This window comes from Thermococcus sp. LS2 (assembly GCF_012027375.1).
Lineage (GTDB): Archaea > Methanobacteriota_B > Thermococci > Thermococcales > Thermococcaceae > Thermococcus_B.
Genome location: NZ_SNUI01000007.1, coordinates 52,639 through 100,530, shown reverse-complemented (window position 1 = coordinate 100,530; position 47,892 = coordinate 52,639). Strand labels below are relative to the sequence as shown.

The window sequence follows — 47,892 nt, the reverse complement described above, 5'->3', positions numbered from 1 at the left end:
ATCCATCCACTTATAACCCAAAAGCTTCATCACAACCACCATGATAAACTTTGAAGTTAGTACGATAAAGCTTGTGGTGAGTACCGTTTCCTCCTGCACCTATTTTTGTTGTAACTTCTGAGCAACACTGACCTCCTCCCCGCCCTGAAGGGCGAGGCTTTCAAGAGAAAAATGTAACTACCATGAGCGGCACCCCATCGTCTATGGCTGAGATGATTTTGTTGAACTCGTACCCCCTATCGAACATATCACCTTTTGACTTCTTTATGCGACTGAACAACATTGCGAGGTCACCCCATGTTACATGGGGTGTCCTGCCATATTTAGACATCATTGTCTACGGGTGTGCACTCCCTTGAAATAATCTTGGGAGGACAGCATTTTATCACTTCTAGTTCCATTCAAAGATAGTAGCTTTCCCTGTATTGGAATTCAGGAATTGCTTTCTTTATTTCCAGGCAAATCTCTCTCGTTTCTTATGGGTATTGTGCTGAACAAAGTGAACACCCCATCACTAGTGACAGGCCATCACTTTCAAATGTTTAAAGCTCTGTGAGATAATTTTCACAGCATCAGTAAAAAGAGCTCCCTTGGTACAAACCATACATCGCCTTTCTTTTTCAAAGGACCATTGTAGACCACCACACCGCAGGTTAACCCCGTCTTCTTCATAGTCTTGATAACCTGGCGGAGACCCTTCTTTCCCCAACCAACCTCAATTACAATCCCTATGGAGTGCCCTTTCAGGATAAAGTCTGCACCTCCCTTTTGGGCATCATAGTGAAGCCCCAACTTCTTCTCCTTAGCGAGCAAGTGGAGATAAAGTGCTACAGCATCCTCAAGAAGCATGCCAAGCGTTTTTGAATCCCTTTCAAACAGTCCAAACTCGTAGAGCACTGCACTCCTAAGCATTGGTGCTAAAAACTTGTACTTTGGAGTCTTCCGAGCAACTTTGCCTAAAGAACCATAAGCCCTTACTGGGAAGATAACCTCAAGATCCTCGAGCTTCTCAATCAGCTTTTCTACCGTTCCCTTAGCAAGTCCCAGGGTTGAGCTCAAGTCATCATATGCTAAGCTCTCACCGGAAGCAAGAAGGAGTAATAAGCCAAGAGCCTTTTCCCGTGTAGTCTCAGAAAGTCCCTCGCGCACTAAATCAACTTCGACAATCTTTCTCAGTATTTCATAAGCATCTTCAAGTGGACTCGTAGAAGTGAGATAAATGGGTAGCGAGCCTTGGATGAGGTAATCCTCAACATCCTTTTCAGTAAACTTCAGTAATATCCCCTCAAGCTTCTCTTCGACTCCGGAGAAATCACAATTGAGGAATGCATGCTTTAGAGCTGCACTAAGTTCCTCGGGGATTTGAAGGCCACGCTTGAGGAGCAGGTACTCGGTGAAGGTAAGAGGCGGTACTCTAAGCTTCTTGGCTCTTCTCATCAAGTCAGGATCGAGCTTAAGAGGGAGTGAAGAGGATCCAGTGACTACAATCATGAGATTGCTTGCGGAGTCGTGAAGGTCTTTTACAGTGATGCCAAAGTTCTCATCATAGTGGGCTTCGTCAATGAATAGGAAGGTAGGCTGGCTGAACTCTTCAATTCTTTCACCGAGGAGACGTTCGTATGCTTGAACAAAGTCATTTAGGCTTATTCCCAGTGGACGAAGCTTGTCGAGGGAAACGTAAACAAGTCTTTCTCTTGGGATTTGAGGAAGAAGTTTGAAGTATATCTGAGCGAGCATGGTGGTTTTTCCGACACCACGGAGACCATAAAGGACGAGGAGTTTGTTCTCCCGTGCTCTGAGGAATGATTCAACTTCCTCTTTAAGCTTTGCGAGAGGTTTCCTTTCAGGTCGTTTTTCCCCAGTTGGGGTAAAAACGTACTTTCTAAGCCTCGCCTCGGCTGTATCAATTGTCCTCCTTACGATGCTTTCCACAAGTTTTTCCTCCACGACTCTCACCTTAGTGTAGTTCATTGCAATAGGATAAAAACCTATCGTTTTATACCATCTAATTGATATTGAGTGCAAACTAATTGTGAAGAATCTCCAGTTTTTCTGTTTTCCTCAAAAGCCTCGCTAGCGGAGATGTCATCGATGTCCTTTGCTCTGCTAAGAAAAGTCACGCCTCGAACAAAAATCTATTTTCCGAATCATTGCATGAGTTTTCATACCTCTAGCAGGTTGATTATACTGACCTCCTCCCCATCCTAAAGGGTGAGGCTTTCAAAAGAAAAATGTAAGAAGCTAACGTAAGTGTTATATGCCTTGGGGTTTTATTTTTATATGGTGAGAGTATGGAAGTTATTAAGGTTGAGATCCCTCGAGAGCTGGAGGAGGATGTCAAGAGATACATCAAGCTCCTCAAGAAGAGGAGGGAAGTTCTCAAGAAGACTTTTGGAATTCTGAAAACAGAAAAAACAGCGAAAGAACTTAGGGTGGAAATTTATGACGAGCTTTATGATTGATTCTACGCTCATTATAGAGCACCTCAAGGGTAATCCGACTGCAAGGAAAATCTTGGAGCTTTTAATCGATTCTGATGTTGATGTTTACATAAATGATGTTGTAGCTTCAGAAGTCATTTTCATTTATTTAAAGCTAACAACCGGGAAAAGCTACTTAACACTCAAGAAGAACCCAGTGATAGTTCGGTCTGTAGATAAAACTCCAGTTTACGAGTTGTTAAGTATGTTTAGATTTCTTGAAACAAATGAGTTTGTATTTTCTATTGCAAAGAGACTCATAGACAAATATGGACTGCTTCCAAATGATGCTTTGATTTTAGCTACAGCTATTTTTTATAGGTGTGATTATTTAATCGCACTTGACCCCGACTATAAAGAGCCATGTAAAGCTGAGAAAATACGCTTAATCTCAACCAAAGAAGAACTTGAAAAGACATTACCACCCGAAAGCCTCGCCCTTTAGGGCGGGGATGCAGTAATTCTCCCAACAGCTTTTAAAAGCCAAAAGCCTTTTATATCCCCCACACTAATAAAGCCCCAGAGGAGCCTCATAAGACAGCCCTCCAAAGAGGGCTTTCACGTATACCCTGGCTTTTGCCAGGGTTGACCCCCGAAGGGGGTCTCTCACAATTCCGCCGTTTGGCGGTCGAAACTCTCCAAAGGACCCTCAAGCGATAACCCCAAGCCAGCTCGGGCTGGTGAGGGGTAACGGGCCTAAGGCTGGGCCCTCGGGCCGACTCCGAAACTGGCGACAGGAGTAGGAGGTGTGAGGCCCGTAAACCTGTGAACTGCCTTGAAGGGCTGGGGTTATGACTCCCGAGAGGAACCCTCGCCCCTCAGGGCGGGGAGGAGGTCAGTGGGGCAACCTCAGTTATGGAAAGAGCCTGAGCCAAATTAGCCCACTTGTCCAGAAGTCTCTCAATTTCCCTCTTCACAACATAAAAAGTCTTGTCAAAGTGGACATAAACTCCATCTAGGCCAAAGACTAAAATCGGCCGCTTATAGTAGGGATTCCTGAGGTAAACATTGATTAAATCATTGACAATAATTGGAGGTATCCACCGCCTGAAGTCAAGCAGACTATTACGATTTATCCTTGGAGGTATGTCGGCTGTAACTACATTAGAAGATGTTATTTGATAGAAATTTACCTGCTTCATACTCCTCAAGCTAAGAATATTTGCTCTGGGCTTTAAGTGCTTTTTGGAAGAAAGAGGGAAAAGCAGAGCCCTGCTAACTACAAAATCAAAAACTATTTGTATTTTCCCCACCCATACCTAAGGTACTGACCTTAAAGTTAATTATGGGACTGAAATTACATTTTTCAAACTCATTGCGGTATTAAACAGTGCAACATTGCACTTGCTGAGGCAATGCAAGAGAACCCAGGGCTTGTTCTTTGCAAGTGGAGTCTTGAAGAAGCGGGACTAATAACGATAAGAGAAGAAAAGGTCCCTGCAAACAGGCCAAGGAGATATGTAAAATTAGCAGAAGATTGGCAGGAAGCATTGGTAAGAGCAGAAGAAAGCGAATACGAAAAACTCAAGGAGAAATGGAAAACGTGTTCTATAGTGGTTATAAATTTGGCCTTGAGTAGATATAATACGACAAAATTTAAATCAATACTAGAAAACGGAGTAAGGGGACTAAAATGAGTGATGCCTGCAAAATTATAAGGGAAATAATAAACGAGCCCTTTGTATTCATTGGACTATTGTTAATAGCCATGGGGGCCCTAGACTGGGACAAAGACGCCATTGGAACAGGAATCTTCTTCATAATACTCGGCCTACTATTCTTCTTTGATGAAGACAACCAAGTTAATCGGAGAAAAAATTGAAATTAAACCGAGGTGGTTGCATGATATTCTTTAGGAGGACAAAATTCAGGAAGATATATGGGAACTTTTTTCTTTTGAAAGTCTTGCCCTTCAGGGCGGGGAGGAGGTCAGCACTGGACTGCACAAATGTTATAAAGGATACCCCCCGAACTAGTTCGGGGGGTACCCACAATGAGGAGGAGAAAGCCCAAGAGAGGTGTTTCATTTTTTGATCAGAGGCCGAGAAAAGATAAAGAAAGCTTATTTGGACGTTCTGAGGAGTTAAGCAAGTTAATAACTGCTCTTCATGCCAAAAGCTGGGTGGCAATTCTTGGACCGAGGATGGCTGGAAAGACCAGTCTAGCATGGGCTGGTGCTAACGCCTTTGCAAAGGAAATGAAGTATAAGGTAATTTTTGTTGACTTAAGGAATACTGAGACTTCTCGGCAAGCCACGGAGAAGATACTCGGCAGATTGCCAAAATCCATTCTTGAGACCTTGTCAAAATACATTGCGGAGGTTTCTTTTTCTGCCGGAGACGTTGGAGCTAGTGTAAAACTTAGAGAAAATGTAGCTGCTAAAAACGCTTTGGAAGATGCTCTTTTTGCCCTAAAGGACACAATACTAATTCTTGATGAGGTTCAAAACGTGAAACAGGGTGTGGACAACTTCTTAAAAGCCCTAGCCACGGCATTTAATGAAAACGATTCCCTACTGGTAATCTTTACAGGTTCCTATGCTGGTGTTGTTAAAAAGCTGTTCGAAGCCACTCACAAGGACAGCCTCTATGGGAGGCCACCAATTGAGATACTTCTCCCGCCCTGGCCCGAGTGGGTAGCGGCAGAATTCCTAAGGAAAGGCTTTGAGCAGTGTGGTATTGATGTCACTCAGAGGGAAATTCAAGAGGCAATTTGGAGGCTCGGAACGTTGCCCGGCTGGTTGAACCTCTACGGACTCAGGCGTTGTCTTGGAGCAAGTCACGCAGAGGCTTTACAAAGGGTATTTGAGAAGGCTGTGAATGAGGCGTTAAGAGAGCTGGAGCACTTCTTAGAAGGGAGAAGTCCCAAAGCCCGAGAGGTCGTTAAGAGATTAGCTTATGGTGCTACATGGGGAGATTTAGAAAAGACAGGAATTTCAAAAGACACTCTCAGCAGGCTCTTGGATGCCCTGACTAAAGAGTTATTCGTTGTAATTAAGGATGAGATCGGAGTTTATCGATTCTCAGATCCAATTTATAGGTATGCCGCAGAGAAACTACCAATGTTGGGACAAAAACTATAACTATCGTAGTTGAAAGTCCAGACAAGACCTAATGCCCGCAATCGAAGACTAGCACAAGCTTCAAAATTTTAAAGAGAAAATCAGAGGATCATGGAGGACTCTTTCGCTGCTCTGATCCTATTGGTAGTCTTCTCACCAAGAAGCTTCGCTCTTGTTTCCTCACTGAGTACATACAACAGCTCCGGCATCAGTCGGTCAATGAGGCCGTCTATGAGCATTTTGTTCAGTTTTTTGAGCTTTGAGGAGTATCTTTTGTCTTCAGTTATTGAGATGTAGTGTAGGAAGTCAACACCTTCCGCTCGCCCAAGCAAATAGTTCTTGTACCTTCGCATCTTGTCAATGGCGCTTAGTCCCTCACCAAACAGAGTCTTAACGGTCCCTTCGTCCGCAAGTTCGAAAGCCCGGATTTGGATGTAACTGTCAAAGTATTTCCTGAACATCTTTACTGTGATAATCGGCCTTTGAGGGTCGTATTTTCTAAGCCATTCGTGCCTCCTATAAAGATTATCTAGTTGTGCCCGGTTTTTGAACGCCTTTGCAGGTGTGTAGAAGTGCTGGAACTGCTTATCCAATGAGTAGTAGCCGAAAATCGGCTGAGTTGGATCAAACACGTACTTCTTTTTAAAAGCCTTAAGCTCTTCAATGAGGGTTGGGTGTATGAACACAGGAGTAAAGTTCCTGCCGTCGTCAGCCTTCAGCTTCTTTCTGTGGAAGTAGATGATACCTCTCTGCAGGTCGATCTGCTTCAGTCGCTCTCCACCAGCTTGCAACTCGAACTGCAAATCGTTTATCTCCGTGCTCCTCGCTCCGGTAAGCAGTGCTATCAAAGTTGCCAGCCGGAGCTTCTCAACTGCTATTGTGCCTCTTTCTTTTCTGAGTATTGCGAGCCACTTTAAGGCATCCTTCACCCGCTCGTCACTGACTACTTTGCTTTCTTCTTTCTCCTTAAAGGTCTTCAGCTGGGTGGCCTTCGGCCGGAGAACCGACCGGGATAGCTGTCTAACATAGAAGTCTACATCAAAGACCTCCAGCCCAATAGTTTTTGACAGGAGGAGGTTGTATTTCTTGAGTAGGATGTGTTCAAGAGCTTTGCGTGTGTAGTAAAGGTGCACACTGAGAGTGTGATATGCTGGCCGGCGTTCCCTGATGTATGTATTAAAGGCGTTGTACACATCACGGGCAGTAATTTTTATTTCGTCAATCCCCGGCTCTATGCCTTTTGTTTTAAGTAGATACTCCACGAAAATGTTAACTGCGGAGGATTTGTTCTGAAACTTCCCAACTGTCAGCTGGCCGTTGTTCCTCTGTTTGACGAGCTCTTCTTTGTATTCATCGAAGTCGCTGAGTCTGATTATTACAAAGTCCCTGTCTGTGAACTTGTTCTCATATTCGTCCCGACGGGAGAATACTTTTCTCCTCATGGGAACCACCTATGGCATACACCTCCTGGTTAAAAGTATGCAAAAGCTATTAATAAACCTATCGTTTCTCATACATAATAACCGATGATGCAGAATTAACTCCATACATTTGGGCTTTAAGTAGCCAAAATCTAAAATAAAAGCATACTTTAATGTGGTAGCTACTGCAAAATGTATGCAAAAAAGTGAACCTCTTCGACACTCATCATCGGACACCCAGGAGAGAGCTCCATTTCGGAAATAAAGCCCTCTCAAGGCTTTTTCACTCATCGGTAATTTTCAGTCATCACCACCAACTTACATCATTCAAATTCAAACCTCTCTTACTATTTCCCAATTCCCAAATAAAGCATTTAAACATTACTTTTTATCCACAAAAATCCTAGTCATCGGATGATCCTTCATCTTTTTCAGATTTAGACTGCCCACTCTTAACAATAGCTGTAACACCTGGCACATTAATTACTCTCTTGAGCAATTCTTCAAATTCATCACTTTCTTTTTTAGCTCCCCCTTCCTCAGATAACATTTGTAACTGCCTTAATTTCTCCAGTCTAGTTTTTATCAACCTTTCTTCTTTGAAAAGTGACAAATATCCAAGTACCTCCATATTATTACGTTCAAATAACTCCTTATTCATAAGAACAAGAGCCGCATTGATAATATCTGCGTATGCATAAGATTCATTAAATTTCTTCTTAAGAAGTTCCTTTGTAAATAAAAGCCTCTCATAAGAATCCTTAGTAATAGTCAAAGTGTACTTTTTTGGTTCCCTATCTACTAATCTTCTTCCCATAGCCATCACCAAAATACCTTAAGATTAATCCCTTAAAAGTTTTACCTTAACTTTTTACCTAAATATTAAATAACACAAAATAAAGCACATTAATAGCGATATTCCCTACTACAAATCAGGTATTTTTAGTACAAAACTATTTCTAGGCCCAATACAAATCTCTCTTTAAACTACCATCCAGCAAATTATTTTAACCCAAACGTATCCTTAATAGTCTCCCAGAGGAGAGGTGCCATGAGGAATAAGGATTATGCAACATCAATCAATGTCAATAAATTTAAGATTCTTTCACTATGGTTAAAACACGAGCTTTATCCCTACCTACTCAAAATATTCAACTTCAAAAAAAGAGAAGTTGATAGCATACTAGATGATTCAGTTCGAGAAAGATTGATCAAGAAAGAGGGAGAGTACTTTGAATTTTATCTCTTCAATCAAATTAAGCCCAGCATAGAATTCCCAGAATTTGCCAATAAACTTCTCAAAGATCCCCCACAAATAATACGGCAGGTGAGCAGAATCATCAACTTAACAATAATCCTCAACTATCTACTAACAAAAACAGACAAACTAGAAACCCGTGAATTCGAAAAGATCAAAAATTCATTAACAACTGCTAAAGGATTATCCAACAGCATAATAAAAGACAAAAATGGTGAAATTATTGGTCTAGTAATAACACCAAGCAGAGATATTAGGAATCTAATTAAAGCTTCTATCAAAAAAGAAGATTTTTCCAAGATTAATGACAAAAATATGAAGAAAGAGAGATTTAAATCTATTCTAAAAGACATAGGAAAGAGGATATTTGAAGAACCCAAGTTCAAAGATAGTACCGATGCCATAATACTCTGCAAATTTGGGAACTATGCACTTTATCTGAGAAGATTAGAGCCCTTTGATGAAATCATCTTAACAAAATTCAGAAATGACATAGTTCAAAATAAACTGTTAACAGGGTTTAAAATGAAAGTTCCAAAGTGTAAAAACTTAATTATCCAATTTCTCAATAGACTTAATCCAGAACATCTACACATAAACAGAATAGAAGGTCGTGAGGGTGTTAGGATAGTCTTTAAAAGTAACACATCAGAAAACCCTCTTGCAGTAATTAAACCATTAATCTGTTACAGCAATGAAAATGTAATCCTCTATGTAAAACAGCAACTTTTTGATGACATGCCAGAAGAGTTCCTTTCGGAAGTGTTCATGTCAACAAATAGTGGACTTCCAATCATACCAGAAAAGAGAAACTCTCAACTCATAATAAGGTTTTATGACATTCCATGGGGAGTAATACAAGGATCAGAAACTAACAATACACAATCAAAGGTAAGTTTAAGGTTAGAGATAAACGGAACAGAGAAACTTTTAGTAATGGCCTCACGTATTGCGTCTAGCCTTTACCCTCTAGTGAGCTATTAAACAACAAAAGCTTAAACAGAAAACAAGTGTTATTAAGTATCATGAGACTTGTAAACTCCCACAAGCTAACAGTTCCAAGTGTAGTATCATTCACTCCTTCACCAGAAATCAACAGCAAGAACATAGAAGAGCTAAAGCGACAATTAACCTCGATATTGATTAGAGATTTGATTGATATCTATCTTCGAAATCCATATTACAAACGGCCAGTTCTTTCATTTACCGTTGACAAGCGAGACTGTCAAGATAACAGTGAAGTATTGGTTGGTAGTTAATTCTGATCATGAGTGTGGTGTGGGAGTTATTGGTTGAGGAAGTTAAAGCCCGGAGGATTTTCAAGCGGAACAAGAGGGAGATTAAGCTAAAAGTCCCAGCACCATCTCGGCATCTCCCTCAGAAAAACAAGCGGCCTCATGACAATATTCCAGAAGATGAGTCATGAGGCAGTGCGGACTTACTATCGCAGGTTAAAGACTGTAATCCAGCCCCCACAGAAAAAGAAGCGCAGGCTCATCGCAATTGACGAAACGAAACTGAAGATTGAGGAACTGCAAGTTTTCGTCTGGGTTGCGGTTGATGTGGATACTCGGGAAGTCCTAGCTGTTCAACTCTCTCGGGGGAGGAGTAGTCTGGACGCTTACTTGTTCCTGCGCGGGATTCTCAAGTACTGTGAGAGTAAGCCTGAGTTCGTGGTTGATAAGGGTCCTTGGTATCCGTGGGCTTTTCAGCGGTTGGGATTGAAGTTTAAGCAGGAGGGGTTTGGCGAGCGGAGTGTTGTTGAGTCTGTTTTTTCTGTGCTGAAGAGGAGGACTGGAAGATTTTGGAACAGATTCCCATACAAGTCTTCTTTTACTTCAGTTCAAAGCTGGTTGGAAAGCTTCTTTGCGGTTTATAATTTTCTGGAGGTGATGCCCAACTTATCTTGACAGTCTCTGACAAGCTAGTAATAAACTTTGAAAAGACATTTTATGCCATAGAAAATGAAATTAGTGAAGCTATCAGAGATTGGGCAAATACTGCAGTGGTGATTTCAAAAGCTCAGTTAACCCCAGTAAAAGCCAGAGAAGTGAGGCTAATTGAGTATTATGGGGAAATAAGAGAACACAAGATACTGAAGAGCATGTTAGATACTTAGTAAACTAATATTTAGGAGAAATGAAGTGAGAAAATTTTCTAAAAGTGAACTACATGAAATCATTAATAAAGCTTTATCAAGTAAGGGAGCACTATTTGAACTGAATTTCACACTTACTATTGAAAAACACCCAAAAGAAACACTAATCCTGGAGCACCACATCTTTATGCCACTAGGTAGAGAGGTGGAGTTTACCTAATAGGAACGGATAACGAAACTCAAAGTTAAAAACGAATGAACTTTCAAGTAGCTCTTTTGATACCCAAAATCCTTTTAATGTTTCTCTTGTTTAGTTGAAATCATGAACAGGCAACACTGGACAATACTGCTCTTGACCATTGGCACAATTCCTATAGCCGTTGATGATGTTGCATTTTTAATGTCTTCAGTAGTCCTGTTCTTGACGTCTTTGGTTTTGCTGTTCATAAGGAGAAGGAAGGAAGAGGTGAAACTTGACTACATCCGATATTCAATCGTCAAAATACTCACCGGTGATGTTGGTGCATCCATTTATGGGATAATCCTCTTTGTAATCCTCGCAATGGCGTTGACAACATGGCTCCCAGACGGCATGGAGATGAAAAACTACCCCCTAATTGCGGGAACAACCTTCTACCTGATAGCATTCTTTGCTCTCTTCCTCTGGGCGTCACCCAGTAGAAAGAAAAAAGATAAAGGATTCAGGCAGGCAAAAGTCCTGATAATGGCTTTAAGCCGTCCTAACTGGAGCGTTGAAGACATCAAAAAGGCAACATGCGAGGATTTAATCCTCAACAAGGCTTGCTGTGTTATGGGCTCAAGAAGAGTGCTTCTTAACATAAACCCACTCTTCATAGCGGTAAGCAAGCACATGCCAAGGCTTGAAAAGCTGATCTTAATAGTTTCAAAGGAGATTGTTATGAATGAGGACTATGCCGAGAGGATAAAGACAATAGCAGGTAAGCTTAAGGAGTGCTTTGGTAAAGAGGTTGAGATTGAGGAGTGGCTGATTGATGATGCCAATGATTTGAACAGGATTAGGAGCGATTTACTGCCAAAGCTTGAGAGGCTCATGAAGGAAGTTGGTGCCGAAGAGATAACTATTGACATAACTGGTGGAACGGCAGCAATTTCCGGCGCTTTAACCCTTCTGGCCGTTAAGGAGGACATCCAAGCCCAATATTTGAGGCAGGATAGACTTGAAATTCAGAAAATTGACATTGATGTCTTTGACCTCGATGACCTCTGGAGAGAATTCAGCGAAAGGCTTATGGAAAAATCCTGAGGCGAAAATTACGTTTCCTTAAATCTCTTGGTTTATTTTCAAGTTTTAAGACTTATCCGAGTGCTTTTATTTCCGGTGGAACTTATGTCCCAAATTGTGCATTAGAGTTTTGAATTGGTGACAAAAGGGTACTATTTTTGAAAACAAGCTTTAAAAATGCTTGTTTTCAATAGTCGAGGAATTTAAAGACTCAACAATCCAAAAAGTTCTAAAATTCCTTAGATAGCCGCAAAGCTTGAGAGTTTCAGTCCTTTGTTAGATCTCCCGACTTGTCTATCCCGTTTTGGATTTCTAAATGGTTAGATTGGGTTTATTTTTGGTTCATGTTCAGGTGGTTCAAAAACGAATTACAGCAGTGCTTTCCACTGCCACTGTCCTGACACTCCTGAATTGTCTCAATTTAAACCATCAAGCACCGCTTTTTTGAAGTTCGTTTAATTTTGACGAAATTTTGACTTTTTTAGTTCAAAAAACTCCGAAAAATTAACACTCTTCACCATCCAAAAATTTTAAATATTGTTTTTGAAATAACTTGATTAGGCAGAAGAAGCTCGCGAGCGTATGGTTTAAGGAGAACATAGTTGTATGGAAACACAAGAATTACAAAGGAGAAGGGAAATTCTACTACACACCATGTTTAAGGAGAACATAGTTGTATGGAAACCCAAAGACTCATCACTAAATTGGTGGTCTAGCATGATTGTTGAGTTTAAGGAGAACATAGTTGTATGGAAACGTAGAAGTGTGGAGTGGCATTTTCTCTTTCCCAAATCAGGTTTAAGGAGAACATAGTTGTATGGAAACTGTTTTTGAGATATGCAACTGCGCCCTCGAACCCATAGACACTTGCTTGTTTAAGGAGAACATAGTTGTATGGAAACAAATTCCGAGTGATTCTGATCCTATCTTTGCTACCACTATGTTTAAGGAGAACATAGTTGTATGGAAACCATCAACTGCACACATTGGGGTGTAGCTGCTTATTTTCAGGAGTTCTTGGGTTTAAGGAGAACATAGTTGTATGGAAACTCCGGAGGCTTTTGCAATGGCAGCTCCGAGCTCCCAGGGGAGCTTGTATGGGTTGTTTAAGGAGAACATAGTTGTATGGAAACTGTTAATACAACTCTTTTAAACTCCTCCATTCTTTCATCCCCCCACAAGTTTAAGGAGAACATAGTTGTATGGAAACTTACACTGCGTAGTTGTGGTTTCTTTGCTTTTTCTTCTAAAAGGTTTAAGGAGAACATAGTTGTATGGAAACCTAGTATTGAACAATAGTCCAGCTCGCTGCTTGTGTCGTAAGACAGTTTAAGGAGAACATAGTTGTATGGAAACACTCAACACCATAAAACTCCTTCAGTGCCTTGACGACCTCTTCCCTCGGTTTAAGGAGAACTTAGTAGTATGGGAACTTTAAGAACTGTTCAGCGAAGTCTTTAATGAGGTCTCCGACTGCGTTTAAGGAGAATTTGGCAGTATGAAAACTTCTGTGAATGAGTTGCTTATTCACATGTCTCTTCTTGACGTCTAAAGTTTAAGGAGAACTTAGTGATATGGAGCTGATTTATGATTAACTGGCTTCAGCCTCATAAGATTTAAATACAAACCGAACTAAGCATTGGAAGATGTTGAGAAAGAAAGTGCTGGTTTTAATCTCCCTAATCCCTCTCGCATACCTTACCGCAGATTTGAGAACTGCAACTGCCTGCACGCTGATAGTTCTTTTCATCTTGTTCTACTGGCACTTTCACGCGAGAATGAGCAGAATACTCCTTGACCTGATGGTAGTTCCTCTCCTACTGATTGAGGAACTTTTGCTCAAGGGCGGGATTGACTTCAAGCTCGTGCTCGTGGCAACTGCAGCTGTTTTTGCCATTCATTTCGTGGGCAAGCCATTTAGAAAAGGCCTCAAGGACATGGAAGACAGACCCTATGACTTGCACTTCAACCTAAAGCAAGTACTGCTGTTTGTCATAGCCTTCACATTAGTTGCACTAGTGCTGGGAATAATAACAAAATAAAGAAAAGCTAAAACTTAACCAAACACCATCCCATTGGCTTTCCATTTGCCACCCTCCTTGTTTTCGGGAAATCACTTACAACCTTTCCAGTCTTTGGATTTCTTCCTAAGCCGAGCTTTCTTCTAAGATCATCCTTTTTTCTAGGGTTCTCAAATCTTGGATGAGTCTTTAGCAGAACACCAATTGTTGTTGAGTACCAGCCACTCCCCCATCCAATCCTTATCGGAATAGCTCCATTTTCAATCTTTGCCTGCAACTCTTGGTAAAACTTAAACACTTCCCCCTTGTACCTTCCATACTTGTGAATTTCTCTAATTTCGGTCTTTATCACCGCAGTGTAAAACTCACTTAGGGCGTTTTGAATGAACTCCATAAAAGCCTCCCCTGTAAATCCCTTCCCAGTGCTTTTCTCCACTACCTCTTTTAGCTTTCCGTTGAACTTTTCTACATTGAGTCTTAGAACATCCTCCTGAATGTTCAAGTCAAAAGTTACTGTAATGTCTTCAATGCCCTCAACGTACGTTGGTATCCCCCCACTTTCTCCAACTATTTCCACTCCGTAAACTTTCAAGTGCTTGAGGCTCAAGCATTCACTGTCTCTAACAATCACCGCTTTAAACGGATCTCTCTTCGGCTCATATTGCTCTTTTCCTTTTTTCCTTTCACTCCCAAAAATCTTTGCCTCAAGCCAATCATCAGCCTTCTTCATGAATTTTTGAGCATCTCTAAATCCGTGAATGTTGCTGTCAAGCCAATTAACTGCCTGATTGAGTAGCCATCGATTTTCTTTAACGACCTTGTACATCACGGCTGTTTTCATTGCTCCTTTTATTGAAGAGCCGGGTATGAAGGGCTTTCCGTTGCTCTTTATGAATGCCTTGATTTGCATGCTCTCTTTTCTCTTTTTGCCAATCAGCTTCAGTGAATACTTCTCAAAGCTTCTCGCATTTAAGTGATACCTTGCCAAGATTTTCTCCCAGGGATACGGAACACTCTTGAGAGTCTCCAGAATTTCGTCAATGTCCTCTGTGGGTAGAGCGGATATCAGCTTATCCAAGTCAAGGACTATCACCTCGTCGTCGATTATCACAAAGTCTGCTGGCGTCAGCGTTTCTCCAGAACCTATGTGCAAGGGCGAGAGAACTTCAAGTTTCATGCTCCCACCTCACGGGGATTAAAAATGACCTCGCATTAACTAGAACTTTGTGTTCAACATCAGCTGAAAAGTTGCCATACTCGTCTAGATCAATGAGCTTTCCTGGGTCATTCTTGACTATCGAGCCTTCCCCGACCATCATCATCGTAGGCTTTCTTCTTGGCTTTCCGTCCCTCGTGAATACCCAGCCGCTCCTCCTAACAAAGCTCCACAAGATTAAATTGTCCTTGCTCTTGGGAATCATCAATGAAAGCGTCACGAATTTATCTGATTCTGGAGTCTTCAGCTTGATGTCTTCAAATTTGGGCTTGAATATTCCAAGTCCCCACGTCCTCTTGCCACCTATTCCCTCATCTCCCAGTAGCTTTATGGCAGGCTTTATGTACCTCTTAAAAATCTCTTCATTCCCTTGAAATAGGAAGTAAAGGCCTGCATTGTCTTCAAAGAAAACTTGGGAAATGTAGTAGATTTGAGAATCCGCTGTTATCCTATCGAGGGCAACCTTTGGAATATCACTAATCTTGTAGCCGTAGCTTTCCTCGAAGTCAATCTCGTCAAAGTTTGGAAGCTCGCCGTTTATCAGCTTCTCAAAGCTATCCTTATCGAAGAACTTCTTCCTTTTGAACTTCTTTAGGTTTGAGTAATCCTTTTGGCTCTTGATGGATAGATTTTTTAGAAGCTCATTTGCATTGAGGGGCTTTGGGAAGTAGAGCTTCTCGCCTTTGAAGGGGAAGGCTGAAGAAATTGAGAACTCACCACGCTCGAACGCCCTGATAAAGGGCCAGATGTCAAGGTCCAGATAAACTAATGCATTCACGATTGCCCCAAAGATTGTGTCTGAGTGCACTGGAATTACTGCCTCGCTGAGGCCGCTTTCACTGCCCACGTGGAGGGGGCTTTTGAAATGAAGCTTTACTGCTTTTGCTTGCATTTTCTTTCACCGTTAAATGCTGATCTGTCCGAAGGTGGCGTTGAACTTCTCCTCGTTGAGGAGGTCCTTGATTTCCTCAATGTTGAGATCAATTGGCTTTTCCTCTTCCCTACCAAAGTAGAAGTCTCTGCTCCTGAAGATTGCCTCTTCAATCTTGAACTCAACCTTTCCATAACCTCTTGAGCCCGAGCCTCCAAGGTAGGTATCTTCAAGCATCTTCATCGCACTAAAGAGGTTTTTCAAGTCTTCTTGCCACTTCTCATCTTCAATGTTGTAGATTATCTCAAAGTCGAATTCGACTCCAGCTGGAACTCTTTCAAGTTGCCTAGGACTTGCAGCTGAGGTAATTCTGTCTATTGCGGTTTCCATTTTTATTTCAGTAAAAATCTCACCTTTTTCAAACTTTTCCTTCCATTCTTTGCTTAAGTGAGCATCCCTAACGATGAGTCTTGATGGGAAGTTTGTTTCTCCGCTTGCTCCAAATAAGCGACATACTTCACAGGTTTTTGCCTGTGTGTAATTGTTACAAACATGAATCCAAACGTTATGGATTGGTCTGTTGAAAAACTTATCCTCACCAACACCTTGTTTCTCCTTAGGTTGTTTTGAATTTACTGCTATTTCAAGAAGAGACCTTAGGCGACCTTTGAGTGACGAACCAGGAATGTACGGCAGACCTGTTATTGGGTCTTTTATAACGGGACCATCAACACCTCCAATTTCCGAGACTTCTCTTTGGGCACCAATATGTAGTCCAGTAACAGCTTTAATCTTGCCCTTTAAGATTATTTTTCCATAAAATACTCTATTCATCCCTTCCTTCATCTTTCTCTACCCCCAAAGAATCTATGGTATGCAACAACAGCTTGCAAAAACTCATAAAATTTTTCAAAATTCTTCTCCCCTATGGTTTGAAGAAGTGGGCTAAGAACTGCCACAAGGGAATTTATTGGTCCATGCAGGTCTTTACCATCATTCCTTGTAGAGTAAGCCAAAATACATTGCATCTTAAGTATGTCCGCCTTTATGTCGAGTTTGTTCCTGAATTTTAAATTTGCCCTATTTGCTAGCTCTAAAAATTTCCTTAACTGGCTCGTGTTTAATCCTTTAACTTTAAGGTAAGCAGCTAATATTATGGCATTTCTGAATATTTGATCATGGTCCAAGCTCTTGTCTTTCTTTTTGGCCCATGCAACAACCTCCAGGTATTTATCTTCAAAATCTTCTGGTCTTGCATTCCTCAAATTGTTCCTTATCTTTACAATATCTATTGGATCTTCTTCAAACAACCAACTTAATTTTCCCTTTCTTACCCTTACTACTTGATAGGTCATGTTCTCCACCCCCTAACTGCAAACAATAAAACTTTCAAAATTCCATCAACGAAATAAATCTCCTGAGGTTCGTAATTTTTCACCTTAGAGACGTCTAGAACCAAAAGTTCTTTAAACAGCTCTTCAGCATTGTTCCTGCTTAAGTAATAAGCTAGAATGTAGTTCCAGCTTATGCTCATTGGATTCATAACGTAGAGCTCCTGCGCTTGAAGTATCTTCCACAATAGCGATTTGCTGACTTTCAGCTTCCTTCCATCATACACTCTTGGAACGTATTTTGCCCAAAGCCCTTTGTATTCATCCCATCCATAGGAAATCTTGTGCCTCTTAGCATGCTCTGGAAACTTTCCTCTATCAACCCTCCTCCTTTCGAGCAACGAAATCCTGTTCTTTCCTTCGTCTTTGGCTGTCTCAAGCCTATCTTTCGTTGTCTCGGCCATCCTAGCTAGCGGATAGTTCTCATCAAAAAATCCCAATCCCGCTGAAAGAGTCACGCTTGGATTACCACCAGTGTAGAGCTTGAAGAGCTCCCTGACCTTGAAAGCTAAGTTGAAGACTTCATCCCAGGAGCCAACTATGAAAAGGTCATCCCCACCAGCGTAAACGACAACTATGTTCGCTTCATCATTATCTTTGCAGAGTCTTGGAATGTCTTTAGGAAGTAGCTCGTCAAAGCTACCCTTTATTATCTCATTCAGGTAGCCCTTGAAGAAGTAATCCATGAGCCTCGAAAGCATTGAAACCCTCGCTGGAACCGGATTCTTAAGCCCCCTTGCGAATATTAAGCCCAAGTTGTCAACATCTGCCCTTAAAACGCCGATTCTCTCTGCCCCGAGGGAGTTCTCTGCCAAGCCTTCAAAAGTTATGATATGCTTCTTTATCTCTTTCTTTCCGTTCTCCTCAACTTCTTCCTCCACTTTCTTAGCATAATCTGCAACAATGTATGGGATTGCATCGAATTCTCTAATCCTGAACGGTTCTTCACTCATCAGCAGAGTTGCTCCTGAACTCCAGAGAATAAAGGCTTCTGAATCGTCTTTAATGAAGTAAAAGCTTGAAAACGGCATTTTCAGCTTCTTCTTTTTCCACTCGCTTATTAATTTGTCTTCCTTTCTCTTTGGAATTCTCGCGAATCCAGTGACATACGGCAGATGCTTGCCCAATTCCAAGAGGAAGGCACAGGTGTGGCAGAGATTGAGCTCTGCCTCGCCAGTTTGCGGGTCTCTTTTTGGAATAACCTCACTGATTTGCTTCCTGCAAACGTCGCATTCATGCCTCTTAGCAACTCCACTGCGATCTATGAAAAAGTCATCCCCAATAATCTCTTCAAACTTTCTGACCTTCCGCTCATTGACTCTGTCTTTCAAGGCCGTCCACAGGGAAATGCTGCCTTTCTTGAACTCCTTCAGCTCGCTTCTTGTAGCTTCAATCCAGTCAATTGCAATGTAGAGCTTTCCGTTGAACTCGTCATAGAGCCACTTAACTACCTCATTCCTGATTTTTTCAAGCTTTTCAACTGCCTCCTCCGTGTTCTGGGCTATTATTGTAAAGCTACCTCCACCGTTGTAAATCAAATTTGCCCTCGTAAGGTTGAGCTCTTCGAGGATTTCCATGACAATGTCCCAGCTTATCAAGTCGAGATAGGTGGACCTGGCCCTCAGGTGCTTGAGTGCTCCCCTCATGTTTATCGTGTAGATGAAGTCTTGGATTCCAGAGAAGTCCGCTCCAATGAGAAGGAACTCCCCACCATCACGCCACGTCTCCTTTCTCCTGTTGTAGATTGCAAGGGTTATTGCACTTGTCAGCTTCATCTGGTCGTAAAGCGAAACATCCTCACTTGCTGGGAAGAAAGTGAAGTACTTCTCGAAAAGCGTTAGAATGCTGTTGAAGCTGGACTTGACTTTTTTAAATTCCTCCTTCAGATCCTTGAGAAGGCTATCTATCTCTCCCGGAGAAATCTCCTCATTTTCACTGAGGACAGGGAATTTATCAAACTCCAGCTTTCGTATCTGATAATACTTGGGAATCGGCTTTTCCTTTTCATCTATGCTTACATCTGAGAAAATGCACCTAAGCCTTTTGTTTGGTGCTTTGGGCTTTGAAGCAGAGGCAATTTCCCAAGCTTCCTTGGCTATTTCAAGGACTCTCGGGAATTCATTATCTTCGCTGAGTTCGCTCCAGATTTTCCGGATTTCTTCTGGATAATCAGGAATAACGTTCTCAAGATTGTAGAGGAGCCCAATAAGGGCGACACCCTCCTTGTTCACCAACACACCCCCCTACTTTAGTGGATTTAAAAATCCAAACCCCAGACTGTTCTTTTCGCCCAGGCCACAGTCCATGATGAACTGGTAGAACTTTCTCTCCTCCTTAGTTATGCAGTGCTTTTCGAGCAATTTCCAAGAAGAGCCGACAATGGTAAAGGGGACACCCATCTTGACTATTCTGACATAAATGTCCACTTTCCCGTTCCTAATTCTTGGAATCATTTTATCAAAAAGATTGCCCTCGATAAGTGGTTCTTCACCGTAGTATGCATGGTACTTCTTAACCGCATTCTCCTCCAAGCGTTGTAGGAAGAAGTTTATGTTGTGGTGAACATAGAATTTGAAGTACTCGTTTTTCTTGTTGTCCTTGTAGAGAACTATTGGTGAGCCGGTGATAAAGCGGCGCTTTACCTTTAAGCTAAACTTTTTGACTGATTTTAAGTAGAACTCGTGCTTTCCAAGATAAATCCTCTCCCTATCCTTGAGCCGTGAGTACAGTGCTTCGATGAACTTTTCGTTTGGTGATGAGATTATCAAGCTTTTTGCCTCACCTTTTTTGAAGTTCGTTGGAGGGAAGATGTCTGAGAACGTGAAGAATTTAAACCTCGGCACATCATGCATGTCTCCAAACTCTGTCCTCATTAAGGTGCTGTAAATGAACCCCTGAATTGTATGCTTATTAACATCATTGTACGGAAAATCTTCAAGAGGAACAAAATCAAGCTTTAACCTCATATTGACCACTGTTGAAATTTCTTATTCAACAATGATATTTCCAGCCAGCAAAATTTAAAAGCATTACGGATAAAAAATCCAAATGAGAGGAGTGTAATTCTGATACTACTGCAAGAGGTCTTTCATAAGCTTTTCATAGTCTCTTACGGTCAGGCGGATTGAGATTATGTCCTCAATTTTAATGATTAGAATCCCACTATCGTCTTTAACTACAAGCTTTGCTTCTGTCGGCTCGTTATCATCGAGCTTGTCAATTATGTAGTCAAGCCTCTCCTCAAGTGTATTTAGGGTGTCATCTATGAGGGAAGCCCTGTTCTCAACTTCAGCCCCAATTAAGCCATAGTCCTGAATCTTTTTAACAGCGGCCTTAGCTTTTTCAACATCCACATCATAAACCTCCACCATCGAAAACCACCAAATACTATCATGAAAAATTTCAAGATTAAAAATTTTCTAGTAAATTCGTGCTGATATTTCAATCTTGGTTTAAAATTTTTAGAGCCCCCTACTAAAACTTTTAAATCCCAAACAGCAAATTACAACATCTGGTGGTGTTTATGAAGCTGCTGAGTTTTATTGGATTTGGTGACTACAAAGAAACCACATATCTCTATGGCGACAAGGCTGTAAGGACAGAATACATTCAGGAAGCACTCACAAAGATATTCCATCCATCTGAGGTCATAATTTTCGCAACAAAGGAAGCTTATCAAAAGCACGGAGAAAATCTGAAGAAAAGGTTAAAAAACGTTCACTTTGTGCACATAGAGACTCCCAAGACCCAAGATGACATCTGGGACTTGTTTGAGAGAATCGTTGACAGCGTTGATTACGGTGATGAAATAATACTCGACATAACCCACGCCTTCAGGCACATACCCTTCATGTCCTTCCTCGTCATGCTCTACCTCCAAGAAGTCAAAAACGTTAAGATTAGGGGAATCTACTACGGAGCCTTTGAAGCAAAGACTGAAAAAGGTGCGCCAATCTTTGACCTCAGCGGACTCCTCGACTTGGCAGACTGGCTCTATGGGGTAAGAGACCTGAGAAAATACGGAAGGGGAGAAGGCATTTACACCTCAATCAGAAACATGAACGCAAGGTTCTACAAAACCAACACCCAAAAGAAGCCAAAAACTTTGTCGGGCTATGCTAACCTAATCCTTCTCCTCCTAAAGAACCTACAGCTAAACCAAATTCCTACATTTATGAAGCTCTCGGCAGAAGCCAAGAACGGTTATGAAGAGTTCAAAGCTGAGGCGATTGAATTCCTTCCACCGATAAGGTACACGCTCAATGAGATTAAGCGCTTAACTGAATTTGGATGCAATGAATTCGGCAAGGAATGCCTGGAAAAGCAGCTAAAAATCATCGAATACCTGCTTGAAAAGGGTATGACGGCAAATGCTCTTGAACTCATGAGGGAGTGGATAGTAAATACCGTAATCTTCCTGGCTGGTGAAAAGGACTGGCTGAGAAGGGAAGTTAGAATTAAAGCAGAGAGAACAATAGGCTGGTTCTCCGCTGATATTATTGGAAAATCAGAGGGATTTGAAAAAACAGAATGGGCTGAAAAGCTTGAAAGAGATGAAAAGATGACCAAACTTGCAAAAGTTTGGCTCAAAGTTCAGGAAATCAGGAATACGATAGCTCACGCTGGAATGAAGAAAGAAAATCCAGACCCGAATAAAATCGAAAGAAAAGCGAGGGAGTTTTTAGAGATGCTTAAGGAGGTGCTTTCATGAGGGTGTGGATCACAACCGTTGGAACGTCCCCCTTTGCTGTATTCAACTCCCTCTGGATGGCAATCGTTGGAGACTCATACTATCCCGACAAGGTATACCTCCTGTGGAACGATAAGGTGCAAGACAACATGCAAAAAGTTAAGACTTACATTGAAGCCCTTGCAAAAGCTTACGGGAGGACGATAGCTATTGACGACACTCACAAGGTTGATGAAGAGAACTTCAGAACATTCACAGAGACGCTGGCGAAGATAATAAAGAAGGAAAAGCTTGAGGGCAATAAGGTCGCAATTGACATGACGCCAGGGAGAAAGTTCATGAGTGCTATCTCCATGTATCTCGGAATTAAAGGTGCTGACAAAAAGTTTAAGGCTGACAGGGTTTACTACCTCCACCTGAAGGACTTGAGCTACATGAACCTGCCCCTCTACCTAATCCCCTTCTCAATCCAGGAATTATTAGAAATGAAAAGCGAGTTGAGCAGAAAAGAGAGAATGAAAGAGCCCTTAAAGATGGAAGGGGAAAAAGAAGAAGTTAAGGTGACAAGAGAAGAGCTGATGGCAGTGATCAATCAGGAATTCCTGCTTGGGAGGGAGAGCTTTAACATAAAAGCCGCGGGGGAAACTATCGCATTCATCTCACTCAGGGAAAATGAAAACGTTGCAACTGTTTCGCCGGTCAAAAACCTAAATCTGCCAAGTTATGTTGGTGATTTTGGACTGTTCAACAGCGTTCTGAATACCTCTGGGATTAGAGAGCTCAAGGCAACACTTGACGGTGAAAGCTGGATGAGTGAGGAAGAGCTTTACAAATGGCTTTTGAGTAAAATCAAGGAGAAGGAAACGCAGTACATTACCTTTGATACCAATTCACTTATCTTTGGCATCCCGCAGAGGTTCCTTGAGTTCCTCGACAGGCAGAGGGATAAGGTCTATTCACTAAACTTAGCGATATCAAGAATCGTTGAGGTAGAGCTTACAAAGGAAAAGGCCAAGATTCTTAGAGATGGAAGATTTTTTGATGAATACGTTCCTGATGCTGACTACTGGAACCAGCCCTCGCCGAAGGACAGGCTTTTCAAGCTCGGGCAATTGCAGCTCAAGCTCCTCAACGAGAGGAACGCCATACTTATCGAGCCGACGAGGGAGGGGAGGGGCGATGATGTTATCTTGGAGAGCTTTGTGGAGTTTTTAAGGAAGAACGAGGGGGAATTAATAGTCTTCACCTCGGACAAGAACTTCTTCGCTAACTTAAGGCACGTCAGGGAGATTGAGCCTGTCTATGTTGGCTTTGGGGAAATCAGGAAGCATGTAAGGTGGGAGAATGTCAGGGACTTCATCTTTGCTTCAGCAGTTGTCTTTGGAAAGATAAGCGTTTCTGGAATTGGGGAGATCAAAGCGGTCTGGAGGGGCAAGAACCCCTGGGAGTGGGATAAGGTTAAGGTCTCGCTCAGAGAAGAGACGAAAAAAGCAATCGAAGTCCTCAGAGCAGTAAAAGCCTAGTGTCTGTTTTCTTTTTGTTTATTGTGGATTTTAAATGCCACTATTTTATTGTTTTCGGCATAATAAGGAATTTTCATTTTCGACAGAAGCTGTGCTCAGAAGTGTTCATGTGAGTTACGGTTTAAGGTTTTTTAGGAGTGCTTTCAGGTGTTAGAGCTGTTTTTAACTGTATTTTTAGTAAATCACGGATTTTAGGGCTTTTGAGTGTGGAGGTAAATTTAACCACCTAAAAATGAAAATAAGCTGAAGTTGGTTCTCCCTTGGGTATGTTCTCAATGGTTTTTTGGCATTTTGGAAAACAAAGGCTTGTGATGCTTTAAATTTGGTAGGAATTTTGGGAATATTTAAACAGGGATTTCTTCACCGTGCTTTTAATTTTCAAGCATTAGCTTTCCTTATTCTGCTGGATGCTAAAGGTATCGAGTTAATTTTAAGAAATTTTAGACAATTCAGCGGATTTTTATTATCCTTGTTCACTATAGTCCAATAAGTTTCAAGCTATTCCCTTTCGAAAGTTTTAAATACAGGTTTCAGAGTAGTCCCGATTGATAAATGGGGAGTTCCAAGATATGGTTTAAGAAGAACTTAGTAGTATGGAAAGGACGGATTATGTAATGGGGCAAATTGCTCCAGGGTTTAACTATGTTTAAGAAGAACTTAGTAGTATGGAAAGGACCACATTGATATGGTGGCAGACATGAGTGCATACAGACCATGTTTAAGAAGAACTTAGTAGTATGGAAAGAACTCCAGAATCATATTTCCTGAGGGCACTTCTTAACTCTCCACAGGAGTTTAAGAAGAACTTAGTAGTATGGAAAGTTTTACTTACTCTCATAGAACATCACCGTTATTTGCTATGACTTGTTTAAGAAGAACTTAGTAGTATGGAAAGCATATGGAAACCTGAGCCCGACAAGCTCGCCTTCCTCTGTCTGTTTAAGAAGAACTTAGTAGTATGGAAAACTTCTGCTCTAATAATAAGGTTGCTGGCATCCCTTGTGATTACTAGGTTTAAGAAGAACTTAGTAGTATGGAAAATGCGTGGTATTTGGTTCAGTGCTTGAATCTCATCTTTGGTATGTTCTTGAGTTTAAGAAGAACTTAGTAGTATGGAAACAAGGGGTGGAGGTTCAAGGACGGGAGTTTTGCTCCGAGTGTTTGATTTGTTTAAGAAGAACTTAGTAGTATGGAAACCTTGAGGAATTCTTGAGCAAACCAGTAGCACCCGCCATCCTGGTGTTTAAGAAGAACTTAGTAGTATGGAAACACACCCCATAACGGGGCAAAAATCGAAAGCCGCACTAGTCTCGTGTTTAAGAAGAACTTAGTAGTATGGAAACCTCCAAAACCTCTACCACCTTCATACCCAATGGCGTCACTTTAATCTGTGTTTAAGAAGAACTTAGTAGTATGGAAATGAACCAGTAACATCCCCCATCTTGATCTCTACTTGGATCCCATGATGTTTAAGAAGGACTTAGTAGTATGGAAATAACATGACTGCCTTTTGTGTTTCTTTGTTTATGTATCCATAAAAGTTTAAGAAGGACTTAGTAGTATGGAAATTTGTCCTAAGACGAAATCGTTTCCGAGCGTTGCTTAAATGAAGAACCCTCTCGTTTAAGAAGGACTTAGTAGTATGGAAATGCAATGTAAATTCTATACTTGCGTCTTTCTCCATTTTTTTAATTTGTTTAAGAAGGACTTAGTAGTATGGAAAGAGCTCAGCGCCGATGGGGACTTCGTACCCTCAAATAATGCTGTCTGTGTTTAATGGAGAACCCAGTAGTGTGAACATCTTGGATTGTTTAAGAAAAACATTAATTCTGGCTTCAAGGAGAAAATTTTATGAATCCCTAGTAATGCCAAAATAACTGGGTAGGTACTTCATTGGGGGATTAAGATGCTCGGCTTTCTGCTTGTCCTGGCGTCCCTGTTCTCACTCTGGTATGGAATGAACATACAGAATGAAGCCCTCCTGATAGTTGCTGGGATTCTCTTCATCTTCGCCCTGACAGACTATGCCGCAATGATAATTCCAGTAAAGCTCGCACAGGCCGGAGTCTTTGGCATAATAGCATTCTACCTGGACTACTTTGGTTACGCTTACCTCGTCTTCCCCCTCTTCATAATCTTCGGAATAGCAACCCTGTTCAACAGGGAAAAGATAGCATACTGGGCATTCCTAGCCTCAATCCCAATAGCATTCATAAACTCCTACCTTGAACCCCATGCAATTGTTCCAATATGGACGCTCATCGGCTTGATGCTCGGCTTTACAGAGCACGCAATAGTTGAAGAAATGGCTGAGGGGGACATTTACATAATCTCGCTTTACTTTGCCCTCTTTGGACCCTTCGCCTTCATTCCATACGCCGCCCAAAATGTTGTCGGAAATTTGATTTATTACCGCAGGGAAGCCATGGGGTGGCCAGTCGGACCAGCAATGTTCGTTGTAGCGGCCCCAGTGTTTGCCCTCCTCGCAAATGCCAAGCTCCCTGAGTTTCTGGTTTATGCATATCACCACAGCCCGCCGAATCCAGACCTCGCTGGATGGGTTATGATTGGAATAATATTCCTCTCCATAATAGTCTCTGAGGCGTTCATCCTCTCGCTTTTGATCAGCATTGGCTTGGCAACCTATGTTGGGGCAGTTGTTTGCATGGTTTATGGCGAATGGATTGCCGGCTGGGTGTCCTTAATTGTCCTAGTTGCAAGCCTTGTCATTCTCAGGGCATTTGGAAAGCTCCACATTCACAATGCCAGTTCAGTTGCTCCAGAAGAGCTCTTCTGGGGCTCCTCCGTGATTTCGGTTGTAATGAGTGCAGTCCTCCTTTTATCTGCCATCAGAGTGCTTCAGGTGAACGAAGTGGTGGTTGGGATTCTCACGGCTGTGTTGATGGCTGTCGTGGGCTACTGGAAGGTCAAGAAGGTTGGAAACGCAGAAACCTGGGGCTGGTGGTTCACTCCAAGGTACTTCCTGGTCAATGGAGTGATAGCAGGCTTCTGGATTGGATTAACACTCTACAAGGCATACTCCCTCATATCTCTTTTCATTTAATTCCATGCTAAATTACTGCATCATCCTCATGAAAGGCTACTCCCAGATAAGAAAAGCTGATGAGTTTTCTATCTTTAACGGCATAAATTAGAATTGAATCCTCGCTCTCGTCAATGACCTTTGAGAGCCTTTTTAAAAGTTCATGAAGCTGAGAATCAGTCAGCTCGCCTTCAAAGACGCTTCTTTGCCTCCAGTAAAGATAGCGTTTGAGGATTTTATGAACCTTTGCAACTCTTTCTTCGTTCACGTCATAAACAATTATGTAGTACATGTTACCACCATGGTTTGAATGCCTTGTATTTTCTTCTGCCGAGCAAATGGTTTGCCAGGCGTTTTGCCTCGTAATCCATCATCAAGCGGTAGGATACATTTCTTTTTGCCCTTGGATAATAGACAGTTCTTGAGAGAACCATGTTGAGGGCTTGGATAAATTTTCTTCTTCCCTCTGCACTTAAATAGACTGCATTCTTCTTTCTTGGTTTTCTGAAGTGATGTTTTCTGATCATGCCCTTGTTGATTGCGTATTTTACTGCACTCATGACTATCAGGGGCTTAAACGGCTCACTCAAATCCAAGCTAAGCGAAAAGCGGTTCTGCATTGGCTCGTGGAGAAAGCTTATGTCTGGATCGAGTTTTGCCCTAATTATTGCAGAGAGGGTTAAACCATAGAGGATCGAGTTCCCATAGCTTATTAGGGCATTGACTTCATCTTTTGGTGGCTTTCTTGTTCGTTTTCTGAACTTCATCTTCAGTGTTTGTGCGAATAGATGATAGTACTCCCTCCAGAGCTTGGCTTCAATGCCGCGGATTTCTTCAATTGTTGCTCCCCCCACCGCTATCTCCGTAAGCCTCGAAGTGTCCTGACCTCTCAGGGATTTGAGCATTGTGTTCTTTATGCCCTGCACTATTTGTTGGGCTATGTAGAGCCTCTTTTTCTCGTCGAGATAGTGCTGGACTTGGGCAATCTTAAGCTTTCCATTACCTCCAGTTTTTGGGATGAAGGAGCCTTTGTAGAGTCCTTCAACTGTGTAGAAGTGAACGGGTATGCCTTCAACGGAGAGCAAGTCAATTGCTCCAGAGGTCAACGTTACCCTTGCAACGCAGTGGATTTCAGAGACTTGGGCAAGGGGAATTGCCTTCTCCAATGTTTCGCCAACGAAGTGCAGGGTGTTGTCTTTCCTTCTCAGCTCACCGTGTTGCGTTATGAAGAGAGGATGGGGCATGTACTTCACCCCTCAACAGGGTAGAACACCACTAAGTCCTTCTTAAACTTGTCAGCGTTAAGAGAGTTCCAGAGATAATGGACAAGGTCAAGATTTCCATATTACTAAGTCCTTCTTAAACTCAAGAAGAAGTAGAACAAGAGACAACAATAAGAGATTTCCTCCCAGAAAGGAACTTTCCATACTACTAAGTCCTTCTTAAACAAGAAAAGCAACGGTTGGATTGATTTTGAACAGCCCGTCCCAAAGTTTCCATACTACTAAGTCCTTCTTAAACGTTTATCGAGTACATAGGCTCAAGCCTACTACAACTAAACATGTAGTTTCCATACTACTAAGTCCTTCTTAAACTCAGGAATCCCAAAGTCGTCGCAGAAGCAATAATTGAATTTACAAGAAGGTTTCCATACTACTAAGTTCTTCTTAAACTCTTTGAAGGACTTTGACTACTACCTCGTCGATGCAGGAGACCAGTTTCCATACTACTAAGTTCTTCTTAAACGGAAATTCCGCCAGTAGATGGTTGGGGGGTTAATTATTAGTTTCCATACTACTAAGTCCTTCTTAAACGACGGAAAGAAGAAGGTCTATGCGATACTGCAGGAGGAGTGGTTTCCATACTACTAAGTTCTTCTTAAACTCTTGAGGTTCTACCCATACATCGCAATCAAGACGGGGCATTTCCATACTACTAAGTCCTTCTTAAACTTAGCAGCTTCATACCCAATATTTGGATCTGCACCTGTACCTCATTTCCATACTACTAAGTCCTTCTTAAACTGTCAAGGAAGTCAAAGCCCAACTTGAAGCCGTTTTGAACAGAACTGTAGGTTTCCATACTACTAAGTCCTTCTTAAACCATATCTTGAAGCCCTCCATTTATCAATCGGGACTATTCTAAAACCGGTATTTAAAACTTTCGGACTAAAAATGCCTGGAAAATTTAAAGTATTTCAAAAGTAGGAAGTTAAAAATGTTTGTCTGTCTATCTTAATTCCACAAATAGAACGCTATCCAGATAGTTGTACATTAATGGGGATAAACCAAACCTCAACACTTAAAAAACTGGTAGAGAAAGTCTAATAGATTCCCCAATTTTACTTCCACAAATTATGAAGTTAAAACGGCTTCATTCAAGAGAAGAGCAGAACAGTATGAGATAAATTCATAATGTGAATTTGAAATATCTCCAATTAACCGTTGCTCTCTTTTAGCATCCCCATAATTTAAGTTCCGTTGAAAATTGTTTATTATCCAAAATAAGGCATTAAAAGTTTAAAACTGCAAAAATCAGCCTTTATTTCAGCCTTTTGAGAATACAGAGTGAATATTGTTGTACAGAACTTCCAGCCTGAATGAAAAAATAATTTCCAGGTAGTTATTGGAGAAAATTTTAGTAAGAGGATTTAGAATTAAATTTTGAGTTTAGGGGTTTCGTTAAATGTTGAGTGTTCTGGTTTTATTGTAGATTCTCTGCTAATCTTGAAATTGTTACTAGTGGCTAAAAATAAAAGAAAAATCAGAAATCGTCCAAGTCGAGCCTCAGGGCCTCGCGGAAGTCGTCCTCGTCAACGCGGTAGCAGCGGAAGGCCCAGCTGAGGTACAGGAAGCCGCTCAGGGAGATAAACCCCAAAACAAGCCAGCCAAACCAGTTCATTAAAACGATGATCATGAAACTTTTTCTTCATACATCTGAGCATTGCACTGCATACTAATGAAGATTTTCTTTAAAAAGTTTTCGGTTGTATGAGGCTAGCAGTATTGCTATGTATTATGCAAGCATAACCATAAACCTCACCATAAAAGCAAATGTTAGCCTTTAATTGAATAAAAATAGAATGGAAACTTCCGAAGATGATATGTAAACCCTAAAAATGTTTTTATCAAACAATAAAGCACTGTTTGGGATTTAACGATTAATATCTGTGAAGATATTCCAGCACCAATCTAGATGTGATGCAAAGCCTTCATAATAATTTCCTTAGCATCTCCTCAACTTCTTCTCTCCTCCTTACCAGATTCTGCCTCGCGATTTCCTTCCCCTCCTTGAGATAAATCAATGTAGGCACATTCATAACACCAAAGTGCTCCGCAAGCCAGAGATGTTTTCCCACATCGACCTCCCAGAACTCCACATTTCTATACTCCTCGCTCAGCTCGTGCATGAAGGGCTCAATCATCTTGCATGGTGGACAGCCAGGAGAAGAAAACCAAAGAAGGGCATATTTAGCCCTCTCAATTTTTCCAAAGTCTCCATCAAACTCCTTAATCATCTTAACCACCTCAAATCTTAGCTTTTTTCAAAAGCAAGGAGTTTGTAACGACACTTACGCTGCTCAATGACATAGCTCCAGCAGCCCATTCTGGTCTGAAGGTGATTCCAAAGAGAACATAAGCTAATCCAGCGGCGAAGGGGATTAATATTGTGTTGTAGAACATCGCCCAGAAGATGTTCTGCTTAATCTTTGAGAGCGTCTTTTGGCTGAGCTTTATTGCTCTAACCACATCTCTTAAGTCGTTTTTAATCAAGACGATGTCTCCGCTCTCCATTGCTATGTCGGTTCCAGAGCTTACTGCTATGCCTATGTCAGCTTGAGCCAAAGCGGGAGCGTCGTTTATACCATCTCCAACAAAAATGACAACTTCTCCCTTCTCCTGAAGCTTCTTCACTTCGTTTGCTTTATCCTGGGGCAAAACTTCTGCTAAAACGTAATCTATGTTAAGCTGTTTAGCTATCGCTTCTGCAGTTCTTCTATTGTCGCCGGTAATCATTCCAACTTTCTTGCCCATTTTGTGAAGCTCTTCTATCGCTTCGCTCGCACCTTCTTTGATTGTGTCCGCTATTCCAATAACTCCCACTATTTTCCCGTCAATTGCCACTATTATGGCTGTTTTAGCTTCATCTTCAAGCTTTAGGAGGGCTTTTTCAACCTCTCCTTCTATTGAGTAACCATTCTCTTTGAACAGCTTTCTATTTCCTGCCAAGATTTCTTTTCCATCCACTACGGCTTTTACTCCCTTACCAGTTATTGCCTCAAAGCTTTGGGGCTCTTTAACCTCCAATCCGAGCTCTTGAGCTTTCCTAACTATGGCTTCTCCTAGTGGATGCTCTGAGCGCTTTTCAGCTGAAGCTACTAAGCTCAAAAGCTCTTTCTCATCCACGCCAAAAGTCACTACATCCGTAACTTCAGGCGTCCCTTTTGTTAGCGTCCCCGTCTTATCGAAGAGGACTATTGTGGCTTTCCTCGCTATTTCCAGTACTTCACCATTCTTGATTAAAATTCCCATTTCAGCGCCTTTACCCATTCCAACTGTTAAAGCTGTTGGAGTTGCCAAGCCAAAGGCACATGGGCAGGCAATCACCAAAACGCTGAGCAGTGTTGTGAAGGCGAAGAGCAGGGGTTGTTGGGCTATGAAGTACCAGTATCCAAAGGAGATTAGTGCTATTGTTAAAACGGTTGGAATGAAGTATGTAACGACTTTGTCCGCTAATCTCTGAATCGGTGGTCTTGTATTTTGTGCCTCCTCAACGAGCCTAATTATTTGTGCCAGAACGGTGTCTCTTCCGACCCTCTTTGCCTCGATTTTAAGCACGGAGTTCTTGTTAATCGTTCCGCCGATAACCTCGTCGCCCTTCTTCTTTAAATTTGGAATTGGTTCTCCGGTGATCATCGATTCGTCAACGTAGCTTTCTCCCTCAATTACAATTCCATCGACCGGAATCCTCTCTCCAGGTTTGACTATGACAATATCGCCGACTTTAACTTCGCTTATTGGAACTTCAATCTCTTTTCCATCCCTAATTACGGTCGCCTTTTTAGCTTGAAGCCCCATGAGCTTTTTAATTGCCTCACTCGTTCTTCCTTTGGCCAAGGTCTCCAAGTAGCGTCCAAGCAAGAGGAAGGCCATTAGCAAAACGCTTGCCTCATAAAAGTTGAACTCCCTCGGAATAATTCCTATTGTAGCTAACACGCTTGCAAAATAAGCAGAACCAATTCCCATGGAGTACATGACTTCCATGTTTAAGCTTTTGTGCTTCAATGAATTGAGAGCCTTTCCAAAGATATCCCTTCCAGCGTAGATTATTGCCAGAGTTGCCAGCAGGAATTGAATGTAAATTAAGTTGGGAATTTCAATTCCAAACCTGTGAAGCTGCGCTGAGGCGAAGAGAGGTATTCCTATTCCCCAAGCAACTGCAAGTTTTTTCTTCATTTCCCTTATGTGCTTCTCTCGAACCTCTTTTTCTACGTCATAGCTTTCCTCACCTTCAACTCCCAAAAATTGGTAGCCAACTTCTTCAATTGCTCTCTTAATGTCTTCCATGCTTACTAAACTTGGATCATAGCTTACCTTGGCCTTCTCAGTTGCCAAATTGACTTGGGCATCTAAAACTCCAGGGAGCTCTTTAAGAGCTACTTCAATGGTTTTGACGCACATTGCACAGGTCATTCCGCCGATTTTGATTATTGCATTCCTCTTTTCCCTTACAACCGTATAACCGAGCTCTTCAATCGTTTTTATAATTTGATTTAAGCTAACCTTTGACTCATCAAAGTTCACGTAAACACTTTCAGAGTTTAAATTTGCTCTAGCGTCTTTAACGCCATCAAGCTCTTTTAGAGCCGTTTCTATAGTTTTAACACACATTGCACATGTCATTCCATTAACCTTGAGTGTGAGCCTCACAGCCATCACCCGGTATTTACTCAACAGCAGGTCTTAAGGACATTATTTTTGTCAAAATGTAAACCCTAACCGAAGAACTTTTATATTTTGAAAACAAATAACTGCTGGTGTTTATCATGATAAAGTTGGATGAACTTGATTTGAAGTTGATATACCTTCTTATGGACAACTCCAGATTGAGCATCTCTGAGCTTGCAGAGAGACTAGGCGTTAGCAGACCAACAGTGAAAGCTAGACTGGAACGTCTTGAGAAAGAGGGGGTTATTCAGCGCTATACAATCAAACTTAACCCTGAACTCCAGAGGGCTCACAACGTTGTTGCCCTGATAATCAAAACAGACGAGCCTGAGAAGTTAGAGGAGTTCAAGGAGATCATCGAGATTAACCGCTTTACGAGCAAGAAGTACCTCATAAAAGTAGCTGTCGAGGACATGGAGGGGCTGAGGAACGTCATAGAGGGGGCTGGTTTTGAAGTGCTAGAAATAATGCCCATCCTAGAGAGCATCGAGAAAGAACACCCTCCAAAGATCAAGGTGCCGTTCAAGTGCGACTATTGTGGAAAAGAGATTGTCGGAGAGCCGATAGTCTATAAGTATCACAACAGAGTTTACTTCTTCTGCTGTCCTACCTGTTTGAGAGAATTCAAGAGAACAAGAGAAAACATAGAGAAGTTCAAGCTAAAAGAACACGAGATTCATGCTCATGAACACCATGAACATTAGCAAAAAAGAAATGATTTAGAGCGAGATTAGCTCACTCTTCATCTTCTTCAATGCCCATTGCTCTTTCGCAGAATTCATGCATTTCCTTCCAGCCCTCGCCCATGTACTTTTCCATTATTGGCTCCATCTCTTCTTCCATTTCTTCATGCATCTCCGTGAAGTTCCCGCTTTCCATAAACTTCTCCATTTCTTCGTGCTGTTCATACATCATTCCATAGCCCATCATTCCACCATGCATTCCCCAGCCCCACGTTGGGCCTCTGAAAACTTTCTCATCGTCAAAGTCAGCCCCCGAATGAGCCAAACCGATAGGAATTGCTATGAGCGCTCCTAGTATGAACCCAACTAGTATTGATTTCCACTCCATTTTACATCACCTTTTTGTTGTTTCTATAAGCCACTATGGAGCAAAGGATAATAGGCTTATCATTTTCAATGTGTAAACTGCAACTGACAAGATTTCACAAGATGGAAGGATAAAGTTAATTCAAAGTTTACACAATCATAAATTGTGGTAGAAATGGCTGAGATTGCCAAAAAGTATGATAAGTTTTCGAAGATTTATGATTCCTTTGAGAGTTTAATGGAAAGGAGAGCTTTCTCAAAATACAGAAAGAAAGCTTTAAGCTTAGCTAAAGGCAAAGTTCTTGAAGTGGGTGTTGGAACAGGGGTCTTCTTCACGTGAGGTCACAAACGCTCACGTGAAGATTCATTCCCCAAGACACGGCGAGTGCCCGGACTTAGACCGTCCTGCCCACTCTCCTTCTTTCAAACGTCTTCTACGGCGGAACGGGTCGCCCGAACACTCGCCGAGTTCAGCCAGCCCTCCACCTCGCCTCGCTCACCGACTTCATCGGGCAGGCATCACAACCAAAACATATTTAAGAACACACGTATTTAAGTATTTTGGTGAATACAATGGGAGTCATAACCGTGAAAATACCCGATGAGGTTGAGGTTGAATTTCGAAAGAAAATCCTCGAAATTTACGGGGCGAGAAAGGGGGCACTCGGAAAAGCCATAACAGAGGCGATAGAACTATGGTTGCAGGAGCACGAAAAATCAGGAGGGCAGAAGTGAACTACATCACGATAAAGACCCGTCTTGAACCAGAAACGACAGAAGACTACCTTAAACTCGCTCTCCTCTGCGAGAAATTCAAGAGAGGAGTAGAACTATCAACACGACTCCAGCTCAAGGGCGTTAAAAAGAGCAAAGGAGTGAAGGAAATCTCAAGACTAATTCTCAATAACTGGTGGTATTCTGATAGTGCGTGGGACTATGCAAAGATGCTCGTGAATGGTGTAAAACACAACGGTGGAAACCCAAAACATATTCACCTCAAGTCCAAGTTTCTAATCAGTAAACCAAAGGAGAACGAGGATGGGAACAGGAACGTGAAAATCGAAGGTTCAAAAGTCAGGATACGTTCAAACGGTGAGTGGTTGAACTTTAAACTCAGAACAAGTAAGAGGTTCTTACCCGTTATCCTTGATGCCCAAAAGCTCAAATTCGGTGCTCAGGTTATTCTGAGGAACGGGAAAGTTTACCTCCACATCCAAGTGCCGTTTGAGGTTTTCTTGAGACACTTCGGGAGAACCACGAAGGGTAAACTGTATGCTGGTTTCGATTTGAACTCGGACAGGGTGAATATGGTTATTCTCGACGGGAATGGGATTATTCGGGATGTTAAGATTGGGCACTTTCCAGGGGCTAATTCTCCCGGTTTCCCGAAGAAAAATGCGAGGGATTTGCGATTGAAGACACTCGCTCGATTGTTGGATTATGCCCGTCATCACGGTGTTGGTGTCGTGTTTTTCGAAGATTTGGAGCGGATTAAACAGAGGAACGGAAAAACCTCCAAATCAAAGAAGGGGAACAGGAAGGCGTCTAATTTTGCAAAGAAGGAACTACTTGGGCACGGTGTTATTATGGCGTTGAAGAGGGGTTTTGAAGTGTTCTTGGTAAATCCATCGGGGTCTTCCAAGTTGGGCAAGGAGTTGTCTGTAGGATTGGGTTTGGACGTTCACTCTACGTCTGCATTTGTTATTGGTTGGTGGGGACTAAACATCCTGAAGATTCACGAATCCTCACAAAATAAAGAACAGTTTCGTTAGGCAAAAATTTGCCATACTACCCAAAAGATGTTGAAGTTATTGGGATAGACTTCAGCAAAGGAATGCTTGAGAAGGCAGAGAGAAGGAGAAAAGAACTTGGTCTGGAGAACGTTAAGCTAATGCTCATGGACGTTCAAAACTTGGAGTTTGAAGATGAAATGTTTGACACTATCGTAAGCACTTTTGTGTTTTGTACAGTGCCTGATCCTATCAAAGGGTTAAAGGAAGTTTATAGGGTCTTAAAGCCTGGAGGAAAAGCGATATTTTTGGAGCACATGAAAAGCGAATCAAAGCTTTTGAATATCCCGCTCTACTTAATGGATCCAATAACAAAAGCATTAGTAGGAACTTCAATGGTGAGGGAAACGCAGAAGAATATTGAAAAGGCTGGTTTTAAGATAGAGAAAGTTGAAAATCTCTTCTTTGATATTGTGAGGCTTATCATTGCAACAAAATGAATTTAAGAGGAAAACATAACCAAACAAAGAGAGATAGGCTTTATTAACTCTCTAAGAGCTTCCTCTTTCTTCTCTCATATTCTTCGTCATCGATCTCTCCTCTTGCGTACTTTTCATCAAGTATTTCAAGTGCCCTCTTCTTTGGTGTAGTTTTTGAACCTCCTTGCTCCAAGAGCCACTTAATCAATACAAATACTCCAACGATTATCAAAACCCAGAATAGGAGCATGAATATTGCTCCAAAGATTCCAAAGTAACCAAATCCCATCATGTCGTGCCACCCCCATTCATCTCCCATATGCATTAAATATCTTCCAAGCTCAAAGCTTTCAAACATCATTTTACTCGCCTCATACATTGCTCAGCTGAAAGAGTTATATGCCTTATTTTTGCCAAAATGTAAAAATAGTGCTTCATAATTTCAAAAAATTAAAGTAACGGAAGTTCAAACCTTCAAAAACTTCGCATTTATAGCAACTATAACTGTGCTCAAGCTCATTAACAAAGCCCCTACAGCTGGGCTTAACAGTATTCCATATTTGTAAAGTGTCCCTGCCGCCAGAGGAATTGCGAATGTGTTATATCCTGTTGCCCATGCTAAGTTTTGAACCATTTTTCCATAAGTTGCCCTCGCAAGATGTATTGCTGTTATGACGTCTCTTGGATCGTTTTTGACTAAAATTATGTCAGCGCTTTCTATAGCAACATCGGTTCCTGCTCCAATTGCTATTCCAACGTCCGCTTGAATTAGAGCTGGAGCATCATTTATTCCATCCCCAACCATTGCCACGACGAAGCCTTTTTCTTGGAGCTCCTTAATCTTCTCCGACTTCTGATGGGGCAAAACCTCTGCAAAGTAGCCATCCAAGCCAAGCTCCTCAGCAACCCACTTTGCAACTTTAGCGTTGTCTCCTGTGAGCATGTAAGCTTTAATCCCCATCTCGTGAAGCCTCTTTATGGCTTCCCTCGACTCCGGTCTTATCTTATCGGCTAAAGCTAAGGCACCGATCAGTTTTCCATCGATGACTAAGAACACCACTGTCTTCCCTTGCTCCAAGACCTCGTTAACGCGCTCATCCTCTTTCCAGAGACCCTTCTCCTTCAAGAACTGCGGACTTACAATGAGCACTTCTCTGCCGTTGATAACGCCTTGGGCGCCCTTTCCTGGAATTGCTTTGAAGTCTTTAACGTCATAAAGCTCAACCTTCTTTTCCTTGGCTTTTTCTACTATTCCCTGCGCTATCGGGTGTGATGAGTGGCTCTCCAATGTTGCCGCATACCTTAAGATTTCCTCCTCGCTAAGCTCATCCAATGGAATTATATCCGTTACTTCAAACTTTCCCTCCGTTAGTGTTCCCGTCTTGTCAAAGACAACCACCTGAACGTCCTTTGCCCTCTCAAAGGCTTCCCTGTTCCTGATGAGTATCCCCTTCCTTGCCGAGATTGATGTAGAAACCGAAACCACCAAAGGAACAGCCAATCCCAAAGCGTGGGGGCATGTAATTACCATTACAGTGACCATTCTCTCAAGGGCGAATACAAATGGCTTCCCTAAGTAGAGCCAAGCTCCCAGAGTTGCGCTTCCAGCGGTTATTGCAATGAGTGTAAGCCAAAACGCTGCTCTATTAGCCAAATCTTGAGTCCTTGACCTCGTCTCTTGGGCCTGCTTTACAAGCTCAACCACCTGCATCAAATAGGTCTCTTTTCCAGTCTTCTCGATCCTTACTTTAATTGAGCCCTCCAAGTTTATTGATCCACCAATAACAATGTCACCGGGTTTCTTATAGACGGGCTTTGACTCACCAGTGAGCATTGCTTCATTTACACTCGTCTCTCCCTCAATTATGATGCCATCTGAAGGTATCTTCTCGCCGGGCTTGACTAAAACTATATCTCCCTTCTTGAGCTCGCTCACTGGAACGTCTTTTATTCCTTCCGGGGTTATTAGATGAGCTTCGGTTGGCATGAGCTTTATCAGTTCTTCCAAAGCCCTCGAAGCGCCGAGAACAGAGCGCATCTCTATGTAGTGCCCCAAAAGCATGATGTCAATAAGCGTTGCAAGCTCCCAATAGAACGTCTTTCCGGGCAAACCAAAGGTTACTGCAGCGCTGTAGAAGAAGGCAACCGTGATTGCCAAAGCTATTAGCGTCATCATTCCCGGCGTTCTCTTTTTGAGCTCATCCCTCATCCCCGTCAGGAACGGCTTTCCGCCGTAGAAGTAGACCACTGTCGATAGCGCAAAGAGAACGTATCTATCGCCCGTGAACGTGAATGTAAAACCAAGGAACTTTTGAATCATCGGAGATAGGAGCAGTATCGGAATCGTAAGTATAGTGGAGACTATAAATCTCTTCTTAAAGTCCTCCATCATCATTCTGTGGTGATCTGCATGCGAATGCTTGTGCTCTTCGTGCTCATGATTTATGTGTTCATGCTTTTCTTCCTCCATCTCGTGGCTGTGCATCTTATGCTCTTCATGCATGTGCTCTTTGTGCATTTCTTTTTCATCATTATTCATTAAATCACCCTCACTAAATATAATACAATGAAAGCTAATATAATTAATCTCTGCCAAAGTTGAAAATAGAATAGAATGAAATTTTCAGAAATGAAGCTTAAAGAAGCTTCCTCTTGAACATCCCAAAATATCTAGGGGTGTTCTCTTTATACCTCCTGTATTCTTCCCCAAAGATACGCTCTAAGTATGGTTCCTCAAGCTTAACGTTATACAAGTGTAGCCCAATAAGGAGTGCCACCGTAAGCAGGAGCGCGAGAAGCGAGCGCCCCATAATAGATATTCCAATGAGAGCTAAGAACCATCCGATATATTGAGGGTTCCTGCTGTAGCGATATATACCGGTAGTTATGAGTTTTGAGGAATCCAAACCAGACATTCTCTTAAACGAGCGGAACTCTAACATGCCAAGGAGCATCACGACAAGCCCCACAACAGCGAGCACAGAACCACCGACTAAAGCAGCGGTTGCGTTAATGGGCATCAGCCAGAGCCCTCTCAACGAGGCCCAGAGCACCAGAATGAAGTGGAGTGTATCGCCTATCCATATCACAGCCGAAACGTGGAGAGGTAAGGTTTTTCCATCTTCATAAGCCCTCTTTATCCCAAACCATGAGTAGAGAGATAGAAAGAGAAAGAAAACAACGCCAAGTGCATAGAGCATCTACATCACCTCAAAATCCTCATCGCATTAAACACCGCTATGAGAGCAACACCCACATCCGCAAAGACAGCCTCCCACATTGTAGCCTCTCCAAGGATTCCAAGACTTATAAAGGCCAACTTGACCCCGAGGGCAAAGATTACGTTCTCCCACACTATTCTCTGTGTTTTCCTTGCAATTTTAATTCCTATGGGCAATTTTGATGGCTTGTCATCCATTATGACGATATCAGCGGTCTCTATAGCGGCATCGCTTCCTAGAGCACCCATTGCCACTCCTATATCTGCCCTTGCGATAACTGGGGCATCATTTATTCCGTCACCTACAAAGACTATCTTTTCATCGTCTTTCTTCTCTTTTTCGAGTTTTTCAATGATTTTCACTTTGTCCTCTGGCAGAAGCTCAGCATAGAACTCGTCCAAGCCAATTTGTTTTGCTATTGCTTCTGCAACATCTTTATTATCGCCAGTCACCATTATAACCTTTTTAACGCCTAAACGCTTTAGCTCTCTCATGGTTTTTGGAACATCTTCCTTTATCTCGTCTGAAATCACTATATAACCTGTATACTTTCCGTTGATAACAACATGAGCAACAGTCCCCTTTACATGGCAGGTATCATGTTCCACATTGAATTTATGTAGTAGTCTATCATTCCCAACCATTACTTCAGTACCATCTATTCTTGCTCTGACGCCATGTCCAGCTATTTCTTCATGCTCTTTAATCTCAGCTTCATTGATTTCTTTTCCATATGCCTCTTTTATTGCCTTCGCTATCGGATGGTTTGAGTGTGCCTCTGCCAAAGCGGCAAACTTAAGGATTTCTTCCTCACTAAAACCATTCCTTGTCTCTATCCTCGTGACCTTAAAAACACCTTTCGTCAGTGTACCCGTCTTGTCAAAAGCTACGATCGTGGCTTTGCTAAGCGCATCGAGGAAATTTGATCCCTTGATGAGTATTCCTTCCCTTGCCGCTCTCCCAATCCCGCCAAAGTATCCAAGAGGTATTGAAAGCACTAAAGCGCAAGGGCATGAGATTACCAAGAGCACTAAAGCCCTATAAACCCATTTAGAAAAGGGCTCTCCAAAAGCTAATGAGGGAATTAAAGCAATGAGTGCAGCTAGTCCGACCACTGCTGGGGTATAGTAGTGAGCGAACTTCGTAATAAATTTCTCCGTTTTAGCTTTCCTTGCACTTGCATTTTCAACAAGCTCTAAAATCCTTGAAATAGTTGACTCCTTAAGCTCTTTTGTAACTTTAACTGTCAAAAGACCGCTTAAGTTCACCATTCTAGAAAGGATCTCATCCCCTTCTTTTATAGTTCTTGGAACGCTTTCACCCGTTAGAGCAGAGGTATCAACGTTTGAGCTCCCTTCTAAAACAATTCCATCCACAGGAACTCTTTCTCCAGGTTTAATAACTATAATATCCCCCACTTTGAGCTCCTCTGGCTTGACTTTAATTAGCTTATCCCCAACTTTCAAGTTCGCATATTCGGCTTTTAATGATAACAAAGCCTTAATTGAGCGCCTTGACTTATTAACGGCTAAATCTTGGAAGAACTCACCAACGATGTAAAACAGCATAACACCCACAGCTTCTGGATATTCCCGAATTGCAAATGCCCCCAGTGTGGCTATAGCTATGAGAAAGTTCTCGTCAAAGACGTTTCCATGCACTGAGTTGACAAAAGCGTTCCTCAGCACTTTCCAGCCCACAAGAAGGTAGCTCGCGACAAATATTCCAAGCACAAAGGCATTGTCGTAGTTGTAATAATATCTCAATAGCATTCCCGCTGTGAAGAGCACAAGCGAAGGTATTATAAAATAGAGCATCTTCCTTGGATCCTCATCGTGATCGTGGTGATGTTCCTCTTCCTCAATTATCTTAACACCTGGCTCGACCCTTTTCACTATCTCTTTGGCCTTCTCAATATCTCCTTCAATAACTAGCTCGCTTGTTGTGAAATTAACTAACGCGAACTCAAAGCCTTCTTTTTTCAATGCTTCCTCAATTTCATAGGCACAGCTAGCACAGTCAAGACCTTCCAACTTGAGCTTTTTGAGCTTTTTTGCCATTTTTACTCCTCCATGTGCTTGAGTGCAATCTTCAAAATCTCCCTTATGTGCCCGTCATCCAAGCGGTAGAAGACGTTCTTCCCTTCTCTTCTATAGCTAACAATTCTCCTATCCTTTAAAACTCTAAGCTGATGAGAGATCGCTGAAACTGATAGGCCAGTAATGTTTGATAAATCGCAAGTGCAGAGTTCTTCTTCCATTAGGGCTAACAAAATCTTAAGCCTCGTTGCATCGCCAAATGCATCAAAGAAGTTTGCCATTTCTACTATCAACTTATCATTTGGAAGCTTTTCTTTAACTTTAGCAATCTTTTCTTCATGTTCTTCATACACTTTACATACTTCTACCATTTTCATCACCTTCTCATTTGAGCAATTGTGCAAATGTTCTTATAAAGGTTTTGAACAAAAGTGTATAAAGAAGAATTACTCCAAAGAGAGCAGATACACTCCAAAAAACATCAAAATGCCAAAGAATGCTTTAATAACTGTAAAGTTTTCTCCCAAGACCAAGAAAGCAAAAACAGCTCCAATTAAAGAGGAGGTCGAGAAGATAGCCCCTGTTTTCATGGCTCCAATTTCCCTTAATGCGAAGAGAAACAAGACAATAGAAAAGCCTATGCTAAAAGCACCGACCGTTAGTATATACGGAAGGCTTTGAAGTGGAATATAGGGAGGAATTCCAATTAGAGAAGCCAAAATTAATAACGCGCTCCCACCAAACAGCCCTTTTAGTGAAGTCACTAAAAGCAGATCCCTCTTAACGCTCAAGAGCTTGCTCAAATTGTTATCTATCGCCCAAAATAATCCAGCCAAAATTATTAAAAGATTCCCAGCAATGCCTTTGCTCAGCTCTACTTCCCTAAAGTTTTCCGTCGAGATCACAACGGCTCCAATCAAGATTAAGAGAATTCCGAGAATGCTTCTTCTTGAGGCTTTTTCTTTAAAGATTAAGAGAGCGATTAAAACTGTGAACAATGTTTCAGTATTGAGTAGGAGGGATGCATTAACTGCTGTTGTTTTATCAAGTCCAAACATAAAGGAGAGTGGTGCCAAAAAAGAGCCAAAGAGCACTATAAAAGCTAATAGCAAGAGGTCCCGCCTTGAGAAGTATTCTTGAGTTTTAACTTTAAATTCAAGCCTTTCGAGGATTTTATCCTTAAGCGGAGTAAAGCGGAGAAGCATTAGAACTATTCCAGCTGTTAAATAAATGCTCCCTGCTACAATCATTGGATGAACCTCTCTAAGAGCGATTTTATTTAGCGTTGAGCTTATTCCAAAGAGCAGTGCTGCTAAGAGAGCGCTTACATAGCCATAGTGATGTGTCATGGGATTAAATTTAAAATAAAGTCTTTATAATGTTATTTCACACAAAAGAAAGAAAAGTAGCACAAAATTAATACTCATTGGACAACCATGTCAACGGCTTTTTTCAGATTCTCTTCGATTTCTGTCATAAACGTTGAGACCTGCTCTCCAGCTACTTTGAGAGTTTCGCTTGGCAACTCAACGCCTACATAGACCTTTCCTTCCTTCTCATAAACTACTCCGTGGCAGGGCACTAGGAGTCCGATATCGTACTCCAAGGCTAGGAGTTCATTCACTATCTTTGGGTTGCAGATTAGGAATGTCTTATAGGCTGGAATTTCAACATTGAGCTTATTTTTGAGAATGTTGCTGATTGGAATTTCGTTGATAGCTTTTAAGCCAACCTTCTCGAGGGCTTCTTTAAACCTGGCCTCAGCCTCTTCAAAGCTTAAACTTGTTTCTCTTACGTACTTGTACATCCAACCACCCCCAAATTTTAGAACAATAGTTACATACAAGTGAAATTTTAAAAGCTTTTTGAGCCAAAAATAAGAATTTATGAAACTTTTTTCATCAAATTATTCTAGCATGTGTTACTCAAGTAGGATGAAAATAGAATAGTAAAGATCAAAAAGCTACAAAAATCATGCCACGCTATCGACGGCTTTAATCAACTGCTCTTCAGCCGTCTTTATGTACTCAACGACTTTTTCACCGGCAAAAGTTAAGGTTTTTGTTGGTAAATTAACGCCGACGTAAACTTTTCCGTCTCTTTCATAAACAAAGCCATGGCAGGGAACCAAAGCGCCGATATCATAATCCACATTGATTAAATCGTAGACATATTTTGGATTGCAGATGAAAAGGATTTTATATGAGGGAATTTCAATTCCAAGCTTCATCTTGATCTTTTTGCTCGGCATCACCTCTCCAACGACTTTTAGGCCAACTTCTTCAATAGCTTCCTTAAACTTCTTTTCAGCTTCCTCAAAGCTTAGATTTGTTTCCTTAACATACTTGTGCATTCTTTTCACCCCATAAGGATTTTGCCATCTTGAATTGAGAAAAGAAGCCTTAAAAAAGTTGTAGTTTAGAACTAAAGGTTTATGAAAAGAAATTTCATGAAAAAGAGTCCATAAATTCTTTGTGAATCATCTCAGTAGTGTTGTAGGCTAGGATGTGAGATACAGAGAGTTCTCATCGTCGTTCAAATTAACATTAGAAAATAAAATGTTAGGATACTGAGAAAAAGTTAACAAAAAAGAAACAAACGACTAGTGGCAACAACCGTGGTGCTTTTTGTGACCATGCATCTTATGCTCATGGACATGGGAGTGCATTTCGCCACTTATGAACTTCTCAGGATTTGCTTCAAATTGAGCTTTGCAATGTGGAGAGCAGAAGTAGTAAGTCTTTCCACCGTACTCTACTTTGAACTCGGTTTCTTCACTAACTTCCATTCCACAAACTGGATCAATAGGCATTTCAAGCCACCTCCGCTTTGTAGCCAAACTTTGCAACCGCGCTGATTAAGTCTTCAACCGTGAGCTTGCTTTCATCATACTCGACAACAGCAGTTTTGCTCTCGAGACTGACCTCTGCGTTCGCTCCAATTCTTTCTAACGCCCTCTTAATTGTCATTACACAGTGCTGACAACTCATGTTGTTAATCTTCAAAACAACCTTTGCCATTCAAATCACCAATATGGACTAATCGTGAAAGCTTATTGCTCTTATTCTTTACAAAGTGAGAATAGAAAAAGATCGAAACTTTAAAAACTGACAAATTTATAATGAGTCGATTATCTCCTTGAGCTTCTCCTCCATCGGTCGCATAAGCTCGACAACCTCTTCACCAGCTATCCTCCAGGCGACGCTTGGAAGTCCAATGCCAATGTAAACCCCATCCTCCCTGACATAGCCGAAAGCTGTGCAAGGCATTAAAGCACCAATGTTGGGATCAAGCTTAACGAGCTCTGCAACCACTTCACGGTCGCATATGAAAAGCACATGATAGTCCGCAACGATTCCATCTTCCCTCTCCACTATGCTTACTGGAATTCTCTCCCCCACTATGAGGAAGCCCTCCTCTTCGATTTTCCTTTTAAGCTCTTCCCAGAGCTCGTCCAAATCCCTCTCAAATCTCCGGACGTAGTAGAACTTCATCAGCATCACCTACGTCTCCACCATTATGCATCTGTAAAAGCTATATTCAACGCCTTGACTTTCCAAAATATTCACCTAATTTGAACTCAGGCTCATCCTTTTTATACGTTGTTGGACAAAAATGGGTAAAAGGATACCAAAGCTTCTTCAAAACGCTGGAGAATTATGCAAAAGCATTAAAGCCGATAAGGGAAAAGGTGAAGGAGAAAATTAATGGAGACGTCAACAGCTCTGGACGCTTTTTAACATCCCTTAGAGCACCTCAACACCACTATAGTCGTGAAGACTGCTATTAAGGTTATCTCATAAGTCTCTTCAATAGCCACGGAAGGCCAATCTACAAAAGTCCCGAGCAGAGCCAAGATAAACAGCACTATCGCACTATATTTAATGACCCTCTCGCTAGTTCCTAGACCAAAGATTAACATTCCAAGGAAGAACTGGATGAAAAAATACGTGGAAACAAAGACATGCAGCTGTGTTCCGCTGTGGAAAACACCTATAAGAGCAAGGAATATTGCCGAGATGCTGATATAAGCGCCACCGATTGTTTGAACCTTATTTTTGGCGACCCAAATCAGATAAATTGAGAATGCCAACACAAAGAGAGAGGTTACTATCAGCCCATAATTGTATATCCAAGGTGAAGAAGCTTCTGCGGGATCTCCCAAATCACTCAGAGCATTATGAAACATGCTGAACCAAGGGTTTCTGCTTATGCTCCAAGCTACGAAGAGCCAGTAAACTATAATTCCCACAATTCCTGCAAAGCGGAACTTCTCAAGTGTTTTCATAACAACCCCCATATGGGGTAGAGTCATCATAATAATTTATGTTTTTGGACAGAAATGGTAAATAAAAATCAGAGAAGCGCGAGGATAGTCCCTTTAATGTTCTTGCGTGCTTTCTCTTTTAACTCCTCCAAGTGCTCAGTTAGAGCTTCCCCAATGCCGTGAATAAACAGACTTAAAGCTTCTTTCCTGTCAAGTCCCCGTGAGCGGAGGTAGAAGAGAGCATCCTCGTCGAACTGGTGAACTGCTGAAGAGTGAGACGCTTCCTCGATTTCACTCGTATCGACTTCAAGCATCGGTACGCTCACTCCAAGGGAACCTTCATCCATTATAGTTACCTGCGAGATCACCCTGCTCGATGCATTTCTCGCACTCTCGAAGACCTTTGCTATTCCTCTGTGGACAGTCCAACCTTTCTGATAGGAGAAGCCGTGGATTTTGGTCTCACTTTTGCTCTTTTCGCTATACTGAAGAACGTTAGTGAGGTAGTCAACGGCTGAGCCTATCCCTATGGGCATTCCTCTCAAGATAAGCTCGGTTTCCCTACCTTCAAGCGAGTAGTCTTCACGGTGATGGCTCATTTCTCCACCTTTAACGAGTGTAAAGGCCTTAACCCTAGTGTTGTCGCCAAGCGACGCTCTCATGAGATAGTAGGATAATGCGGAATGTCTTCCAATGGTCAGAATTTCGAGGTCAGAGTTTTTAGCCTTAAGCTCTATTACAAGGGATTTAGTCCCTTTTTCACTCAAATCATAGATGACTATCGGCGCCTTAACGTTCTCTGCCTCGATTGAGACGTGATGGCTAATGAAACCCTTCTCCGAGAGATGCGAGACTATGACAAGAGGCTCCTTTAAGTCCTCCACTATCCTGAGCTTGTAAGCTTTTTTGAGAGTGTAGAAGTGGAAGCCGAGGATTCTCGACTCCTCTGGACTTGAGAGGCCGAGCGTTCCTTCTTCAAGCACAATGCCCTTTGGAAGGTTGAAGCTTGCCTCACTTCCTGAGAGAAGGACGTGCGCCTTAATCTTTACTTCTCCGGCCTTTGCCTCCGTCGGAAGCCTAAGTGGTGAGTTCTCCTCGAAGAGCTTCCACTTGGTGTAGCTCTTTATGGTTGGACTGTCTCCGTACTTCTGATACTCAAGCTTTTTCAGCTTTTCAAAGCGCTTGTCAAAGGGCTTGTCAGAGAGCTCGATAGAGCGCATCAGCCAACACCCCCCACTTCGCTGAACTCCAGCTCTATGACCCTCTTGAGCACCTCTACATACTCGAAGGGTAAGCCCTCGAGAATTTCGCTGATAAAACCAAGCACTATGAGACTCTTTGCTTCTTCTTCCCTTATGCCCCTCGTGTTCATGTAGAAGAGCTTGTCCTCGCCGAGCTTTCCAGTTGTTGCCTCATGGATTATACTCGCTGTGGGTTCATCGTTCTGATTGTGAGGATAGGTGTAGGCCTTGCTCTTCTTGTCGAGGATGAGTGAATCACAGGAAACCGTGGCGGTCGAGTTCCTGGCGCCCTTAATGATCCTCACCAGACCGCGGTAGATGTTTATTCCACCGTTGGCGCTTATGCTCTTCGAGACTATCTTGGAGCTGGTGTTTGGAGCTAAATGTATTGTCTTTGCTCCAGTATCCTTAAGGAACGGCCCATTGCTGAGGGAGACGACATACTGGGCTGTTCTGGCACCTTCTCCTTTGAGGATGCTCGAGGGGTAGGTGTAGGTTATTTTACTCCCTATGCTACCCTCAATCCACTCTACGTAGGCGTTCTCCTCGATAACAGCCCGCTTGTTGTTGAAGTTTATTACATTGCGGCTCCAGTTCTGTATCGTGGTGAACTTGACGGTGGCATTTTTGTGGGCGTAAATCTCAACCATACCATCGTGGAAGGAGAAGCCCTTGTACATTGGAGCTGAACAGCCCTCTATAAAGTGTATGTAGCTCCCCTCGTCCGCAACCAAAAGCGTGTGCTCGAATTGTCCCTCCAATGCAGAGCCTATAACGAAGAAAGCCTCAACGGGGAAGGGAATTCTCACTCCCTTGGGCACATAAACAAAGACGCCACCGCTCCAGAGGGCGTGATGTAAAGCAGAAAACTTGTGCTCTCCAGCTGGAAAGACTCTGCCGAAGTACTTCTTCACTAAATCCGGGTATCTCTTTACTGCCTCCTCCATTGGAATCATGATTATGCCCTTCTTCTCGAACTCCTCCTTGAGCTTCGAATAGACGCTCTCGCTGTCGAATACAGCAGTTAAGCCTGAGAGGAACTTCTTCTCAATCTCTGGAATGTTAAGTCTTTCGAATGTTCTCCTGATGTTCTCTGGCAAATCATCCCAGTTCCTAACCTCGTTCCCTATCTCGGGCTTTGAATAGAGGACTAAGCTCTCTAAATCGAGCTCCTCAACGCCGACAACCCATCTAGGCATCGGCAGCTTGTAGAAGAGCTCTAAAGCCTTGAGCCTGTGCCTGAGCATCCACTCCGGCTCGCCTTTTATCCTCGAGAGCTCCTCAACCATGTCTTTTGTCAGCTCTCCCTTGAGCTCTATCTCTTTTGGATAGGGCACTGCTGTGCCGAGTATCTCCTCGAGTGAACCAGCCTTGAGGATTTCTTGAAGTTTAGACTGCTCCATACTCCTCCACCGCCGCGAAGCCCTTCTCCTCAATCACTTTTACGAGCTCAATGCCGCCAGAAGCCACGAGCTTGCCGTCCTTGAGAACGTGAACTCTCTGGGCGTTGAGGTATTCTAGAATCCTGCCATAGTGAGTTATGAGCAGAATTGAAGTTCCTTCTCTGTGGAGCCTGTCAAT

51 protein-coding genes, 2 pseudogenes and 3 CRISPR repeat arrays (1 of these 56 only partly in view) are annotated in these 47,892 nt (G+C 42.1%); of the genes and pseudogenes, 20 read left to right on the top strand and 33 right to left on the bottom strand.

Annotated elements, in window-relative coordinates; genetic code table 11:
* Positions 1–160: 160 nt before the first annotated feature.
* Together E3E24_RS12990 and E3E24_RS09825 are read right to left on the bottom strand one after the other, a co-directional pair.
* Positions 161–283, bottom strand: a complete 123-nt coding sequence (locus E3E24_RS12990) for a hypothetical protein (RefSeq protein ID WP_255454076.1) — start codon at positions 281–283, stop codon at positions 161–163.
* Positions 284–564: 281 nt separating this feature from the next.
* Positions 565–1,956: an ATP-binding protein gene (locus E3E24_RS09825; RefSeq protein WP_346766034.1), complete on the bottom strand. Its 1,392-nt coding sequence runs from the start codon at positions 1,954–1,956 to the stop codon at positions 565–567.
* Positions 1,957–2,291: 335 nt separating this feature from the next.
* On the opposite strand from E3E24_RS09825, the gene E3E24_RS09820 reads away from it, so the two are divergent.
* Both E3E24_RS09820 and E3E24_RS09815 read left to right on the top strand, forming a co-directional pair.
* A complete protein-coding gene (locus tag E3E24_RS09820) occupies positions 2,292–2,462 on the top strand; it encodes a hypothetical protein (protein WP_167887047.1) in 171 nt (56 codons plus the stop codon).
* Positions 2,443–2,925, top strand: a complete 483-nt coding sequence (locus tag E3E24_RS09815; RefSeq protein WP_167887048.1) for a type II toxin-antitoxin system VapC family toxin — start codon at positions 2,443–2,445, stop codon at positions 2,923–2,925. The genes E3E24_RS09820 and E3E24_RS09815 overlap by 20 nt, the downstream gene beginning before the upstream one ends.
* Before the next feature lie 373 nt (positions 2,926–3,298).
* Here the strand turns inward: E3E24_RS09815 and E3E24_RS09810 are convergent, their stop codons facing one another.
* A complete protein-coding gene (locus E3E24_RS09810; RefSeq protein ID WP_206205337.1) occupies positions 3,299–3,622 on the bottom strand; it encodes a hypothetical protein in 324 nt (107 codons plus the stop codon).
* 213 nt (positions 3,623–3,835) lie between these two features.
* On the opposite strand from E3E24_RS09810, the gene E3E24_RS09805 reads away from it, so the two are divergent.
* Genes E3E24_RS09805 through E3E24_RS09790 form a run of 4 tightly spaced genes read left to right on the top strand, consistent with a single transcriptional unit; the run spans position 3,836 to position 5,562 of the window.
* Positions 3,836–4,117, top strand: coding sequence for a hypothetical protein (locus E3E24_RS09805; protein ID WP_167887050.1), 282 nt, complete (start codon positions 3,836–3,838; stop codon positions 4,115–4,117).
* Positions 4,114–4,302, top strand: coding sequence for a hypothetical protein (locus E3E24_RS09800; RefSeq protein ID WP_167887051.1), 189 nt, complete (start codon positions 4,114–4,116; stop codon positions 4,300–4,302). The genes E3E24_RS09805 and E3E24_RS09800 overlap by 4 nt, the downstream gene beginning before the upstream one ends.
* A 20-nt stretch (positions 4,303–4,322) precedes the next feature.
* Positions 4,323–4,514 (top strand): hypothetical protein, encoded by a 192-nt coding sequence (locus tag E3E24_RS09795; protein WP_167887052.1) that lies wholly within the window; start codon positions 4,323–4,325, stop codon positions 4,512–4,514.
* Complete coding sequence (locus tag E3E24_RS09790; RefSeq protein ID WP_167887053.1) at positions 4,474–5,562, top strand: ATP-binding protein; 1,089 nt, start codon at positions 4,474–4,476, stop codon at positions 5,560–5,562. Before E3E24_RS09795 ends, E3E24_RS09790 begins: the two co-directional genes overlap by 41 nt.
* Positions 5,563–5,642: 80 nt before the next feature.
* Here the strand turns inward: E3E24_RS09790 and E3E24_RS09785 are convergent, their stop codons facing one another.
* Positions 5,643–6,983 carry a hypothetical protein gene (locus tag E3E24_RS09785; RefSeq protein ID WP_167887054.1) on the bottom strand — a complete coding sequence of 447 codons (1,341 nt, stop codon included), beginning with the start codon at positions 6,981–6,983 and terminating at the stop codon, positions 5,643–5,645.
* A gap of 382 nt (positions 6,984–7,365) precedes the next feature.
* The gene (locus E3E24_RS09780; RefSeq protein WP_167915957.1) at positions 7,366–7,788 is read right to left on the bottom strand and encodes a hypothetical protein; all 423 of its coding nucleotides are present in this window, start codon (positions 7,786–7,788) and stop codon (positions 7,366–7,368) included.
* A 225-nt stretch (positions 7,789–8,013) separates the two neighbouring features.
* On the opposite strand from E3E24_RS09780, the gene E3E24_RS09775 reads away from it, so the two are divergent.
* From E3E24_RS09775 to E3E24_RS09750, 6 genes are all read left to right on the top strand, one after another.
* Positions 8,014–9,204: a hypothetical protein gene (locus E3E24_RS09775; protein WP_167915956.1), complete on the top strand. Its 1,191-nt coding sequence runs from the start codon at positions 8,014–8,016 to the stop codon at positions 9,202–9,204.
* 41 nt (positions 9,205–9,245) lie between these two features.
* Entirely contained in the window at positions 9,246–9,479 is a 234-nt protein-coding gene (locus E3E24_RS09770; protein ID WP_167915955.1) for a hypothetical protein, read from the top strand.
* 138 nt (positions 9,480–9,617) lie between these two features.
* The gene (locus tag E3E24_RS09765) at positions 9,618–10,130 is read left to right on the top strand and encodes a DDE-type integrase/transposase/recombinase (RefSeq protein ID WP_206205336.1); all 513 of its coding nucleotides are present in this window, start codon (positions 9,618–9,620) and stop codon (positions 10,128–10,130) included.
* On the top strand, positions 10,127–10,339 hold the full coding sequence (locus E3E24_RS09760) for a hypothetical protein (protein ID WP_167915954.1): 213 nt from the start codon (positions 10,127–10,129) through the stop codon (positions 10,337–10,339). The genes E3E24_RS09765 and E3E24_RS09760 overlap by 4 nt, the downstream gene beginning before the upstream one ends.
* Positions 10,340–10,640: 301 nt before the next feature.
* A complete protein-coding gene (locus tag E3E24_RS09755; protein WP_167915953.1) occupies positions 10,641–11,603 on the top strand; it encodes a hypothetical protein in 963 nt (320 codons plus the stop codon).
* A 564-nt stretch (positions 11,604–12,167) separates the two neighbouring features.
* A CRISPR array of direct repeats spans positions 12,168–13,164; the repeat unit is 29 nt; unit sequence GTTTAAGGAGAACATAGTTGTATGGAAAC.
* A gap of 64 nt (positions 13,165–13,228) precedes the next feature.
* A complete protein-coding gene (locus tag E3E24_RS09750) occupies positions 13,229–13,624 on the top strand; it encodes a hypothetical protein (protein ID WP_167915952.1) in 396 nt (131 codons plus the stop codon).
* A gap of 7 nt (positions 13,625–13,631) precedes the next feature.
* Here the strand turns inward: E3E24_RS09750 and csm5 are convergent, their stop codons facing one another.
* The 7 genes from csm5 to E3E24_RS09715 all read right to left on the bottom strand — a co-directional run bounded on the left by csm5 (position 13,632) and on the right by E3E24_RS09715 (position 20,452).
* On the bottom strand, positions 13,632–14,780 hold the full coding sequence (gene csm5, locus E3E24_RS09745) for a type III-A CRISPR-associated RAMP protein Csm5 (RefSeq protein ID WP_167915951.1): 1,149 nt from the start codon (positions 14,778–14,780) through the stop codon (positions 13,632–13,634).
* Positions 14,770–15,711 (bottom strand): type III-A CRISPR-associated RAMP protein Csm4, encoded by a 942-nt coding sequence (gene csm4 / locus E3E24_RS09740; RefSeq protein WP_167915950.1) that lies wholly within the window; start codon positions 15,709–15,711, stop codon positions 14,770–14,772. Before csm4 ends, csm5 begins: the two co-directional genes overlap by 11 nt.
* A gap of 12 nt (positions 15,712–15,723) precedes the next feature.
* Positions 15,724–16,524, bottom strand: a complete 801-nt coding sequence (gene csm3 / locus E3E24_RS09735; protein ID WP_167915959.1) for a type III-A CRISPR-associated RAMP protein Csm3 — start codon at positions 16,522–16,524, stop codon at positions 15,724–15,726.
* 8 nt (positions 16,525–16,532) lie between these two features.
* On the bottom strand, positions 16,533–17,045 hold the full coding sequence (csm2, locus tag E3E24_RS09730) for a type III-A CRISPR-associated protein Csm2 (protein ID WP_167915949.1): 513 nt from the start codon (positions 17,043–17,045) through the stop codon (positions 16,533–16,535).
* Positions 17,042–19,312 (bottom strand): type III-A CRISPR-associated protein Cas10/Csm1, encoded by a 2,271-nt coding sequence (gene cas10 / locus E3E24_RS09725; RefSeq protein ID WP_167915948.1) that lies wholly within the window; start codon positions 19,310–19,312, stop codon positions 17,042–17,044. Before cas10 ends, csm2 begins: the two co-directional genes overlap by 4 nt.
* A 12-nt stretch (positions 19,313–19,324) precedes the next feature.
* On the bottom strand, positions 19,325–20,047 hold the full coding sequence (gene cas6, locus E3E24_RS09720; protein ID WP_167915947.1) for a CRISPR-associated endoribonuclease Cas6: 723 nt from the start codon (positions 20,045–20,047) through the stop codon (positions 19,325–19,327).
* A gap of 105 nt (positions 20,048–20,152) precedes the next feature.
* Positions 20,153–20,452 (bottom strand): hypothetical protein, encoded by a 300-nt coding sequence (locus tag E3E24_RS09715; protein ID WP_167915946.1) that lies wholly within the window; start codon positions 20,450–20,452, stop codon positions 20,153–20,155.
* A gap of 152 nt (positions 20,453–20,604) precedes the next feature.
* Here E3E24_RS09715 and csx2 point away from each other — a divergent pair, with 152 nt between their 5' ends.
* The 3 genes from csx2 (at position 20,605) to E3E24_RS09700 (ending at position 26,358) form a co-directional block, all read left to right on the top strand.
* Positions 20,605–21,792, top strand: coding sequence for a TIGR02221 family CRISPR-associated protein (csx2, locus tag E3E24_RS09710; protein WP_240912570.1), 1,188 nt, complete (start codon positions 20,605–20,607; stop codon positions 21,790–21,792).
* Positions 21,789–23,294 (top strand): hypothetical protein, encoded by a 1,506-nt coding sequence (locus E3E24_RS09705; RefSeq protein ID WP_167915944.1) that lies wholly within the window; start codon positions 21,789–21,791, stop codon positions 23,292–23,294. The genes csx2 and E3E24_RS09705 overlap by 4 nt, the downstream gene beginning before the upstream one ends.
* Positions 23,295–23,866: 572 nt before the next feature.
* Positions 23,867–25,017: a CRISPR direct-repeat array (repeat unit 28 nt; unit sequence GTTTAAGAAGAACTTAGTAGTATGGAAA).
* 183 nt (positions 25,018–25,200) lie between these two features.
* Positions 25,201–26,358 carry a hypothetical protein gene (locus E3E24_RS09700; RefSeq protein ID WP_167915943.1) on the top strand — a complete coding sequence of 386 codons (1,158 nt, stop codon included), beginning with the start codon at positions 25,201–25,203 and terminating at the stop codon, positions 26,356–26,358.
* 7 nt (positions 26,359–26,365) lie between these two features.
* Here E3E24_RS09700 and cas2 read toward each other — a convergent pair whose 3' ends face one another.
* The 5 genes from cas2 to E3E24_RS09675 all read right to left on the bottom strand — a co-directional run bounded on the left by cas2 (position 26,366) and on the right by E3E24_RS09675 (position 32,267).
* Positions 26,366–26,629: a CRISPR-associated endonuclease Cas2 gene (gene cas2 / locus E3E24_RS09695; RefSeq protein WP_167915942.1), complete on the bottom strand. Its 264-nt coding sequence runs from the start codon at positions 26,627–26,629 to the stop codon at positions 26,366–26,368.
* 1 nt (position 26,630) lies between these two features.
* On the bottom strand, positions 26,631–27,581 hold the full coding sequence (gene cas1b, locus E3E24_RS09690; RefSeq protein WP_167915941.1) for a type I-B CRISPR-associated endonuclease Cas1b: 951 nt from the start codon (positions 27,579–27,581) through the stop codon (positions 26,631–26,633).
* Positions 27,582–27,601: 20 nt separating this feature from the next.
* Positions 27,602–28,440: a CRISPR direct-repeat array (repeat unit 28 nt; unit sequence TTTCCATACTACTAAGTCCTTCTTAAAC).
* 660 nt (positions 28,441–29,100) lie between these two features.
* On the bottom strand, positions 29,101–29,253 hold the full coding sequence (locus E3E24_RS09685; protein WP_167915940.1) for a hypothetical protein: 153 nt from the start codon (positions 29,251–29,253) through the stop codon (positions 29,101–29,103).
* Between the two features lie 295 nt (positions 29,254–29,548).
* Complete coding sequence (locus tag E3E24_RS09680; RefSeq protein ID WP_167915939.1) at positions 29,549–29,854, bottom strand: thioredoxin family protein; 306 nt, start codon at positions 29,852–29,854, stop codon at positions 29,549–29,551.
* Between the two features lie 10 nt (positions 29,855–29,864).
* Positions 29,865–32,267, bottom strand: a complete 2,403-nt coding sequence (locus E3E24_RS09675) for a heavy metal translocating P-type ATPase (RefSeq protein ID WP_167915958.1) — start codon at positions 32,265–32,267, stop codon at positions 29,865–29,867.
* A 116-nt stretch (positions 32,268–32,383) separates the two neighbouring features.
* Here E3E24_RS09675 and E3E24_RS09670 point away from each other — a divergent pair, with 116 nt between their 5' ends.
* The gene (locus tag E3E24_RS09670; protein WP_167915938.1) at positions 32,384–32,989 is read left to right on the top strand and encodes a TRASH domain-containing protein; all 606 of its coding nucleotides are present in this window, start codon (positions 32,384–32,386) and stop codon (positions 32,987–32,989) included.
* Between the two features lie 31 nt (positions 32,990–33,020).
* On the opposite strand, the gene E3E24_RS09665 is transcribed toward E3E24_RS09670, so the two are convergent.
* Positions 33,021–33,356 (bottom strand): hypothetical protein, encoded by a 336-nt coding sequence (locus E3E24_RS09665; RefSeq protein ID WP_167887057.1) that lies wholly within the window; start codon positions 33,354–33,356, stop codon positions 33,021–33,023.
* Positions 33,357–33,509: 153 nt separating this feature from the next.
* Between E3E24_RS09665 and E3E24_RS09660 the strand changes: the two are divergent.
* From E3E24_RS09660 to E3E24_RS09645, 4 genes and pseudogenes are all read left to right on the top strand, one after another.
* Positions 33,510–33,659 (top strand): annotated as a pseudogene (locus tag E3E24_RS09660) (methyltransferase type 11); the annotation flags it as partial.
* Positions 33,660–33,907: 248 nt separating this feature from the next.
* Complete coding sequence (locus tag E3E24_RS09655; protein ID WP_167887058.1) at positions 33,908–34,069, top strand: hypothetical protein; 162 nt, start codon at positions 33,908–33,910, stop codon at positions 34,067–34,069.
* Entirely contained in the window at positions 34,030–35,106 is a 1,077-nt protein-coding gene (locus E3E24_RS09650; protein ID WP_167887059.1) for a transposase, read from the top strand. Before E3E24_RS09655 ends, E3E24_RS09650 begins: the two co-directional genes overlap by 40 nt.
* Positions 35,097–35,564, top strand: a pseudogene (locus E3E24_RS09645) (class I SAM-dependent methyltransferase); the annotation flags it as partial. The gene E3E24_RS09650 and the pseudogene E3E24_RS09645, both read left to right, overlap by 10 nt.
* 43 nt (positions 35,565–35,607) lie before the next feature.
* On the opposite strand, the gene E3E24_RS09640 reads toward E3E24_RS09645, so the two are convergent.
* The 15 genes from E3E24_RS09640 to sufC form a co-directional block, all read right to left on the bottom strand.
* The gene (locus tag E3E24_RS09640; RefSeq protein WP_167887060.1) at positions 35,608–35,904 is read right to left on the bottom strand and encodes an SHOCT domain-containing protein; all 297 of its coding nucleotides are present in this window, start codon (positions 35,902–35,904) and stop codon (positions 35,608–35,610) included.
* A gap of 105 nt (positions 35,905–36,009) precedes the next feature.
* The gene (locus tag E3E24_RS09635) at positions 36,010–38,082 is read right to left on the bottom strand and encodes a heavy metal translocating P-type ATPase (protein ID WP_240912211.1); all 2,073 of its coding nucleotides are present in this window, start codon (positions 38,080–38,082) and stop codon (positions 36,010–36,012) included.
* A 97-nt stretch (positions 38,083–38,179) separates the two neighbouring features.
* Positions 38,180–38,743 carry an isoprenylcysteine carboxylmethyltransferase family protein gene (locus tag E3E24_RS09630; protein WP_167887061.1) on the bottom strand — a complete coding sequence of 188 codons (564 nt, stop codon included), beginning with the start codon at positions 38,741–38,743 and terminating at the stop codon, positions 38,180–38,182.
* A 5-nt stretch (positions 38,744–38,748) separates the two neighbouring features.
* On the bottom strand, positions 38,749–40,824 hold the full coding sequence (locus tag E3E24_RS09625) for a heavy metal translocating P-type ATPase (protein WP_167887062.1): 2,076 nt from the start codon (positions 40,822–40,824) through the stop codon (positions 38,749–38,751).
* 2 nt (positions 40,825–40,826) lie between these two features.
* The gene (locus tag E3E24_RS09620) at positions 40,827–41,174 is read right to left on the bottom strand and encodes a helix-turn-helix transcriptional regulator (protein ID WP_167887129.1); all 348 of its coding nucleotides are present in this window, start codon (positions 41,172–41,174) and stop codon (positions 40,827–40,829) included.
* Positions 41,175–41,249: 75 nt separating this feature from the next.
* The gene (locus tag E3E24_RS09615) at positions 41,250–42,152 is read right to left on the bottom strand and encodes a DMT family transporter (protein ID WP_167887063.1); all 903 of its coding nucleotides are present in this window, start codon (positions 42,150–42,152) and stop codon (positions 41,250–41,252) included.
* A gap of 74 nt (positions 42,153–42,226) precedes the next feature.
* Positions 42,227–42,610, bottom strand: coding sequence for a DUF302 domain-containing protein (locus tag E3E24_RS09610; RefSeq protein ID WP_167887064.1), 384 nt, complete (start codon positions 42,608–42,610; stop codon positions 42,227–42,229).
* 165 nt (positions 42,611–42,775) lie between these two features.
* Entirely contained in the window at positions 42,776–43,156 is a 381-nt protein-coding gene (locus E3E24_RS09605; protein ID WP_167887065.1) for a DUF302 domain-containing protein, read from the bottom strand.
* Positions 43,157–43,405: 249 nt separating this feature from the next.
* Positions 43,406–43,615 (bottom strand): YHS domain-containing protein, encoded by a 210-nt coding sequence (locus E3E24_RS09600; RefSeq protein WP_167887066.1) that lies wholly within the window; start codon positions 43,613–43,615, stop codon positions 43,406–43,408.
* 1 nt (position 43,616) lies between these two features.
* Positions 43,617–43,823, bottom strand: coding sequence for a heavy-metal-associated domain-containing protein (locus tag E3E24_RS09595; RefSeq protein ID WP_167887067.1), 207 nt, complete (start codon positions 43,821–43,823; stop codon positions 43,617–43,619).
* Positions 43,824–43,919: 96 nt separating this feature from the next.
* Positions 43,920–44,297: a DUF302 domain-containing protein gene (locus tag E3E24_RS09590; protein ID WP_167887068.1), complete on the bottom strand. Its 378-nt coding sequence runs from the start codon at positions 44,295–44,297 to the stop codon at positions 43,920–43,922.
* Between the two features lie 242 nt (positions 44,298–44,539).
* Positions 44,540–45,103 carry a DUF998 domain-containing protein gene (locus E3E24_RS09585; RefSeq protein WP_240912566.1) on the bottom strand — a complete coding sequence of 188 codons (564 nt, stop codon included), beginning with the start codon at positions 45,101–45,103 and terminating at the stop codon, positions 44,540–44,542.
* A 56-nt stretch (positions 45,104–45,159) separates the two neighbouring features.
* A complete protein-coding gene (locus tag E3E24_RS09580; RefSeq protein ID WP_167887070.1) occupies positions 45,160–46,290 on the bottom strand; it encodes a SufD family Fe-S cluster assembly protein in 1,131 nt (376 codons plus the stop codon).
* Positions 46,290–47,714: a Fe-S cluster assembly protein SufB gene (sufB, locus tag E3E24_RS09575; protein WP_167887071.1), complete on the bottom strand. Its 1,425-nt coding sequence runs from the start codon at positions 47,712–47,714 to the stop codon at positions 46,290–46,292. Before sufB ends, E3E24_RS09580 begins: the two co-directional genes overlap by 1 nt.
* Positions 47,701–47,892, bottom strand: partial view of a Fe-S cluster assembly ATPase SufC gene (sufC, locus tag E3E24_RS09570; RefSeq protein WP_167887072.1) — the 3' end only. Its footprint extends 543 nt past the window's final position; the window shows 192 of its 735 coding nt (coding positions 544–735); its start codon lies beyond the right edge, outside the window — the gene reads right to left on this strand; the stop codon is at positions 47,701–47,703. The genes sufB and sufC overlap by 14 nt, the downstream gene beginning before the upstream one ends.

Bases quoted from the DNA above. Each gene is read 5' to 3' on its own strand.
- E3E24_RS09590 (WP_167887068.1), bottom strand. From the start codon at position 44,297: ATGAAGTTCTACTACGTCCGGAGATTTGAGAGGGATTTGGACGAGCTC.
- E3E24_RS09625 (WP_167887062.1), bottom strand. From the start codon at position 40,824: ATGGCAAAAAAGCTCAAAAAGCTCAAGTTGGAAGGTCTTGACTGTGCT.
- E3E24_RS09635 (WP_240912211.1), bottom strand. From the start codon at position 38,082: ATGAATAATGATGAAAAAGAAATGCACAAAGAGCACATGCATGAAGAG.
- csm5 (WP_167915951.1), bottom strand. From the start codon at position 14,780: ATGAAACTTGAAGTTCTCTCGCCCTTGCACATAGGTTCTGGAGAAACG.
- E3E24_RS09585 (WP_240912566.1), bottom strand. From the start codon at position 45,103: ATGGGGGTTGTTATGAAAACACTTGAGAAGTTCCGCTTTGCAGGAATT.
- E3E24_RS09670 (WP_167915938.1), top strand. From the start codon at position 32,384: ATGATAAAGTTGGATGAACTTGATTTGAAGTTGATATACCTTCTTATG.
- E3E24_RS09705 (WP_167915944.1), top strand. From the start codon at position 21,789: ATGAGGGTGTGGATCACAACCGTTGGAACGTCCCCCTTTGCTGTATTC.
- E3E24_RS09700 (WP_167915943.1), top strand. From the start codon at position 25,201: ATGCTCGGCTTTCTGCTTGTCCTGGCGTCCCTGTTCTCACTCTGGTAT.
- sufB (WP_167887071.1), bottom strand. From the start codon at position 47,714: ATGGAGCAGTCTAAACTTCAAGAAATCCTCAAGGCTGGTTCACTCGAG.
- csx2 (WP_240912570.1), top strand. From the start codon at position 20,605: ATGAAGCTGCTGAGTTTTATTGGATTTGGTGACTACAAAGAAACCACA.
- E3E24_RS09650 (WP_167887059.1), top strand. From the start codon at position 34,030: ATGGTTGCAGGAGCACGAAAAATCAGGAGGGCAGAAGTGAACTACATC.
- cas6 (WP_167915947.1), bottom strand. From the start codon at position 20,047: ATGAGGTTAAAGCTTGATTTTGTTCCTCTTGAAGATTTTCCGTACAAT.
- E3E24_RS09620 (WP_167887129.1), bottom strand. From the start codon at position 41,174: ATGGTAGAAGTATGTAAAGTGTATGAAGAACATGAAGAAAAGATTGCT.
- E3E24_RS09640 (WP_167887060.1), bottom strand. From the start codon at position 35,904: ATGATGTTTGAAAGCTTTGAGCTTGGAAGATATTTAATGCATATGGGA.
- E3E24_RS09765 (WP_206205336.1), top strand. From the start codon at position 9,618: ATGACAATATTCCAGAAGATGAGTCATGAGGCAGTGCGGACTTACTAT.
- E3E24_RS09685 (WP_167915940.1), bottom strand. From the start codon at position 29,253: ATGATCATCGTTTTAATGAACTGGTTTGGCTGGCTTGTTTTGGGGTTT.
- E3E24_RS09610 (WP_167887064.1), bottom strand. From the start codon at position 42,610: ATGTACAAGTACGTAAGAGAAACAAGTTTAAGCTTTGAAGAGGCTGAG.
- E3E24_RS09775 (WP_167915956.1), top strand. From the start codon at position 8,014: ATGAGGAATAAGGATTATGCAACATCAATCAATGTCAATAAATTTAAG.
- cas1b (WP_167915941.1), bottom strand. From the start codon at position 27,581: ATGCCCCATCCTCTCTTCATAACGCAACACGGTGAGCTGAGAAGGAAA.
- E3E24_RS09755 (WP_167915953.1), top strand. From the start codon at position 10,641: ATGAACAGGCAACACTGGACAATACTGCTCTTGACCATTGGCACAATT.
- E3E24_RS09605 (WP_167887065.1), bottom strand. From the start codon at position 43,156: ATGCACAAGTATGTTAAGGAAACAAATCTAAGCTTTGAGGAAGCTGAA.
- E3E24_RS09715 (WP_167915946.1), bottom strand. From the start codon at position 20,452: ATGGTGGAGGTTTATGATGTGGATGTTGAAAAAGCTAAGGCCGCTGTT.
- cas2 (WP_167915942.1), bottom strand. From the start codon at position 26,629: ATGTACTACATAATTGTTTATGACGTGAACGAAGAAAGAGTTGCAAAG.
- E3E24_RS09680 (WP_167915939.1), bottom strand. From the start codon at position 29,854: ATGATTAAGGAGTTTGATGGAGACTTTGGAAAAATTGAGAGGGCTAAA.
- E3E24_RS09750 (WP_167915952.1), top strand. From the start codon at position 13,229: ATGTTGAGAAAGAAAGTGCTGGTTTTAATCTCCCTAATCCCTCTCGCA.
- E3E24_RS09665 (WP_167887057.1), bottom strand. From the start codon at position 33,356: ATGGAGTGGAAATCAATACTAGTTGGGTTCATACTAGGAGCGCTCATA.
- E3E24_RS09820 (WP_167887047.1), top strand. From the start codon at position 2,292: ATGGAAGTTATTAAGGTTGAGATCCCTCGAGAGCTGGAGGAGGATGTC.
- E3E24_RS09790 (WP_167887053.1), top strand. From the start codon at position 4,474: ATGAGGAGGAGAAAGCCCAAGAGAGGTGTTTCATTTTTTGATCAGAGG.
- E3E24_RS09785 (WP_167887054.1), bottom strand. From the start codon at position 6,983: ATGAGGAGAAAAGTATTCTCCCGTCGGGACGAATATGAGAACAAGTTC.
- E3E24_RS09615 (WP_167887063.1), bottom strand. From the start codon at position 42,152: ATGACACATCACTATGGCTATGTAAGCGCTCTCTTAGCAGCACTGCTC.
- E3E24_RS09770 (WP_167915955.1), top strand. From the start codon at position 9,246: ATGAGACTTGTAAACTCCCACAAGCTAACAGTTCCAAGTGTAGTATCA.
- E3E24_RS09580 (WP_167887070.1), bottom strand. From the start codon at position 46,290: ATGCGCTCTATCGAGCTCTCTGACAAGCCCTTTGACAAGCGCTTTGAA.
- E3E24_RS12990 (WP_255454076.1), bottom strand. From the start codon at position 283: ATGTTGTTCAGTCGCATAAAGAAGTCAAAAGGTGATATGTTCGATAGG.
- E3E24_RS09805 (WP_167887050.1), top strand. From the start codon at position 3,836: ATGCAAGAGAACCCAGGGCTTGTTCTTTGCAAGTGGAGTCTTGAAGAA.
- csm4 (WP_167915950.1), bottom strand. From the start codon at position 15,711: ATGCAAGCAAAAGCAGTAAAGCTTCATTTCAAAAGCCCCCTCCACGTG.
- E3E24_RS09630 (WP_167887061.1), bottom strand. From the start codon at position 38,743: ATGCTCTATGCACTTGGCGTTGTTTTCTTTCTCTTTCTATCTCTCTAC.
- csm2 (WP_167915949.1), bottom strand. From the start codon at position 17,045: ATGACCTATCAAGTAGTAAGGGTAAGAAAGGGAAAATTAAGTTGGTTG.
- E3E24_RS09655 (WP_167887058.1), top strand. From the start codon at position 33,908: ATGGGAGTCATAACCGTGAAAATACCCGATGAGGTTGAGGTTGAATTT.
- E3E24_RS09595 (WP_167887067.1), bottom strand. From the start codon at position 43,823: ATGGCAAAGGTTGTTTTGAAGATTAACAACATGAGTTGTCAGCACTGT.
- E3E24_RS09800 (WP_167887051.1), top strand. From the start codon at position 4,114: ATGAGTGATGCCTGCAAAATTATAAGGGAAATAATAAACGAGCCCTTT.
- E3E24_RS09795 (WP_167887052.1), top strand. From the start codon at position 4,323: ATGATATTCTTTAGGAGGACAAAATTCAGGAAGATATATGGGAACTTT.
- E3E24_RS09600 (WP_167887066.1), bottom strand. From the start codon at position 43,615: ATGCCTATTGATCCAGTTTGTGGAATGGAAGTTAGTGAAGAAACCGAG.
- csm3 (WP_167915959.1), bottom strand. From the start codon at position 16,524: ATGAATAGAGTATTTTATGGAAAAATAATCTTAAAGGGCAAGATTAAA.
- E3E24_RS09815 (WP_167887048.1), top strand. From the start codon at position 2,443: ATGACGAGCTTTATGATTGATTCTACGCTCATTATAGAGCACCTCAAG.
- E3E24_RS09810 (WP_206205337.1), bottom strand. From the start codon at position 3,622: ATGAAGCAGGTAAATTTCTATCAAATAACATCTTCTAATGTAGTTACA.